Genomic DNA, 57,671 nt, shown 5'->3' with positions numbered 1-57,671 from the left:
GTATTACGCTTGTTATTAATCTTGAAATTTGGGATCAAAAGAAAAATTATGATCGCTTAGGTCTTGATGAAGAGAAGATGAAGATTATTGATACAGAACTTACGAAGATTACACTTCCAGTTCGTCCTGGTCGAAACTTGGCTGTTATTATTGAAGTAGCAGCGATGAACTTCCGTTTAAAACGTATGGGAGTTAATGCAGCACAACAGTTCTCTGAACGATTAATGAGTGCGATTGAGTTGGGGAATCAGGAGTAAACTTTGGAGAGGGAGGTCATACATATGCTGTTAGGTTCTGTACCACAGCTTGACCGCGTAGCGATCCAACTTGGACCGTTTCCTGTTTATTGGTACGGGATTATTATCGGGACAGGTGTGCTATTAGGTCTTTGGCTAGCAACTCGCGAGGGAGAAAGGCTAGGTATTCCAAAAGATACATTTGTTGACCTTGTATTAATTGCAGTACCGATCGCTATTCTATTTGCGAGAATGTACTATGTTATTTTTGAATGGGAATATTACGCGCAAAACCCGAGTCAAATTATTAATATTCGTCAAGGTGGCTTGGCGATTCATGGTGGTTTAATTGGGGCTGTTATTACAGGGATTCTTTTTGCGAAACGCCGCGGGGTTTCATTCTGGAAGTTGGCTGATATTGCTGCGCCAAGTATTTTACTAGGACAAGCAATTGGCCGATGGGGAAACTTTATGAACCAAGAGGCACATGGTGATGAAGTAACGAGACAGTTTTTAGAAGGCCTTCATTTACCGGATTTCATTATTAATCAAATGTATATTGATGGTGTGTACTATCATCCGACGTTTTTATATGAATCATTATGGAATTTTGCAGGTGTCATTTTATTACTTGCATTACGAAAAGTGAACTTGCGACGTGGGGAACTGTTCTTTACATATTTAATTTGGTATTCAGTAGGGCGCTTCTTCGTAGAAGGCTTACGTACAGATAGTTTAATGCTAGGACCACTTCGTATCGCACAAGTAATGTCAATTGGCCTTGTTGTTATTTCTATTATTTTCATTATTGTGAGACGAAAAATGGGGCAAGCTGATAAAAGATATTCGGAAAATTAGAGAAAAGTAGCATCTTATTATGAGATGCTGCTTCTTTCATATTCAGGAAAGAGAAAGGACTAAGGCAATGAGAATAAATACAGTGTTATTTGATTTAGATGGAACGTTAATTAATACAAACGAACTTATTATTTCTTCTTTTTTACATGTGTTACATACATATTATCCAGATCAATATAAACGTGAAGATGTATTACCATTCATCGGCCCGTCTTTACATGACACTTTCAGCAAGATTGATGAGAACAAGGTTGAAGAGATGATTACATGTTATCGTCAATTTAACCATGAGCGTCACGATGAATTAGTGGAAGAATATGAAACTGTATATGAAACAGTTCAAGAGTTGAAGAAGCAAGGCTATAAAGTTGGTATTGTTACAACGAAAGCGAGACAAACCGTTGAAATGGGATTAAAGCTGTCAAAGCTTGATGAATTTTTTGATGTTGTCGTGACAATTGATGATGTAGAGCATGTGAAGCCACATCCAGAGCCACTTCAAAAAGCGCTTGAGTTATTAGATGCGAAACCGGAAGAAGCATTGATGGTTGGGGATAACCATCATGATATTGTTGGTGGGCAAAATGCGGGTACGAAAACAGCTGCTGTCTCATGGACGTTGAAAGGTAGAGCGTATTTAGAGGCTTACAAGCCGGACTTTATGCTAGATAAAATGAGTGATTTGCTACCGATTTTGTCTAATATGAACCGGTCATAAAGGTCCAAGTAAGTTAGTAGAGGAGCGAGCTAAGTGCGACGGACAACGCGCTATCCTGTTTTGGGAGAGAATTCATTATGGAATGTGTATAAAACAGTGTCCTTTTGGAAGGTAATGAAGAACTTTATTATTATCCAAATTGCGCGTTATACGCCATTTTTATCCGTTAAGAATTGGTTGTACCGCACATTCTTACGGATGAAAGTAGGAAAGAAAACATCATTTGCGCTTATGGTAATGCCGGACATTATGTTCCCAGAAAAGATAACTGTGGGAGAGAATTCGATTGTCGGCTATAACACAACGCTTTTAGCACATGAATATTTAATTCGTGAATATCGACTTGGGGAGATCATCATAGGAAATGAAGTGATGATTGGAGCGAATACGACTATATTACCAGGTGTAAAAATTGGGGATGGCGCGATTATTTCAGCTGGCACACTTGTTCATAGAGATGTCCCAAGTGGTGCTTTCGTGGGTGGAAATCCAATGCGTGTTATTTATACGAAAGAAGAAATGGATGCTAGAGAAGGTTGATGCCAAAAATGTAACATTTCTCTTCTTTTTTAATGAATAAAAAGGAAATAATTGAGTATAATATACTGTTTTGTTTTTTACGGAATCGTTTATACTTATAGATAGAAGAATGTGTGAACGAAGAAAACAAAAAACTGGAGGATATATGGGGAAAAATCAAGGAATATATAAGGAGAACGGACAAGTTATCTCTTTTAATCAATTAGCGGACTTCTTTTATAAAAAAGGGATGAGGGCTTACAAAGGGCAAAAATTGCAAGATGCAATTAAATATTTTCGAAGAGCGGCACAAAGTGAGAAGGAGCCGTTTATTTTATGTCAATTAGCAACAGTATTATCTGAGGCTGGTGAATATCAAGAGTCGAATCAAATCTTCTTTAAGCTTGTTAGATCTAATCCAGAACTTGAACAGTGCTATTATTTTATTGCAAATAATTATGCATATATGGGGCTATTTCAGCAGGCGAAAAAGTATGCGGATCGCTATTTAGAAGTTGCAGAAGAGAAGGAATTTGTAGAAGATACATTAGAATTACTTGAAATTATGGAAGAAGAAGCGATGGGTGCGGAAGAGATTGAGGATGAAGATGATCTAATTGTTATGCAGGAAGAAGCGAATCGTTATATTCGTAACGGACAATTGGAAGAAGCAATTGCTACATTAGAAATTGTTACGAAAGATTATCCGGAATTTTGGTCGGGTCATAATAATTTAGCCATTGCACATTTTCAATCTGGTAATGTAGATAAGGCGCTGAAATTAACGGAAATGATTTTAGAGAAAAATCCTGGCAACATACATGCGCTTTGTAATACGCTTATTTTTCTATATTCAATTGGAGAGCATAAACAAGTAGAAGCGTTAGCGGAGCAGTTAGTCTCAGTATATCCAATTTCGTTCGAGCATCGTTTGAAACTTGGAACGACCCTTGCCACAATTGGTCATTTTGAGCCTGCATATAAATGGTTCAAAGTATTAAAGCGTCAAGGGTACGAGGGAGACGTTAGTTTTTATTATTGGTTTGCATATTCTGCTTATATGGTGAAAGATCAGCAAGTAGCTGAAAAAATGTGGCAACATGTTGTAGAATTGCACCCTGATAAAAAGGGGAAAGAGCCGTGGAATGCGCTGAATTTAGCAGATGAAGGACAAAACGTATTATTTGAAGAATTACGAAAATCATTTCAGCAAAGTGGGACGCTAGAGGAACAAATGCTAGCTTTATATTTAATGAATGAATTGTCCACGCCAGAGAAGGTGGGATTCTTCTTTGATGTAACGCAGGCGAAGAACGGTGTTCCAATCGTATCGCAACTTGCAAAGTATTTCTTTTTACTTAATAGCCATAAGAGCATTCCGGCTGATTTACAGCAATTTGAACAGTGTGCGCGAATTGCGGATGCTTTATATAATTATACGAAAAAAGATGATGAATTAATCGAAGAGTGCTTACAATTTTGGTTCTGTACGTTCATACGTTTATATACATCTGGGGCAGTTTTCACAAATGTATACGGCTGGTCAGCTGCGGTTGAATATATCGTACGCAGCGAACAAGGAAATAAGATGACACAGTCGGAGCTCGGAGATGTATATAATGTATCTGTAGCGACTGTTCGAAAGTATGTGCAGGCTGTTAAGCGTACGCACACATAGGGTAAGCAAATCATTGGGAAAAAAATGATGCTAACAGTATAATGAGGGTAACTTAATTGTGTAGGAATGAATAGGAGTGAATAGTGTGTCAGAAGAAAAAATTTATGATGTCATTATTATTGGTGCAGGACCAGCTGGTATGACAGCTGCAGTATATACATCTCGTGCGAATTTAAGCACATTAATGCTTGAGCGTGGTATCCCAGGTGGCCAAATGGCAAACACAGAAGATGTAGAAAACTACCCAGGTTATGAGTCTATTTTAGGACCAGACTTATCGAATAAAATGTTCGAGCATGCGAAGAAATTTGGTGCTGAATATGCATACGGTGATGTGAAAGCAGTCATCGATGGTAAAGAATACAAAACAATTATTGCTGGTAAAAAAGAATATAAAGCACGTGCAATTATCGTTGCAAGCGGTGCAGAGTATAAAAAAATTGGTGTGCCAGGCGAAGCTGAACTTGGCGGACGCGGTGTATCATATTGTGCAGTATGTGATGGGGCTTTCTTTAAAGGAAAAGAACTTGTAGTTATTGGTGGCGGAGATTCTGCTGTTGAAGAGGGTGTGTTCTTAACACGCTTCGCATCGAAGGTAACAATTGTTCACCGTCGTGACACGCTTCGTGCACAGAAAATTTTACAAGATCGTGCTTTCCAAAACGAGAAAGTAGATTTCATTTGGAATCATACTATTAAAGAAATTAACGATGCAAATGGTAAAGTAGGAAGCGTAACACTTGTAGACGTAAACAGTGGAGAAGAGAAAGAAGTCAAAACTGATGGCGTATTCATATACATCGGTATGTTACCATTATCAAAACCATTTGTTGAACTAGGTATTACAAATGAAAATGGTTACCTTGAAACAAACGAGCGTATGGAAACGAAAGTTCCAGGTATTTTCGCAGCTGGTGATGTTCGTGAAAAAATGCTACGTCAAATTGTAACTGCAACTGGTGATGGTAGTATCGCAGCACAAAGTGCACAACATTACGTAGAAGAATTATTAGAAGAACTAAAAACTGTATCAGAAAAGTAAGGGATAACATACCTTTTGAGAAGAAAGCTACCGATAGGAGCTTTCTTCTTTTTTGTGAAAATGTCAAAGTTTTGTCAAAAAATATTAGGATTATAAGCTTTCTTATTGATATACTGGACTTTACGGAAAAATCACTATAAGAAATGAGGAATTTATTCAGTATGGAATGGCGTAATATATATCGTGGATTTTGTATGGGCGTTAGTGATTTAATTCCTGGTGTGAGCGGCGGTACAATCGCTGTTGTGTTAGGAATTTATGAACAATTACTTGCGGCAATTAGTGGATTCTTTAGTCGTGAATGGAAAAAACATTTAGGATTTTTAATTCCCCTTGCAGCTGGTGTGGCAGCAGCGTTTTTAACATTAAGCCACGTTATTAAATATTTACTTGCAAATCATTATGAACCGACTCAATTTTTCTTCCTCGGTTTAATTATTAGTATATTACCGATGTTAATGAGAGAAGCTGATGCAAAGTCTTCGTTTAAAGGTAAGCACATTGTTTTACTAATCGTTGCAGCAATTCTTGTTGCGATTACAGCTTTCTTTAAGCCAGATAAGGCAGCAGATCCAATTACAACGTTAACAATTTTAAATGCAATTGGTTTATTTTTCGCAGGATGGATGGCTAGTATGGCCATGTTGCTTCCTGGAATTAGTGGATCATTTATTTTATTAATTATTGGTGTGTATCCGACGGCAATTAATGCTTTAACTACACTGAACTTACCTTTAATCGTAGTTATCGGTGCTGGTGTTATGGTAGGATTCGTTGTAAGTAGTAAAGGAATTAGTTTCTTGTTAGATCGTTATAAAAGTATGACATTTGCGGCAATTATTGGACTTGTTATCGGCTCAATTGTAATTGTATTCCCTGGTATTCCAACTGGAGGATTTTCAATTATAAGTTCAATTATTACCTTTATTTTAGGATTTGCGATTGTTACTTATTTCGGTAAGAAATAAGGACTTTAATCCCCTTGGCGATAAAAATCGTTAAGGGGATTTTTCATGCTATTCATTGAAAGTCTAGGCATTTACATTGCTTGTTCTAGAAAGCTTTTTTAAAATTGTTGAGTAGCAGTACTTAGCGAAAGGGGACTGGCTCCTTCGTTGTAGCAAACTGTTTTTGATAGTATAATGAAATGAGTATGCAGTGAGAAATTTACTGCAAGTAGCTGAGGTGAAGAAACATGCAAAGAGTGACAAACTGTGTGTTAATTAGAGATAATGAAGTGCTCTTACTCCAAAAACCTCGCCGAAATTGGTGGGTTGCACCAGGCGGGAAAATGGAGCGTGGTGAGACTGTAAGAGATTCCGTTGTTCGCGAGTATCGTGAAGAAACAGGTATTTATTTAAAGAACCCAGCGTTAAAAGGGGTCTTCACCTTTGTCATCCAAGAAGGTGATAAAGTTGTTTCTGAATGGATGATGTTCTCCTTTTTAGCGACAGATTTTGCAGGAGAAAACAAACTAGAGAGCGAAGAAGGCATCATTGGTTGGCATACATTTGACAAAATTGATGATTTAGCAATGGCGCCAGGAGATTATCACATTATTGATTATTTAATTAAAGGAAATGGCATAATCTACGGTACATTTGTATATACCCCAGATTTTGAGTTGCTTTCATATCGATTAGATCCGAGTTAAACCGTCAAGGAGAGGATACGATGACAGAGAATAATGATATAAAAATGGTAATTATTACAGGAATGTCTGGAGCTGGAAAGACAGTAGCTTTACAAAGTTTTGAAGATTTAGGATATTTCTGTGTTGATAATTTACCACCGATGTTATTGCCAAAGTTTATTGAGCTTATGGCGGATTCAAAAGGAAAAATGAATAAAGTAGCACTTGGCGTTGATTTACGTGGCCGAGAGTTTTTCGAACATTTATGGGGAGCGCTTGATGATTTATCAGAACGCACATGGATTATTCCTCATATTTTATTCTTAGATGCGAAAGATGGCACGCTTGTAACGCGTTATAAAGAAACGAGACGTTCGCATCCACTTGCACCAACTGGTTTGCCGTTAAAGGGAATCGAAATGGAGCGCAGCTTATTAACTGATATGAAGGCACGAGCGAATATTGTGCTTGATACATCGGATTTAAAACCGAAAGAATTACGTGAAAAAATTGTTCATCTGTTTTCAACTGAAACTGAGCAAGCATTTCGTGTAAATGTTATGTCATTTGGATTTAAGTACGGTATTCCAATTGATGCAGATTTAGTATTTGATGTTCGTTTTTTACCAAATCCATATTACATTCCACATATGAAGCCATTAACAGGACTAGATGAGGAAGTTTCATCGTATGTGCTGAAATTTAATGAGACACATAAGTTTTTAGAGAAATTGACGGATCTTATTACTTTCATGCTGCCTCATTATAAAAGAGAAGGCAAGAGTCAACTTGTAATCGCAATTGGATGTACAGGTGGACAGCATCGTTCTGTTACGCTTACAGAATACCTTGGGAAACATTTGAAACCAGAGTATAGCGTTCATGTATCTCATCGTGATGTGGAGAAGAGAAAGGGCCATTAAGGGATGAAAAAGGAGAGAAAACCTAAAATTGTTATCATGGGAGGCGGTACTGGACTCTCTGTTTTATTACGAGGATTAAAACAATATCCAGTTGATATTACAGCAGTTGTTACAATCGCGGATGATGGTGGCAGTTCAGGTAGATTACGTGATGAGCTAGAAATTCCACCCCCAGGTGACATTCGTAACGTACTTGTTGCGTTATCAGATGTAGAGCCGCTGGTGGAAGCTTTATTCCAGCATCGTTTCACAACGGGAGACGGTCTGAAAGGTCATGCGTTAGGAAATTTATTATTGGCGGGTATGACCTCGATTACAGGAGACTTTTTCCATGCGATTACGGAAACGAGTAAAGTATTAAACGTCAGAGGACGTGTGTTACCGGCAGCGAATCAAAGTGCGGTACTTCATGCGGAACTAGAAGATGGAGAAATTGTAACAGGTGAATCAAAGATTCCTTATTACGGAAAGAAGATTAACCGCGTCTTTTTAACTCCAGAAGATGTAGAGCCGTTACATGAAACGTTGGCTGAGATTAAACGAGCTGATTTACTTGTTTTTGGTCCAGGAAGTTTGTATACGAGTATATTACCGAATTTAGTTGTTAACAAAATTGGGGACGCTGTTCTTGCTGCAAAAGCGAAGAAGGTATATGTGTGTAATGTTATGACGCAAGCTGGTGAAACGATGGGATATACTGCGTTTGACCATGTGCAGGCGTTACATGATCATTTAGGTAAACCATTTATCGATACTGCAATTGTAAATAACCGTGATATTCCTTGTGAATTACGTCAGTTATATGAGGAAGAAATGTCGGCACCAGTTGTAGTAGATGAAGAACGTTTTGCAGAGAGTAATATTGATGTCATTCAAGATCAATTAGCGAAGTATGATGATCGTGTTGTCAGGCACGATACATTAAAACTAGCTTCTATTTTATATTCACTGTTGTAGATGTGCGTTGCCTCGTTTGAGGTAACGCTCATCCTTTCATATAGGACAAGATTTTTGTTCCAAAGTAATCGTATAAGGAGGTGTTGACTGTGTCATTTGCATCAGAAACAAAGAAAGAGTTGACGAATCTTGAGATGAAGGAATGCTGTGAGAAAGCAGAATTATCAGCGTTACTTCGAATGAACGGATCGCTTTCTTTTTCAAATCGTCGTCTATCTATCGATATTCAAACGGAGAATGCGGCAATTGCAAGAAGGATTTATACGCTTTTGAAAAAAGGATATGACGTGACGGTAGAATTACTTGTTCGTAAAAAAATGCGATTGAAGAAAAATAATGTATATATTGTGCGGCTTGTTGAGAAGTCTCGTGAAATATTAGCTGATCTTCATATTGTTCGAGACGACTTTTCATTTATCCGAAATATATCACAAGAATTGATTGAGAAGAAATGTTGTAAACGATCGTATTTACGCGGTGCATTTTTAGCAGGTGGTTCAGTAAATAACCCAGAAACATCATCTTATCATTTAGAGGTCTTTTCGTTATATAAGGAACATAATGATGCTATATGTGAACTGATGAACGGATTTGATTTAAATAGTAAGACGTTGGAAAGAAGAAAAGGGTACATTACGTATTTGAAAGAAGCAGAAAAGATTACGGAGTTTTTAAATATTATAGGTGCTCATAATGCACTTTTAAGATTTGAAGACATTCGAATCGTTCGCGATATGCGTAATTCAGTAAATCGTTTAGTGAACTGTGAAACAGCCAATTTAAATAAAACAATTGGTGCAGCGCTAAGGCAGATTGAAAATATCCGTTATATTGATGAGACAGTTGGTCTTGATATATTGCCAGATAAACTGCGAGAAATTGCACAATTACGAAGAGATTATCAAGATGTAACATTGAAAGAGTTAGGCGAGATGGTATCCGGGGGGAAAATTAGTAAATCGGGTATTAATCATCGTTTGCGTAAAATCGATGAGATTGCAGAGAAATTACGCGCGGGGGAAACGGTAGCAAAAAAATAAGAGGTTAAAGGGGAAATGGAGCTGTGGTTCAAAAAAGAGTTAAGGTTTCATTAAAAAACGGTTTACAAGCACGTCCGGCTGCGTTGTTTGTACAAGAGGCCAATCGCTTTCATGCGGATATCTTTATCGAGAAAGATGGAAAGACAGTGAATGCAAAGAGCATAATGGGGATTATGAGCTTAGCAATTGGAACTGGTAGCATGATAACAATTACAACAGAAGGTTCAGATGCAGAAGAAGCTTTAGAAGCATTAGCTGCATATATACAATAAAAAGTTATCGCGCATGTGCGATAGCTTTTTTGTTTGGTTGTTTGTTATTGGGAGGCTGGGGTATGCGAGTGCGGAGGCCATACTATAAAAAAAGCGCCCTGTTATAGGGCGCTTCCGCTTTAATTCTATCCAGCTCCAGCGGCTAGAATCTCCGGTTGTTTCGCTTTTACCTTCGAGGCAAAAAGAGCGCCTCAGATGTAAAAGCTCCAACACCCTGCGATTCTAAACGAGCCGCTTCCGCTTTAAATTCTATCCAGCTCCAGCGGCTAGAACAGTCGGTCGTTTCACCCCTTCATTCGAGGCAAAAAAGCGCCTCGGAATCAGGGGTTCCAACTTCCTCCTGTTCTAAACGAGCCGCTTCCGCTTTAAATCTATTAACGATTTGTAAAGATCTTATCGATTAAACCGTATTCTAAAGCTTTTTCTGCTGTCATGAAGTTGTCGCGGTCTGTGTCGCGTTGTAGTACTTCAAGTGGTTGACCCGTGCGGTCAGCAAGAATTTGGTTTAGTTTTTCACGTAAGAATAGGATGCGTTTTGCAGCGATTTCGATTTCAGTCGCTTGACCTTGTGCTCCGCCAAGTGGTTGGTGAATCATTACTTCACTGTTTGGAAGTGCATAACGTTTTCCTTTTTCACCTGCTGCAAGTAAGAATGCACCCATAGATGCAGCCATACCGATACAGATTGTTGATACTTGTGGTTTAATAAACTGCATTGTATCGTAAATTGCCATACCTGCTGTGATAGAACCACCAGGGCTGTTGATGTAGATGTGAATATCTTTTTCTGGATCTTGAGATTCCAAGAATAAAAGCTGGGAAACGATTGAGTTAGCTACGTTGTCATCAATTGCACTACCAAGCATAATGATGCGGTCTTTTAATAGTCGAGAGTAAATATCGTAAGCGCGTTCTCCACGATTTGTTTGTTCAATTACTGTAGGAATTAAATTCATCTGTTATTTCCTCCTTCTAAAGCTTTCTTAGTCTTATAATACAATTATGGTCAATAAAGGTCAAACGAAACCACTTTAAATCAAAAAAATATGTAGTTGTACCATGAAATATTCGCTATGTTTTTGAAATTCCCTGCTTATGTATCTTCAACATCATAACCGAATTACATAAATTTAAACGTTATAAAAACTGTAGAAAAAAAGAAAAGAACGCCTTTTTACTACAGCGTTCTTTCGATATTTATTCTTTTAAAAGATAGGTTACTTTATTTAAAATCTTTTCGATGTTTTTCGCGTTTTTACTATACATTTCGCTTGCTGATTTCGACTTTGTTTCTAGGGAAAATAGTTCAAGATCAGCATGACATTTTTTTAAAGATGCTAATAATAAAGGCTTGTTTTGAGGAGAAGGCATTTGTAGTTTGTCATTATAAATGTCAATAGTAAGTTGCCCATATGAATCCACTTGACCGAGAAAGACATTTTCAATAACAACACCGAGCTTTTCTAGTTCAGAATGTAACCAAGCACGGTTATGTCCGCTTGAGGATAAAGGTTCATCTAAGACATTTCCATCCATAATAACAGTTTGTGGTTCTTTTTCATTTGGTACTTTTAAGCCGATGTCTTTTGCTGTAAGTGGCTGAGAATCTTTCTTTAATAGTACATTTAATTCTCCGCTCGGTTCTAAGACAGCAAATTCGACTTCAGCTACGCTGAAAGCATTTTTTCCACGAAGAAGTTCCAGTAATTCGTCACTTGTATATTTTTCTTTCTTTAAGTTGTCTTCAAGTATCTTTCCATCTTTTATTAGTACGGTAGATTTTCCTTCAAAAAAATCTCGAGCTGTTTTGTTCTTTAAAGAGAGGATTCCTGTTAAAAAAGGTACCACAGCGAAAATGAGTATCGCAAAGACGCCGTGGAAAAATTTTGAATCGAGCCCTGTAGATACTTGGGCAGCAATGTCACCGATTGTCATTCCGGCTATGTATTCAAAAAAGGAGAGCTGAGAGATTTGTCTTTTCCCTAACCATTTTGTAATAGCGAATAAAATAATTAATATGAATACAGAGCGAAGAATGACAAGTGTCCATTCCGGCAGGTGAGACATAGTCATTTCCTCCAGTCTACTTAAAACCCTTTATATTGAGGTTCTTCACGTTCTAATACTGAAACTCTATTCTGTAAATCAGTGATGATGTTGTCCATTTCTAACATGCATTCATGAAATACACGTTTTGATTCCGCGTCTTGTGAATTTAGTGAAAGAGAGCTTAAACTTGCTTGAGCACCTCTTACACTAGCGAGGCAGGTTTTAACGCTAGCGATAACTGTCATAAGAACACCTTATCCTTTCGGTTTGAATAGCAATGCACCAATGAAGCCGAAAATAATAGCTGCTGATACACCGGCGCTCGTTACTTTAAACATACCGGTGATGACGCCGACGATGCCATGTTTTGCAGCTTCTTCCATTGCGCCGTGAACGAGGGCATTACCGAAACTTGTAATAGGTACAGTTGCCCCGGCTCCAGCAAAATCAATTAATGGTTCATACAGGTTGAATCCGTCCAGTATAGCGCCGACAACAACAAGTGTTGCCATTGTATGAGCGGGTGTTAATTTGCCGACATCAAACATAAGTTGTCCGATTACACATATGAGTCCACCAATGACGAAAGCCCAGAAAAAAATCATTGCGTTGCACCTCCAAATTCAATCGAAACGGCATGAGCGATACACGGAATCGTTTCTTCTTGTTGGAATGTAAGTGGAGATAGTAAAGCGCCTGTCGCAACGACAAGTATTTTTTTGAACTCTCCTCTTTTCATTCGGTTTAATAAATGACCGTACACGACTGTTGCGGAACATCCTGGTCCACTTGCCCCAGCTATGACTGGTTGTCCGTCTCTGTAAATAATGATTCCGCAATCTTGGAATTGTTCGCTCGTTACTTTTGTTCCGTGTTTATGTAGTAGGTCGTAGGCAATTTCGCGACCGACATGTCCAAGGTCACCTGTTACGATTAAGTCGTAATAAGAGGCGTCAATTTGTCGTTCGCGTAAATGAGCTTCAATCGTATCGACAGCCGCTGGGGCCATCGCACCACCCATATTAAAAGGATCTGTTAATCCCATATCAATCACTCGTCCGATTGTTGCAGATGTTACTCTAGGACCATGTCCAGTGTCGCTTAAAATAGCTGCGCCAGCTCCGGTTACTGTCCATTGTGCGGTAGGAGGTTTTTGGCCGCCATATTCAGTTGGATACCGGAATTGTTTTTCTACAGCGGCATTATGGCTGGATGCCCCGGTTAATAAATATTTTGCGCCTTTTGCATTTACAATGCTTGCCCCGAGTGCTAAGCCTTCCATTGAAGTAGAACATGCTCCGAATAATCCGAGGTATGGTGTTCCGAGTGTACGGCAGGCAAAGCTTGTTGGAGTGATTTGATTAATTAAATCTCCTGCAAGTACAAATTGAATATCGTCTTTACGAAGCTTGGCTTTTTCAGTAGCACGGCTACAAGCTTCTTCGAATAAAATTTTATGGGCTTTTTCATAGGAATCCTGTCCGAGCCATAAATCTTCATGAAGGATATCGAAGTCTTCTGGAATGTTCCCTTTTGCTTCAAACGGTCCACCAACGACTCCTGTTGAAATAATAACGGGCTTATTTTCAAATACCCACGTTCGGTGTCCTTGTAACATTTATAGCCCTCCCCATTGAACGAGAATCGTTTTAATAAGTGCGATGACGAAAGCTGAAAATACACCAAATAAAATAACAGAACCGGCTAATTTAAACATATTTCCTCCAACGCCGAGTACGAACCCTTCAGTTCGGTGTTCGATACATGCGGCAATAACAGAGTTACCGAATCCAGTAACGGGTACAGCTGTGCCTGCTCCAGCAAACTGCCCAAAGCGGTCATATATACCGAATCCAGTTAGCAACATGGAGATGAAAATAAGAGTTGCGACTGTTGGATTTCCTGCGGAACGCTCAGTGAAATCAAAATATGTGATATAAAACGTAGAAATGAGTTGTCCGATGAAGCAAATAAAACCACCGACGAAAAAGGCTTTTATACAATTTTTCAAGACAGGGCGCTTCGGTTCTCGTTCTTGCTCGGATTTTTTATACTCCTGTTGTACAGGGGTTAAGTTCTTATCTTTACTAGACATTGCGATCCTTCCTTTTCTTTTAAAAAGCGTTAAGTGTTAGACTCCATTTTTTTTCCGATGAGTTTTAATTGCTTATTAATCTCATCTTTAGATACTTTTTTTTCCTTAATCTTTCTTTCAAGCTTTTCGAGTAACATAAAGATTTTTTTATCTGTACTTACACGAACATCGAAAGTAGGATGTTCATCACTTAGCTGCTTTTGAAGCTTCTTACGTAAAGGTTTTAATCCAAACCTTTCGTGGTGCTCCGGTGTAACTGCTATGTAGAGATCTAAATTTGAATTCACTGCTGTGCTTTTTATAATTTCATCCATAGCGAGAGCCCTTTTCTTGGCTCCTTGTGATATAGATTGATTAAAGGATTCCGTACTCGTCTTTGTTAATTTGGGACCTTTCTCTTTCTCCGTTCGTTTTGCTTCTTCTTTCACTTTTTTATCTAAGGGACTATTATCACATCCGGTAAAAGAGCTACATAGAAGGGCAAATAACGCGGTTATGAGGCCGAGTTTTCGCATGATTATCATTCCATTTCTATTGCAATATGTAATGTGATAGAAAAAGGATGACTGCATATCATCCTTTTTCTATTTCACAGCATGACGAATACGTTATTGCTGTGAGTATTGTGGTTCTTCTTGTTGGACTTCTTCAACGCGTGGATTTAAAGAATCGATAATCGTTTGCGTTTGCTCTGCAGCTGTTTGGAAAAGTTGCTTTGCTTGTTGGTTATCCGTATCAAGAGCGAATCCCTCTAAGCTCGCTTGTGCACTTTTTAATCCAGAAACAGTTTGCTTTAGTTTTGTAATTACAGTCATTGAATGAAGCCCCCTTTGGAATATCAATTCAAAGGTTATAATTTGTGAGTTGGGGTGAATTTATGATTGGAAAATTTAGGAGAGAGTGCTTAGTTAATATACTACTAACTAAGGTGCATAAAGGATTACGGGGATATTTTTATTGATTTAGATGGATTTTATTGCTATTATTATGGAAAGAAAATGAAGTGTTTTCTATAATCATGCGCCCATAGCTCAGTCGGATAGAGCGGTGGTTTCCGGTACCACGTCTGCCGGGGGTTCGAATCCCTCTGGGCGCGTCAAAAAGTCCTAACTTACGTATTGTAGGTTAGGACTTTTTTATTTCCCTCTTGTTATATCTAGTAATAAGATTTACTATTAGTACTTGATAATAAATTTTTTGGTTTATTATTTTCTTTCAATATTATTCAAATTTCAGTTGTAAGTTGTAAATCTCATTAATACATATAAATTAATAATATTTTGGAATGGGTGTCTGTCATAGGATTCTCCTTTTACCAAACTTATTGTACAATAGAAACAAGGGGGAGATTAGTTTGAAGGCAAGTCTTTTACAAGAACAAAGCTTACGTTTGGCAATGACACAAGAGTTAAGGCAAGCGATTACAATGCTCCAGTATAATGTACAAGAATTATCGGAGTTTTTGTATGAGCAATCGTTAGAGAATCCCCTTATTGAGTTAGGTGGTTTTGAGAGGGAGAAGAAAAAGAGCTCTAACAACAGTAAAAGTACCAGCAAACAAATCGAGAATCAGATGGAAATCTACAGTGTGGATTCTACAACGATTCAGCAACATTTATTAAATCAAATACAGTATTATAAAATAGATGAAGAAGAGCGAAAGGTAGCTTCTTTCATTATTATGAACATGGATGGAAATGGATATTTACAAGAAACGAACGAAGAGTTAGCAGATCTCCTTTCCGCACCGCTTCATGTAGTCGACCGCTCTGTAGAGCTTGTCCAATCACTCGAGCCAGCAGGGGTAGGGGCGCGTAATATTCAGGAATGTCTAACCTTACAATTGAAGCGCTTACAAAGACGGAATGGATTAGCGGAAGAGGTTATAGAGGATCACTTCGCTTATTTCGTGAAGAAAGATTGGCGAAAGCTCGTTCAAGTGTTGAAGTGTAGTAATGAGGAATTGCAATCGGCGGTGAACTGTATTACGTCATTACAGCCGAAACCAGGTCTTGCGTTTTCTTCTGATAAACCACTTTATATCGTGCCTGATATGGCGGTGAAAAAAGATGGTGATCGTCTCGTTTTACAAATGAACGAGAGAAATATGCCGAGAATTGAAATTCATTCTGAGTATAGTGCGCTTCTGAATAATAGTGAAAGTGAAGTAGCATCTTACGTATCAGAAAAGTATCAGCATGTGCAGTGGATTATGCGCAGCTTAAAACAGAGAAAACAAACGCTTCTGCAAGTGATGACCATTATTATGGAAAAACAACATGATTTCTTCTGGGAAGGTCCAGAACATTTAAAGCCACTTGCTTTAAAAGAGGTAGCGGAAGAGTTAAGTGTGCATGAATCTACAATTAGTCGTGCAACGCGAAATAAATATGTGCAAACACCACACGGTTTATTTGAGATGAAATCGTTCTTTAGTAATGCTGTTTCGACTACTGAAGATGAAGCAGTTTCTACAAAGCGTGTGAAACGATTTATCCAAACGCTTGTTGAGGCAGAGAATAAGAAAAAGCCACTTTCAGATCAAAAGATTTCAAAATTATTAGAAGAAGAGCATGAAATCGTTATTTCTCGAAGAACAGTGGCAAAGTATAGAGAACAAATGCACATTCCAGCGTCGTCATTGCGAAAAACGATCGGATAGGTGAAGAAAATGAAAGTTGTACTGTATACAAAAAAAGATTGTGGTCTTTGCGTGCAGGCGAAACAAGTTTTACAGGAAGTTCAATGTGAATATTCTTTTCATATTGAGGAAATAGATATATATGAAGATAATGACCTTTTAGAAAAGTATCACCTAATGATTCCGGTTGTAGAAATAGGCGGAAAACAGGTGGAATATGGTAACATTCACAAAGGTGTCATAATAAACTATATAAAGAATGCAGTTAAGAGTTGAATAAGTTTCTATCTCCTGTTACAATAATACACGTAGCAGGGATTATTTTTTTAACCTATGTGGGACGCAAAATGTCACTACGGGACGAAAAGTGACCACAAGGAAAAATGAACCAATGTAGTGAGGAGAAAAGATATGCGCTCATGGATTCAGAACACAAAAAAATTATTACCTGATCTGCTACCTGTTATGCAAACGAGAATGCAAATTCTTCAATACATTAGGCTCATGCAGCCGATTGGAAGAAGAAATTTGTCAGCAAGTCTCGGTATGACAGAACGAGTATTGCGAAGTGAAGTTCAAGTTTTGAAAGAACAAAACTTAGTTCACGTCGCTTCTTCTGGAATGACTTTGACAGAAGAAGGAACAGCTTTAGTTCTTGCTTTGGAAGACTTTATGAAAGAAATTTCCGGGTTAAAGGTTTTAGAAAAGCAACTTAAGGAAACATTAGACTTGGATGAAGTTTTCGTTGTCCCTGGTGATAGTGATGAATCACCTTGGGTCAAACTGGAGATGGGCCGTGCTTGTGTGACTTGTATAAAAGACCGTCTGACAGCGAATAATATCGTTGCTGTGGCTGGAGGAACTACGCTAGCTGCTGCTGCGGACATGATGCAGCTTGATTGCAAAGATTTACATATGCTATTTGTCCCAGCACGTGGTGGAATTGGAGAGGGCGTCGAATTAGAAGCCAATACCATTTGTGCCAAGATGGCGCAAAATACGATGAGTAATTATCGCTTATTGTATGTTCCAGACCATGTTAGTAGCGAAGCATATGCGTCTATTGTGACAGAGCCTTCCGTGAAAGAAGTTCTTGAGTTGATTCGATCTTCCAATATCGTCATTCATGGAATAGGTGATGCGTTAACAATGGCACGTCGCAGAAATACTTCAGAAGCAGACTGGTTAAAGATTCAAGCAAGCGAAGCAGTTGGCGAAGCTTTCGGTTACTACTTTAATGAACAAGGAAATGTTGTTCATAAAGTAAGAACAGTTGGTATGCAACTTGAGGATTTACAACATGTATCTCACGTTGTTGCAGTCGCTGGAGGTTCTTCAAAGGCAAAGGCAATACAGGCTGTAATTAAACAAGGGCACACTTCAATTCTAATTACAGATGAAGGTGCAGCAAAACAGTTAACAAAGGGTATTACCCTTTAATATAATCCCCCAAGGAGGAAATTCAAATGACTAAAATTGGTATTAATGGATTTGGACGTATCGGACGTAACGTATTCCGCGCAGCTCTTAACAACTCTGAGGTAGAAGTAGTAGCAATCAACGACTTAACAGATGCTAAAACATTAGCTCACCTTTTAAAATATGACACAGTTCACGGAACTTTAAATGCAGAAGTATCTGCTAACGAAAACAGCATCGTTGTTAACGGTAAAGAAATTAAAGTTATCGCTGAGCGTGACCCAGCTCAATTACCATGGAGCGACTACGGAGTAGAAGTAGTAGTAGAATCTACTGGCCGTTTCACTAAAAAATCAGACGCTGAAAAACACTTAGGTGGATCAGTTAAGAAAGTTATCATCTCAGCTCCAGCTTCTGACGAAGATATCACTGTAGTTATGGGTGTTAACCACGAACAATACGATGCAGCTAACCACAACGTAGTATCTAACGCTTCTTGTACTACAAACTGTCTAGCTCCATTCGCTAAAGTATTAAACGAAAAATTCGGCGTAAAACGCGGAATGATGACAACAATTCACTCTTACACTAACGACCAACAAATCTTAGACTTACCACACAAAGATTTACGTCGTGCTCGTGCAGCAGCTGAAAACATGATTCCAACATCTACTGGTGCAGCTAAAGCTGTAGCATTAGTATTACCAGAACTTAAAGGTAAATTAAACGGTGGCGCTGTACGTGTTCCAACTGCTAACGTTTCTCTTGTTGACTTAGTTGTTGAACTTGACAAAGAAGTAACAGTTGAAGATGTAAACGCAGCATTCAAAGCAGCAGCTGAAGGCGAATTAAAAGGTATCCTTGGATACAGCGAAGAGCCATTAGTATCTATCGACTATAACGGATGTACTGCTTCTTCTACAATCGATGCATTATCTACAATGGTAATGGAAGGTAACATGGTTAAAGTACTTTCTTGGTACGATAACGAAACTGGTTACTCTAACCGCGTAGTAGACCTAGCTGCATACATGACTTCTAAAGGTCTTTAATTCTTAATTATATAAGTAATCAATGACAAAACGAGGGAGAGGGTTTGTTCCCTCTCTCTCTTCTTTCGTTTTAAAAGCAAATGTGTTAAGCTTTTGAGTGGGTTTTGTCAATCCTAACTAGTAGTCGGAGGGAAATCCAATGAACAAAAAATCAATTCGTGACGTAGATTTAAAAGGTAAGCGTGTATTTTGCCGCGTTGATTTCAACGTACCTATGAAAGAAGGCAAAATTACAGATGAAACTCGTATCCGTGCAGCTCTTCCTACAATTCAATATTTAGTAGAGCAAGGTGCGAAAGTTATTTTAGCAAGTCATTTAGGCCGTCCAAAAGGTCAAGCAGTAGAAGAATTACGTCTTACTCCAGTAGCAGCACGTTTAGGCGAGCTTCTTGGTAAAGATGTTAAAAAAGCAGACGAAGCATTCGGACCAGTTGCACAAGAAATGGTTGCAGCAATGAACGAAGGCGACGTATTAGTTCTTGAAAACGTACGTTTCTATGCGGGCGAAGAAAAGAACGATGCAGAACTTGCGAAAGAATTTGCAGCTCTTGCTGACATCTTCGTAAACGATGCATTCGGTGCAGCTCACCGTGCTCACGCTTCTACAGCAGGAATCGCAGACTACCTACCAGCAGTATCTGGTCTATTAATGGAAAAAGAGTTAGATGTATTAGGTAAAGCACTTTCTAACCCAGAACGTCCATTCACAGCTATCATCGGTGGTGCGAAAGTAAAAGATAAAATCGGTGTAATTCGTCATCTATTAGACAAAGTAGATAACTTAATCATCGGTGGCGGACTTGCTTACACATTCGTTAAAGCTTTAGGTCATGAAATTGGTCTATCTCTATGTGAAGACGACAAGATCGAACTAGCTAAAGAATTTATGCAACTTGCAAAAGAAAAAGGCGTAAACTTCTACATGCCAGTTGATGTTGTAATCACAGAGGAATTCTCTGAAACTGCAACAACTCAAATCGTAGGTATCGACTCTATCCCTTCTAACTGGGAAGGCGTGGACATCGGTCCTAAAACACGTGAAATTTATGCAGATGTAATTAAAAATTCTAAGCTTGTTGTATGGAATGGACCAATGGGTGTATTCGAAATGACTCCATTCGCAGAAGGTACAAAAGCAGTAGGACAAGCATTAGCAGATGCAGAAGATACATACTCTGTTATCGGCGGTGGTGACTCTGCAGCAGCTGTTGAAAAATTCGGTATGGCTGATAAAATGAGCCACATTTCTACTGGCGGCGGTGCGTCATTAGAATTCATGGAAGGTAAAGAGCTTCCAGGTGTAGTTTGTCTTAACGACAAATAAGTAGCAGCCAAAGAAAAAGGACGGTGCAAAGCATGCGTAAACCAATTATCGCAGGTAACTGGAAAATGAATAAAACTCTATCTGAAGCAGTTAGCTTCGTAGAGGAAGTTAAAGGTCAAATCCCAGCAGCTACAGCTGTTGATGCAGTAGTTTGCTCTCCAGCTCTATTCTTAGAGCGTTTAGTAGCAGCGACTGAAGGAACTGATTTACAAGTAGGTGCACAAAACATGCACTTCGAAAAAAATGGTGCATTCACTGGCGAAATTAGCCCAGTAGCACTTAGCGACTTAAAAGTAGGCTACGTAGTACTTGGCCACTCTGAGCGTCGTGAAATGTTTGCTGAAACAGACGAGTCAGTAAACAAAAAGACTCTTGCTGCATTTGAACATGGTTTAACACCAATCGTATGTTGTGGTGAGACTTTAGAAGAGCGCGAAAGCGGAAAAACATTTGATCTAGTAGCAGGTCAAGTGACAAAAGCACTTGCAGGTTTAACAGAAGAGCAAGTTAAAGCAACTGTTATCGCTTATGAGCCAATCTGGGCTATCGGTACAGGTAAATCTTCTTCTTCTGCAGATGCAAACGAAGTATGTGCGCACATCCGTAAAGTTGTTGCAGAAGCTGTTTCTCCAGAAGCTGCAGAAGCTGTTCGTATTCAATACGGCGGTAGCGTAAAACCAGAAAACATTAAAGAGTATATGGCACAATCTGACATCGACGGCGCTTTAGTTGGCGGTGCTAGCTTAGAGCCTGCTTCGTTCTTAGGTCTTCTGGGGGCGGTAAAATGAGAAAGCCAACAGCTTTAATCATTCTTGATGGTTTCGGACTACGTGAAGAAACTCATGGGAATGCTGTAGCACAAGCTAAGAAACCTAATTTTGATGGTTACTGGAACAAATTCCCTCACACAACGCTTACAGCTTGTGGTGAGGAAGTGGGTCTTCCAGAAGGTCAAATGGGTAACTCTGAGGTTGGTCACTTAAATATCGGTGCTGGCCGCATTGTATATCAAAGCTTAACACGCGTAAACGTTGCAATTCGTGAAGGTGAGTTCGATCAGAACGAAACGTTCCAAAATGCAATTAAAAGCGTAAAAGAAAAAGGTACTGCTCTTCATTTATTCGGTTTACTTTCTGACGGTGGTGTGCACAGCCACATGAACCATATGTTTGCTCTTCTTCGCTTAGCAGCAAAAGAAGGCGTGGAGAAAGTTTATATCCATGCATTCTTAGATGGCCGCGATGTTGGACCACAAACAGCAAAAGGTTATATCGATGCAACAAATGAAGTGATTAAAGAAACAGGAGTAGGACAATTCGCGACTATCTCTGGTCGTTATTACTCTATGGACCGTGACAAGCGTTGGGATCGCGTAGAAAAATGTTACAGTGCTATGGTGAATGGTGAAGGCCCTACTTATAAATCAGCAGAAGAGTGTGTAGAAGACTCTTATGCAAATGGTATCTACGATGAATTCGTATTGCCGTCTGTAATTGTTAACGAAGATAACACGCCAGTTGCAACAATCAATGATGATGATGCAGTTATCTTCTATAACTTCCGTCCAGACCGTGCAATTCAAATTGCTCGTGTATTTACAAACGAAGACTTCCGTGAGTTCGATCGTGGTGAAAAAGTACCTCACATTCCTGAATTCGTTTGTATGACACATTTCAGTGAAACTGTAGATGGTTACGTGGCATTCAAGCCAATGAATCTTGATAACACATTAGGTGAAGTTGTTGCGCAAGCGGGATTAAAGCAACTTCGCATCGCGGAAACTGAAAAGTATCCGCACGTTACATTCTTCTTTAGCGGTGGTCGTGAGGCTGAATTCCCAGGAGAAGAGCGTATCTTAATTAACTCACCGAAGGTTGCAACGTATGACTTGAAACCTGAAATGAGCATTTACGAAGTAACGGACGCTTTAGTAAATGAAATCGAAAATGATAAACATGATGTTATCATTCTTAACTTTGCGAACTGTGATATGGTTGGCCATTCTGGGATGATGGAACCAACAATTAAAGCAGTAGAAGCAACTGACGAATGTTTAGGAAAAGTTGTAGAAGCGATTCTTGCAAAAGATGGTGTAGCACTTATTACTGCTGACCATGGTAATGCTGATCAGGAGTTAACTGCTGATGGTGAACCAATGACAGCTCATACAACTAACCCGGTTCCTTTCATCGTTACAAAAAATGACGTAGAGCTTCGTGAAGGTGGTATTTTAGGAGATATCGCCCCAACAATGCTTACACTTTTAAATGTGGAACAACCGAAAGAAATGACAGGTAAAACAATTATTAAATAATTTGCTTATATAAAAAGGAGAGAATTTATTATGTCAACAATTATTGATGTTTATGCTCGCGAAGTCCTTGACTCTCGTGGTAACCCAACTGTAGAAGTAGAAGTTTACACAGAAAGCGGCGCTTTCGGACGCGCTATCGTACCAAGTGGTGCATCTACTGGTGAGCACGAAGCAGTAGAATTACGTGACGGTGACAAATCTCGTTACCTTGGTAAAGGTGTTCTAAATGCAGTAAACAACGTTAACGAAGCAATCGCTCCAGAAATCGTTGGTTTCGACGTAACTGATCAAGCTGGTATCGACCGTGCTATGATCGAATTAGATGGCACTCCAAACAAAGGTAAACTAGGCGCTAACGCTATCCTTGGTGTATCTATGGCAGTAGCTCACGCAGCAGCTGACTTCGTAGGTCTTCCATTATACCGTTACCTTGGTGGATTCAATGCAAAACAATTACCAACTCCAATGATGAACATCATCAACGGTGGTTCTCACGCTGATAACAACGTAGACTTCCAAGAGTTCATGATCTTACCAGTTGGTGCTCCAACATTCAAAGAATCAATCCGTATGGGTGCTGAAGTATTCCATGCACTTAAAGCTGTATTACATGACAAAGGTCTTAATACTGCAGTAGGTGACGAAGGTGGATTCGCTCCAAACCTTGGTTCTAACCGTGAAGCATTAGAAGTAATCATCGAAGCTATCGAAAAAGCTGGTTACAAAGCTGGCGAGAACGTATTCTTAGGAATGGACGTTGCTTCTTCTGAGTTCTACAACAAAGAAACTGGTAAATATGACCTTGCAGGCGAAGGCCGTACTGGCTTAACTTCTGCAGAAATGGTTGATTTCTACGAAGAGCTTTGCAAAGACTTCCCAATCATCTCTATTGAAGATGGTTTAGACGAAAACGACTGGGATGGTCACAAATTATTAACTGAGCGTATCGGTGATAAAGTACAATTAGTTGGTGACGATTTATTCGTAACTAACACGCAAAAACTTGCTGAAGGTATTGAAAAAGGTATCTCTAACTCAATCTTAATTAAAGTTAACCAAATCGGTACTTTAACTGAGACTTTCGAAGCTATCGAAATGGCTAAACGTGCTGGTTACACAGCAGTTGTATCTCACCGTTCTGGTGAAACTGAAGATGCTACAATCGCTGACATCGCAGTTGCAACTAACGCTGGCCAAATCAAAACTGGTTCTATGAGCCGTACTGACCGTATTGCTAAGTACAACCAATTATTACGCATCGAAGACGAACTAGGCGAAATCGCTGTTTACGATGGTATCAAATCTTTCTACAACATCAAACGATAATTGTAGAAAATAACGACAGACCGTGAGAAATCACGGTCTGTTTTTTTATGTTAAAATTGCTCACCCGTCATAAGTGACATGAAATGTTTAAAGAAACGGTTATAATAAAAATCAATTGCGATTTGATGACTCGGCCAATTAGTAAATGGTTTAGATTCTCCTAAAGAGCGAAATTCTCCAATGCTTGCTCCTTGTGCATAGGATTCCGTCATGACAGCGATAGGTGATTTATGATACGTAAACATAGAGTTATCAAGTAAAGCGAGTATTGGTATTGTGTCATGAAAGGGGCTTCCTTTTAAATCTGGTAGGGCATTTTTATAATATCCATAGTAATAATGATTGAATAACGGTTTGACAAGTGGGGCTTTTCCTTTTGCTTCAATGTATTCAGCCATTTCTGGTGTAATGACAGAATATTGAGTGACGTTTAACGGGTATATATACATGTTAGCTGTGGATTGAAGGACTATATTAGCAGCAGTAGGATCGCCATAAAAGTTTGCTTCGGAAATAGGTGTAACATTACCAGGGTGTAAAAAGGCACTGCCCATTACATAGTAAGATTTAATTTGCTTCATTAGCTGTTTACATAGGATGAATAAAATTGCGAGGGAGGTAAGTCTTCCTAAACTTACAATGATTAATTCATCTTTATATTGCTCAATAAGAGGGATAACTTCAAAAAAATTCTCCATTTCTCCGTTAGTGACATTCTCCTTTGGAATAATTGGCCCGAGCCCTTGTTTCCCGTGTACATTCGTAAAGAAAGCAAGAGGGCACCAGTAAGCGGTTGTTCTGAACCACCAAATACTTTAATATTTCTATTTTTTGTTTCGTGCTTAAGAAAATGAGCATTTTGTACGGCCATTTCTTTTGGAACATTGCCGTAATCAGCAACAATGCCGATGATTTCTATTTCATTGATAAAGAATGCTAAGAGGAGGGCCATCGCATCATCAATCCCAGGATCACAAAAAATAAGAACTTTTTTGGGCATATATTCACCACCTATCTTATTTATCCCACTTTAATGGGCAGTAAGATTCCCACCTCAAAATTCAGCGAAAGCAAAGATTTGGTGAGGGCTGATAAGAAGAACCCCCACTGATTAAAGTTTCACTTTATATATATGTAAGCTTAAGGATAAAAAGATTATTTTATTGAAATAACAACCATATAAATTCAGAAAATAAAAACTTTTTATATTAGGTCAAGGTTTTTGACTTAATTTTCACGCGCAAATCCAGTCATATCAAGGTTGTAAGCGTCTAACATAGGGTATTTTTTCTGTCAAGTTGATAAATTGCAGCTTTTTACAATTTATACTATGATAAAGATATTAACAGAAGATCGTATAAACATGAGGGATGATGAACATGAAATTTACAAAGATTCTTGTCCAAATTGCTGCTCTTTACGTTTTTTATATGGTTGGAACTTGGGCACAAGAAATGTTAAATATTCCGATTCCAGGAAGTTTAATTGGAATGTTCCTCTTACTTGTTTTACTTAGTCTAAAAGTCCTTCCAGTGAAATGGTTCGATTTAGGAGCAGAAACACTCGTTGCGATTATGCCGTTTTTATTAATTCCGCCAACGCTTGGCCTAATGAATTACGGTGCTTTTTTTATGAGTAAAGGAATTTCTCTTTTCATTACAATTGTAGCGAGTACATTTTTAATTATTATTGTCGCAGGACATACAGGACAATATCTTGCGAATAGAAAGGAAAGAGAGTCGCGATGAGCCAAATATTAATCGGAATTGGTTGGGTTCTTTTTACGGTGCTATTATACCAATTATCTAAAAAAATCTATAAATTATTTCCAACACCATTCACCATTCCAATGCTTGTAGCAACAGGATTAATGGCTTTCTTATTTATTATGCTTGATATACCATATCAACATTATATGGAAAGTGGTGGCGGCTGGATTGCAAAACTGCTCGGACCCGGTGTTGTAGCATTTGCAGTTCCTCTTTATAAACAACGTCACGTTCTTCAAAAGTATGTTGTACCGATTGCTGGTGGCGTATTAGTAGGCACAACAGTTGCCATTGCGAGTGATTTTGCCATTGCATCACTTATGGGAACAGATAAAAGCTTAATTTTATCTTCTCTACCAAAATCAGTGACAATGCCAGTTGCAATGAGTGTTTCAGAGCAAGTTGGTGGTGTACCGTCATTAACAGCAGCTTTCGTTGTTATCGCCGGGATTACTGGAACGATTACCGGCCCGCTTTTATTAAAATGGAGCCGTGTTACAAACTCAGTTGGTAAAGGTATCGGATTTGGATGTGCTTCTCATATTATGGGTGTAATGAGAGCGATGAAAAATAATGAACATGAAGGTGTTATTGGATCGGTAACAATGACATTAACAGCAATTTTGACATGTTTGCTCGGGCCGTTATTTGCAATGATGTTTATGTAATAGAAGAAAAGCGAGAGCGACTCTATAGCTCTCGCTTTTCTATAGAATTTATGCTACAGTTAAAATAACTGAATCTTTGTAGGAGGTACGCCAAGTGCATACGTTATTATCCGTTTTACTTATTATTGTATCGATTTTAATGATTGTTATGGTACTTATGCAGTCTAGTAATAGCTCAGGCCTTTCAGGTGCAATTTCAGGCGGTGCAGAGCAATTATTTGGTAAGCAAAAAGCACGTGGAATTGAAGCAGTATTAAACCGTATTACAATTGTTTTAGCTGTTCTATTCTTCGTATTAACAATTGCTGTTACGTACTTAAATTTATAGAATTGAAAGAAGAAGCGTTAGTAAGTTGTACTAATGGTTCTTCTTTTTTGTTTTGCTAGTTGAAAGATGTTTCTAATTAGATTATAGAAATATAAATATGGTACACTAAGATATAGAAAGAATACGACTAGATTACAGAAGAGAAAGAGGAGAAATACATGATGAAATTAGCATCTCCGAAACCATTTACATTTGAGGGTGGAGACCGCGCTGTTTTATTACTACATGGTTTCACAGGAAACTCAGCTGATGTACGTATGTTAGGGCGTTTCTTAGAGAAGAAAGGCTACACTTGTCATGCGCCAATTTATAAAGGGCACGGTGTACCACCAGAAGAGCTTGTTCATACAGGTCCTGAAGACTGGTGGCAAGATGTAACAGAGGCATATCAGCTTTTAAAAGATAAAGGCTTTGAAAAAATTGCTGTTGTTGGATTATCACTTGGCGGCGTATTTTCTTTGAAATTAGGTTATACAGTACCGGTTTTAGGTGTAGTACCAATGTGTGCACCAATGTATATTAAGAGTGAAGAAACGATGTACCAAGGTATATTAGCATACGCCCGCGAATATAAAAAGCGTGAGCAAAAATCACCAGAGCAAATCGAACAAGAAATGTTGGAATTCCAACAGACACCGATGAATACATTAAAAGCATTACAACAATTAATTGCTGACGTACGTAACAATGTGGATATGATTTATGCACCAACATTTGTTGTACAAGCACGTCATGATGAAATGATTAATACAGATAGTGCTAACATTATTTATAACGGTGTAGAATCTACGTTAAAAGATATTAAATGGTATGAAGACTCTACGCATGTCATTACACTGGATAAGCAACGTGACGAGCTACATGAGGATGTATATAACTTCTTGGAGCAACTAGATTGGTAAGATCTAGTTGCCTCTTTTTTTCATAAGGAATTTTTTGTGAAAACTGTAAAAATCATTAGGGGAGTATTAAAGTTTCGCTTTATACATCCCCGGTCTTTCGGATACACTAAATAATATAAGGGTTTAAAGGAGGTATTTCTGCTTGGAAGAAATCATACAAGAAAATATTGATAAGTTGTTATTATTTATGAGAGAAGAAGCGTATAAACCGTTAACAATACAAGAGTTAGAAGAGGCATTTGGAATTGAGGGGTCTGAGGGCTTTAAAGATTTTGTAAAGGCACTTGTAATGATGGAAGAGAAGGGACTTGTTATTCGCACACGTAGTAACCGTTACGGTCTTCCTGAAAAGATGAATTTAGTACGCGGTAAATTAATTGGACATGCACGTGGCTTTGCATTCGTTGTACCAGAAGAGAAGAAAACCGGAGACGATGATCTTTTCATCCCGCCTACAGAGTTAAACGGTGCACTTCATGGCGATACAGTATTAGCGCGTGTTAGCGCACAATCAAGTGGATCACGCCAAGAAGGTTCAATTGTACGTATTTTAGAGCGCGGTACGAAAGAACTAGTTGGTACATATACAGAATCGAAAAACTTTGGATTTGTTGTACCTGACAATAAGCGCTGGACGAGTGATATCTTTATCTTGAAAAGTGCATCAATGGGTGCTGTAGAAGGCCATAAAGTAGTTGTGAAAATTACGAGCTATCCAGAGAATCGTTTAAGTGCAGAAGGTGAAGTTATTCAAATTCTAGGTCATAAAAATGATCCAGGAGTAGATATTTTATCAGTTATTCATAAACATCATCTGCCTTTAGCATTCCCTGAAGAAGTGATGGAGCATGCAAACAGTGTACCAGAAACGATTTCAGAAGAAGATTTAAAAGATCGTCGTGACCTGCGTGACCAAATGATCGTAACAATTGACGGTGCAGACGCGAAAGATTTAGATGACGCTGTTACAGTAACGAAGCTCGAGAACGGTAACTATAAACTTGGCGTTCATATTGCGGATGTAAGTCATTACGTTCAAGAAGGTTCTCCAATTGATGTAGAAGCAGCGGAGAGAGCGACGAGTGTCTATCTTGTTGACCGTGTAATTCCGATGATTCCACATCGTCTATCTAACGGTATTTGTTCGTTAAACCCGAAAGTAGACCGTCTGACGTTATCTTGTGAAATGGAAATTAACAACTTAGGTGATGTTGTAAAGCATGAGATTTTCCAAAGTGTGATTAAAACGACAGAGCGTATGACGTATGCTGACGTAAGAAGCATTTTAGAAGATGAGGACGAAGAGTTAATCAAACGCTATGAGCCGCTCGTACCGATGTTTAAAGAGATGGGTCAATTGGCACAGATTTTACGTGAAAAACGTATGCGCCGCGGTGCAATCGACTTTGACTTTAAAGAAGCGAAAGTATTAGTAGATGAAGAAGGTAAACCGACAGATGTTGTCATGCGTGATCGTTCTGTATCAGAGAAGTTAATTGAAGAATTTATGCTTGTTGCGAACGAAACAGTAGCAGAGCATTTCCACTGGATGAACGTACCATTCATGTACCGTGTCCATGAAGATCCGAAAGAAGATAAGCTGGAACGTTTCTTCGAGTTTGTAACAAACTTCGGATATGCAGTAAAAGGACGTGCGAATGAAATACATCCTCGTGCGCTGCAACAAATTCTTGAAATGGTTCAAGGACAGCCGGAAGAAGTAGTTATTTCAACAGTAATGCTTCGTTCAATGAAGCAAGCGCGTTACGATGCGGATAGCTTAGGACATTTCGGTTTATCAACTGAGTTCTACACACATTTCACATCACCAATTCGTCGTTACCCAGATACAATCGTTCATAGATTAATTCGTGAATACATCATTAACGGTAAAGTCGACAACGAAACACAAGCAAAATGGCGTGAAAACTTACCTGAAATTGCAGAGCATTCTTCTAATATGGAACGCCGTGCTGTTGAAGCAGAACGTGAAACAGATGAAATGAAAAAAGCAGAGTATATGGTTGATAAGATCGGCGAAGAGTATGACGGTATGATTAGCTCTGTAACAAACTTCGGTTTATTCGTAGAGCTTCCAAATACAATTGAAGGTCTTGTACATGTTAGCTACTTAACGGATGATTACTACCGTTATGACGAGAAACATTTCGCAATGATCGGAGAACGTACAGGTAACGTATTCCGCATCGGAGACGAAATTACAATTCGTGTTATTAACGTAAACAAAGACGAGCGTGCAATCGACTTTGAAATCGTTGGCATGAAAGGTACGCCTCGTCGTAAGTTCAAAGATCGCCCAGTCGTTATCGAACAGCCAAGAACAGGAAGAAAGAAACGCGGTGGACGTAGCGAGCGCAGTAATGAGCGCGGCGGAGAACGTGGTACAGGTAGAAAATTCGACCGTGGTGGCAAAGGAAAAGGAAGAGGATCAGCTTCAGCTTCTGCTTCCACTTCCACGTCCGCTAGTCAGCCAGGGAAAAAAGATGGTAACGGTAAGAAGAAAAAAGCATTCTTCGAAAATGTACCAGGATTCAAGAAGAAAAAGAAAAAGCGTAAGTAAGAAAAGGAGGGCTTCGCTTTGATAAAAAGCGGGGCCGTTTTCTTTTTTCTTCGTGGCTTGAGAGCGAGCCACTTTCGCTTTTTATTAACATTTGTTACAATAGTAAAAATAGAGGAGGGACGTTATATGCCAAAGGGTTCAGGTAAGGTTATTGCACAAAATAAAAAAGCATTTCATGATTATTTCATCGAAGAAACATACGAGGCAGGGCTTGTCCTTCAAGGAACTGAAATTAAGTCGATTCGCGCTGGACGCGTGAACTTGAAAGATGCGTTTGCACGTGTACATAATGGTGAAGTATGGGTACATAATATGCATATTAGTACATATGAGCAAGGGAATCGTTTCAACCATGATCCGCTTCGCACGAGAAAGTTACTTCTTCATAAAAAAGAAATTGAGAAGTTAACGGGTGCTTCAAAAGAAACAGGCTATGCATTAGTTCCAGTTAGAATTTATTTGAAAAATGGATTCGCGAAAATGGCACTTGGTTTAGCAAAAGGTAAAAAGCAATATGATAAGCGTAACGATTTAAAAGAGAAAGAAGCAAAACGTGAAATTGCACGCGCGTTCCGTGATCGTCAAAAGATGTAATACAGATATTTACATTTGTAAAACGACGCGCGTATGTTATAATAACTTATGTAAGATTGTTGCACATTGAAAAACAGCTCTTAGTAGCTATCACGATATTTCTTCGTATGCTCCATTTTTATCATGGGGACGTTACGGATTCGACAGGGATAGTTCGAGCTTAGGTTGCGAGTCGAGGGGATCGGCCTCGTTAAAACGTCAAAGCCTATAATTGGCAAACAAAACAATCTTTCTTTAGCTGCTTAATTGCACTAAAGGTTCCTCCCTCCATCGTCCATGTGGTAGGGTAAGGGACTCAAACTAAGTGGACTACGCCGGAGTTCGCCGTCTGAGGGCGAAGGAAGAGAACAATCAGACTAGCAACTTGGAAGCCTGTCGATAGGCCGAAGAGTTCGCGAAATGCTAATATATCGACTACACTCGTAGAAGCTTAAGTGCCGATATTTTTGGACGTGGGTTCGACTCCCACCGTCTCCACCAATACATATTTGGTGGTTTTTTTATTTTGTATATAACAAGAAGCATAAGATGGCCGTTTTGGCCAACTTATGCTTCTTTTAGTTTATGGCTAACTTATGCTGCCGATATAAAAGATGGGTCAATAAGCCATCTCTTTAGTTCATATAATGACAGCTATCCGTATGTATTGTACCTTAAACATATAATGTAGAGTGCTTTTTTATTTGGGTCGTTTATTTCTCTTAAGTTGATAGGCATTTGGTGATATCTCAAAAACACGTTTTATGTGTGTCGAAAAATTAAATACCCTTTCACCATTACATTTAATCAAGCTACCAATTGGGTTTATGCATATTTCCTTCGGATTTTGCCAACCACCAATAACAGTAAAGGGATCCCTAGCTCATAGACGGGGAATGCAATTGGAATTACGAAAAATATGTAGTAATAATGGGTAAATGTCTGGATATTTTTAACTGACACAGCTACGATAAACGAAATAGGAGCAAGAATCAAAGCTACTTTTCGCCAATCCTTCAAATGAAACATTTGTGCTGTTCCATAACAAGCGAGAAACATGTATAACGCCAGTTTAACAAAAATACTAAAAAACCAAATAATAACAATCAAAATATCCACATTTTGAATGAACTCCATGACGGATATGTACCGGCTTAAATCGTAAACTGGATACAAAAAACTTGAAGGTAAATTCGGACCGAATGTTAAAATGACCGCTAATGTTCCGATCGTTACCATGAAAACGGCCAGTCCTACTCCCCACATCGCTCGCGATGATGCTTGTTCTGGTTTGTCCATAAAGAAAATGAACATTGTCATCATGACAGCCTCTCCAAAAAATGCAGCCACAGGGGTATAGGAACCTTTAAGGATGGGAAGCCATCCAGAATCGTGATAAATAGGGCGCATATAATCCCAATTCATATTGCCAACATTTAAAAGGATTACAAACGTTATCATTAAAAGTACCATTGGCCCTATGATTTCACTTAAGCGTCCGATACCTTCCACTCCACCTTGGTAAATGATAAAAATGAGCAATAACATAGCGGTAAAGACAATAACCCACAAAGGTGTATTATGAAACAAAGCGATAATAATGAACTCACCAAATTCACGGACGGTTATCCAAATTATCATATACCATGCAAAGAAGTAGGGAATCATCAGTAGCTTTCCTAGCCATTTACCAAGAATGGTTTGACTAAATTCAATCAAAGTTTGCTTCGGATAAAGCGAACCAAGTGTGGTTGCCAAGAAAGTAAGAGCAATCCCCACACACCCTGCAATCAAGAGCGAGATCCATGCATCTTGTTTGGCAGTGCGAATCGTCGCTGGAATAACTAGAAGGAGTGATTGTCCCACTTCAAATGTGAACATCATCCAAAAGATTTGTCTGCCAGAGATTTTCATTGAATTTCTCACACTCAATATTCCTCCTTATTTTTTTATTTCATTTTTCTTTAACTGCAACGATGGTCCAGTCAATCCTACTCGCCGAATAGTAAGCTTTGTATAAACAGAAACCTGCACTTTTCGAAACTGTTTACTCCAATTCTTTTTTAGCCCTTTCCATTCGGATGGATATTTTTGATGAATGGCTTCTCCAAATCCAAAGATATCGGTTCCGTATTGTTTTTGAACCTTTTTAATAGTTTGGAGAGCTTGTTTTTCAACTTGTTTTTCCAATACATGTTCTAAAAGAGTAAGATTTTTTGGTTGCGAAAGATCTAAATTCGTATTATTCTCCTGAATCGTTCCTTCACCAGAAAAAACAACGTCACACTTAATTGTGTCCCCTTGTATAGTAGGTATGATTTTTCTATTGATCTTTGTCATATATAAACTTGCACTACCATTTCCTTTAGAGGCCGTTGCTGTAACCGTCTGTTTACTTAAACGATTCACTATCCAAAGAGTAGTTAACCATTCCTGCATGTTTAAGTATCCTACCAATTTGAAATCGTTGTTAAATATAGCACCGCCTACAATTTGAAACCCTTTGATCTCGGCTTTACCTTTTTTATTAGACGTATTTAGCTTAATAGCAGGCAAAATTGGGGTGATTCCATCACTCGTACCAGCAATAAGAAAATTTAATAAAGACATATCTCCCAATGCCTCTATGTGCATATGCTCTTTAAGTGCCCCAAGTGCTGGGATAGACTCTAAAGGGATGGATGCTTTCAGAAATTCTTTTGCAGTATTCCCCTTTATTACAAACGCATCTGCTCGTAATCGAATATCAGGATCGCGGCTATATGCATCTAAAACTGGAGTGAGACCATTTTTAGCCATCTTTTCTCCAATCAATATTACACGCTGGTGCCCTCGAAAGATTTCTCTCGACATTTTTGTTTGCATCATTTGTACAGCTTCATGTGTATCCCTTCCAGTTCCGGATTCTATAAAAACTGCTTTTCCTGCATTACTTCTTCCGCTCTGTCCCATTCCCATTTTTGATGGGATGATAAACTGAGCGCTAATTTCAACCTTGTTATTCTTTGCTTGATCAAGTCCCCATCCTAATTCTATTGCTAGATCATTTAATTCTGTACGATCCCAGCAGCCCGTCAAGAAAAATAAAAAAACGACCAGTATCATACAAAGTGCCTTGTGCAGGCTCATTCTGTATCCACTCCCCGTTTCGCACCTGGCTGTTGTCCATCTGGAAAACGTATTTTATCTTCGCCGGATACCATTATAGGGCGGTGTGTCATGTTCCAACGAGGTGTTCGGAGTAAAACATCCTTTAAATCACTCGGAGTCTGAGGCGCAACCGGACTTAAATACGGAATACCAAAAGAACGAATGTTAGTTACATGAATCAAAATTGCAAGGGTGCTTATTGCAATACCGTATAGTCCAAGCATCCCCGCCAATAACAGCATCGGAAAGCGTAGCATCCGGTAAGCTGTTCCCAAGTTATAGCGCGGGAACGCAAACGACGCAATACCGGTTGTCGCGACAACAATAACCAATGGTGCCGAAATAATACCTGCTTGCACAGCAGCTTGTCCGATGACAAGTGCTCCCACAATGCTAACTGCTGATCCAACGGGTTTGGGCAGCCGAACGCCAGCTTCCCTCAAACCTTCAAATAAAAATTCCATCATTAGCGCTTCTATGACAGCAGGGAAAGGAATGCCTTCTCGAGCAGCTGCAATACTAATAAGCAAATTTGTCGGGATTAATTTCGGATGAAAGGTTGTAATAGCAACATAGAGAGAAGGAAGAAATAATGAAATGTTGATTAATACTAAACGTATCCATCGAATAAAGGTTGTGTAGATGGAGCGTTCATAATAATCCTCCGCTGCTTGCAGACCTGTCCAAAATGTCATAGGAACGATCAAAACGAAAGGTGTGTTATCCACTAAAATGGCTACTTTCCCTTCTAAAAGACTTGCACACACCGCATCCGGCCGCTCGGTGTTCTGAATTTGCGGAAAGGGAGAAAAAGGTTGATCCTCGATAAATTCTTCAATGAAAGCTGACTCCAACACCCCATCAATTTGAATTCGCTGTATCCTTTGTCGCACTTCGTCCAAAACGGAATCGGGAGCAATGCCCTCAATGTAGGCAATCACCACATCTGTCTGTGATAATTCCCCGATCGAATAGGGTTCCATTTTTAGTTTTTGGCTCCGAATTCTTCGGCGAATAAGGCTTGTGTTGACTCTTAACGTTTCCGTAAAACCATCCCGAGGACCACGAACAGAGATCTCAGCAGCAGGCTCTTCAATACTCCGTTTTTCAAACCCTTTTAAATCCGCAATCAGGGCTTGACTCTCTCCATCTGTTAAAATGACGATATTAGCTTTCAATACTCCCTCTATAACCTCACGAAGTTTAGAAACTGTCTTTACTTGAGAAACAGCAATGAGCTGATTTTGGATGATTTTTCTTGCTGAATCCACACTCTTTAATCCACCAGGCATACCTTCGAACATCATCGGTTTCAAAACAACTTGTTCTAAAATCTTGGTGTCAGTTAATCCATCTATATAAATAAAAAGAATTTTAGTTTGACTATTTATTAGAATTGGACGAAAAACAATATCAGAACAATTTTCAAAAACTCGTTTCAAAGCTTCTTCATTCGCAAATACACTCTGATCAAGATCACGATCTTGATCATTTTGAAGCAGCATACTTGCATTCTCAAGTTCCTGAATATCTTTTTTCAAACGCTTTATCTTACGAAGTTTCTTCATCATACTACCCCATTTATCGAATGGTTTATGTTTTGTACAAAAAGTAGATTTTTTATATTTGGACCTTAAAGTTAATGGTTCCTTGATAGCAAATTTTTATATACCTTCCCACCTAATAGTTTTGAATAAATAATGACTTTCGGCAGGTAAAATCATTTGTTTGCAAAATGCCAAGAAGAAAATACACCCTCGATATCTTTCTTAAAATTTCCATACACAGGAGAATTATTCAATTATTTATTTAAGTTAGTTAATCTATAAATGGGGAGGCGCATTTACATTTAGAGAGAAAAAATACCGTTTTTTGTTTTGTAGTTTTATAAAATGCTTAAGTTGATGGGGGGAGGGGGTACCTCTGAAACAGAAGATGAAGAGACAGTTATTGATGATAAGCAGGTAGATACTATAGATGCCCTTAATGATTAAACAATATGTATTTAAATCTTCATATCCTTTGTGTTTCTATTCATATCTATTGTAAGATTATATAGAGTTCTCCTAATAAACTGTTATAATGGCCTTTTTTAGGGGGGCATATTTATAAATTTTAAAATGTTTCTTGAGATAATTTTTTATCTAACTAAGTTATATTGAAGTAGAGGTGAACCATCGGTGAAGCAGGTGTTAGTAATTAAGAATGAACGGTCTTTTGCGAAGAAAATCGTAAGCGGTCTAACGCAAGAGGGCTATTTCATTTTAAAACTTCACAATGAAAACCAAGGTTTAAATATAGTATATGAACAAGATTGGGATATTATCATATTGGATTGGGATTCATTAAGTATATCGGGGCCAGAAATTTGTAGACAAATACGACTTGTTAAAACGACACCGATCATTATTGTGACCGACAATATTTCTAGTAAGGATTGTATAGCAGGGCTACAAGCAGGAGCAGATGATTATATTAGAAAACCATTTGTGAAAGAAGAATTAGTAGTAAGGGTTCAAGCTATTTTAAGGAGAACTAACTATATCCAGCAAAATGAGACAAACTTTTTTCAGTTTAAAGATCTCTTTGTTGATACATCTAGCAATATTGTGAAAAAAGGTAGCGAAAATCTCTCGCTTACGAAGCGCGAGTACGATTTACTTGTATTTTTAATCAAGAATAAAAATACAATATTGAGCCGTGAAATGCTTTTGAATCAAGTTTGGGGATATAACGTAGTAGTGAATCCAAATGTAGTAGACTTATATATTGGTTATGTAAGAAAAAAGTTAAAGTGTGAGAAGAAAGACAGATATATTCAAACGATACATGGCAGAGGCTATTCAATGGTTGAATGATAAAAATAAGATAATAAAATAGTTTCTGTGAAATATGAAAAGAAGGAAACTATAAAAAGAAGATTGCTATCAGGAAATGGGCATTTTTTCATATTAGAAATCATGGTTTATAAGGTGCTCAATCTATTGATTAGCACGTGTGTGGGCTGAATCTGGTGAATTTATGTTTAATTTGATTAACTCACACCATTCACAAGATTTTCACAGAATTAATGACTATACTAATTAACAGGATGTTCAAATGAAAATGATTATCAATATTGATTTAGATGAATAGCAGTTATTATCTAATTCAATCTATGGACGTTATCATTTTCGAACTAAATTACATAATAAGGAGTATACGTATGAAAAAAACTATGCTTTTAAAATTAGTAAGTATTCTAGCAATTTTCACTTTAATGTTAGTAGCTTGCTCAGATTCAAGTAAGGAAACTTCGAAGGCTACTAAAGGTAATAGTAGTGATAAACCAAAAACGGTTGAAATCACTGATGCTCATGGAACTGTTAAAGTCCCTGTAAATCCAAAGAATGTAGTTGCTTTAGATAATAGAACTTTTGAAACTTTAGCTGATTGGGGAATTAAATTAGCGGCTGCTCCACAGGATATTATGCCTGCAGATTCAGCATATAAAAATGATAAAACAGTTAAAAATATTGGGAATCACCGCGAACCAAATCTTGAAATTATAGCAGCGGCAAACCCTGAACTTGTAATCGTTGGTCAAAGATTTGCTGGCCATTACGAAGAAATCAAAAAATTAGTACCAAATGCAGCTGTTATTGATCTTAATGTTGATGTTTCTGAGAAAGCTACTAAGCCTGGCGAAAACTTAGTAAAAGGACTTAAAGATTCTACAATGACTTTAGGGAAAATCTTTGATAAAGATAAAGAAGCTAAACAATTAGTAGCTGATTTCGATAAATCTATTGAAAAAGCAAAATCTGCTTATAACGGAAAAGATAAAGTTATGAGTGTTATCGTTACTGGTGGAAATATTGGTTTTGCTGCGCCGCACTCTGGTCGCGTTTGGGGACCGATGTATGAAATTTTCGGTTGGACTCCAGCATTAGAAGTTAATAATTCTACTGCAGGTCATAAAGGTGATGACGTTTCTGTTGAAGCTATCGCACAAACAAATCCTGATTGGCTGTTCGTATTAGACCGTGATGCTGCAACATCGGATGCTGCTAAGTCAGCTCCTGCTCAAGATGTTATTTCTAAATCACCAGCTCTTCAAAACACAACTGCTGTTTCTAAAAAACAAGTTATTTATGCACCAGCAGATACTTACACAAATGAATCAATTCAGACTTATATAGAGTTATTTGGAAATATCGCAAAAACTTTAGCTAAGTAGTGTAAAGGAGTACGAAGCAGTGTCAAAAAATATGATTTCTAGGGTTGAGAATATTTCTCAACCCCAGTTTTATAATCACAATAAAATATGGACAAAACCTTTTATAATAGCGGTTATAGTTGTTATAATTTTAGGGATTATATCACTGTTTACTGGAGTTTATGATATACGTGGACAAGAGGACGGAATGGAGATGTTTTTCATCACTCGTGTTCCGAGAACTGTTGCATTAATGCTTACTGGAGCTGCAATGGCGATGGCAGGGCTCGTCATGCAATTAATTACCCAGAATCGTTTTGTTGAACCTACTACAACGGGGACTATTGAATGGTCAGGCTTAGGCCTGCTTTTTGTGTATTTACTATTTCCTGCCCCGACTTTAGTTCAAAGAATGACTGGTGCAATCATTTTTTCTTTTATAGGAACTATGATTTTCTTTCTATTTTTAAGAAGAGTTAAGCTTCGCTCATCTTTAATTGTTCCGATTATTGGATTGATGCTTGGAGCAGTTATTTCTGCAGTGTCTACTTTTTTGGGACTCCTTTTTCAAATGACGCAAAGTATTGAAACTTGGTTTGTAGGTTCATTTGCTAACATTCAGGTGGGAAGATACGAATATTTATGGCTGATTGTTATCGTTACTTTGCTTATTTTTATGTATGCGAATAGATTGACTCTAGCTGGACTAGGAGAAGATGTCGCAACAAGCCTTGGAGTTAATTATAATAGAATTGTTCTTTTTGGGACTGGTCTTATCTCTGTTGCAGTTGGAATTGTTGCAGCTGTTATCGGAAACTTACCTTTCTTAGGTTTAATTGTTCCAAACATTGTTTCCATGTTTAGAGGAGATGATCTTAGGAGTAATTTACCTTGGGTATGTGTGATCGGAATGGGGGCAATAACTACCTGTGACATCATTTCTCGAACAATTATAAAGCCGTTTGAACTACCTGTTTCTCTAATACTTGCATCAGTGGGAGCGGTTGTGTTTATCACTATTTTATTGAGAAAAAGAAAACCAAGGAGGCTGCGATGATCACATTAGACTATAAAAATAAAGAAAATGTCGAAGTCGATTCTAGCCTTCATAATAAAAGTAGATCAGCTAGTGCTTTTCGTTCTAAGAAGGAAGCAAAACGTTATTGGATTGTACTGATAACATTGATTGCTTTAGGTCTCCTTTCTTCATATGGACTTTTAGTTTATAACAATCCAGTTCCGATAGATTCACCTTCTTTTATCCCAGTTGTTAAGAGAAGGATAATAGCTATTGTTGCGATGATTATTGCTGCAGTTTGCCATAGCTTGTCGACAGTTGCTTTCCAATCTATTACGAACAATAAGATTATTACTCCTTCGCTTTTAGGTTTCGAATCACTTTATTCAGCAATTCATACGAGTACAATATTCTTCTTTGGTGCTAGTGCGTTAATAAACTTTAATGGAATTGGGTCATTTTTATTCCAAGTTGTTGCTATGGTCTTGATGAGTTTGATACTTTATGGATGGTTACTTTCTGGTAAATACGGGAATTTACAACTTATGCTTTTAGTTGGAATTATTATTGGTACTGGACTGAATTCCGTATCAACTTTTATGAGAAAGCTACTTGCGCCTTCAGAGTTTGATATTTTACAAGCGAAATTATTTGGTTCTGTTAATCATGCAGATCCTGCATATTTTCCTGTTGTAATTCCTATGATTATAATTGTAGCGGTATTAATTTTTGCTCATTCTAAGAATTTGAATGTTTTGTCACTAGGAAAGGATGTTGCTACTTCTTTTGGGGTTAAATATCAACCTAGTGTAATTTATACGCTTGTATTAGTTGCTATTTTGATGTCCATCTCAACTGCTCTAATTGGACCACTTACGTTCTACGGCTTTTTAGTGGCAACTTTGAGTTATCAGGCGGCAGCAACTTATGATCATAGATATATTTTTCCAATGGCTTTTGCTATAGGGTTTTTGATTATGACGAGTGCATATTTCTTAATGTATCATGTATTCAATGCTCAAGGTGTAGTTTCAGTTATTATTGAATTATTTGGTGGAATCATATTCTTAACTATTGTTTTAAGGAAGAGGGCTTTATGATAAAAATTGATAATGTTAAAAAGTTCTATACTGATAAGGTAAAAATAGGACCTTTGGATATTGAAATACCAAAAGCGGGCTTTACTTCTTTAATTGGACCAAATGGCGCTGGAAAGTCTACGACACTTTTGATGATTGGAAGACTCTTAGATATGGATGAAGGTCAAATTCAAGTAGCGAATATGGATGTTTCTGAATCCAAATCAAAAGACTTAGCAAAAATTTTGACCATATTGCGACAAGAAAATCATTTTGTAACGAGGCTTACTGTTAGACAATTAGTTGGATTTGGGCGCTTTCCGTATTCAAAAGGAAGATTAACTAAAGAAGATGAGGTTATCATTTCTAAATATATCGATTTCTTAGATTTAACTAGTTTAGAGAATAGATATTTAGATGAGCTTTCTGGTGGTCAAAGACAAAGGGCATATGTAGCGATGGTATTGTGCCAAGAGACTGAATATGTGCTATTGGACGAGCCTCTGAACAATCTTGATGTTGCTCGTTCTGTTCAAATGATGGAGCATTTAAGACGTGCGGCTAATGAGTTTGGAAGAACAATTTTGACTGTTATGCATGACATAAATTTTGCAGCTAAATACTCTGATAAAATTTGTGCTATGAAAGATGGACAAATTGCTGCTTTTGGAACAGTAGAAGAGGTTATGGACCCAATACTTTTGACAGATATTTTTGAAACGAAAATTGAAATTATCCAAGGTCCTTATGGGCCGATTGCTGTTTATTAATTACAAAATGAGTATGAAAAAAGCTGCTGCCTATATTTTATAGGCAGCAGCTTTTTTATGCGATTGCCGATGATAGCTCTGTCCTACAGGTATTTCATTATTTCCGTTCCTGCGACGCTTCCAACAATAAACTTGTAAATTACTCATAAAATGCAAAGGAATGCTTCGATTTTTTTCAAGTATCTACCAAACGGGAAATTTATCCCGCTTTAATGGGCAACTAATAATCAGTGGGGGGATGAAGAAAATCCCCACTGATTAAAGTTTCACTTTATCTCTGTATAACTTTTTATGAGGATTCAGCTTGGTTCTTAGTATGTAATATTGCATATAAGAGTGTATTGATAAAAGTGTAAGGGGTCACTATAATGAGGGCATAAAGATAGATCACATTTTCGTAGCAATAAAAAAGGAGGAAATAATATGGAAATCGCAATGGCTGTTTTGAAATTTGTAGGTGGCGTAATCCCGTTAATTCAAGAACTTTTAAAAGCATTTATGTAGGTTTATTAGTTAGCAATCATTTATCAATCATTATCATATCTTACTAAAAAAAAGAACGGGGTGATTTTTCTGAATATTAAGAAAAACACTAAAAGAAGAAAGTTCCTTGCATGTTTATTAGTTAGTCTATGCACTATTAATTATTCATCTATTTCCTTCGCAGAAACACAAGTAGGTAATGCAACTGATGTAATCAAAAATGCTAGTGGCATTGATACTGGTATAGCAAATCTTAAATATAATAATCAAGAGGTTTTAGCTGTAAATGGTGATAAGGTAGAGAGTTTTGTTCCGAAAGAAAGTATCAATTCAAATGGTAAATTTGTAGTAGTGGAACGCGAGAAAAAATCACTTACAACTTCACCAGTCGATATTTCGATTATTGATTCTGTGGTGAATCGTACGTATCCAGGAGCGGTACAACTTGCAAATAAAGCTTTTGCAGACAATCAACCGAGTTTATTAGTGGCTAAGAGAAAGCCTTTGAATATTAGTATAGACTTACCTGGCATGAGAAAAGAAAATACAATTACTGTCCAAAATCCGACATATGGTAATGTGGCTGGAGCAGTAGATGATTTAGTATCTACTTGGAATGAAAAGTACTCTAAAACACATACGTTACCTGCAAGAATGCAGTATACAGAATCTATGGTTTATAGTAAATCACAAATCGCAAGTGCCCTTAACGTTAACGCTAAATATCTCGATAACAGTCTAAACATCGATTTTAATGCGGTTGCAAATGGAGAGAAGAAAGTGATGGTAGCGGCATATAAGCAAATATTTTATACCGTAAGTGCTGAACTACCTAACAATCCATCCGATCTTTTTGATAATAGTGTTACTTTTGGTGAGTTAACTCGTAAAGGTGTAAGTAATTCGGCTCCACCTGTTATGGTTTCAAATGTAGCTTATGGTAGAACTGTTTATGTAAAATTAGAAACAACATCTAAGAGTAAAGATGTACAAGCTGCTTTTAAAGCTTTACTTAAGAATAACAGCGTCGAAACGAGTGGACAGTATAAAGATATTTTTGAAGAAAGTACCTTTACTGCTGTAGTATTAGGCGGAGATGCGAAAGAGCATAACAAGGTTGTTACTAAAGATTTCAATGAAATCCGAAATATCATTAAAGATAATGCTGAATTAAGTCTTAAAAATCCAGCATATCCAATTTCATATACAAGTACTTTCTTAAAAGATAATGCAACTGCTGCTGTTCATAACAATACAGATTATATTGAGACGACAACTACAGAATATTCAAGTGCTAAAATGAAACTTGATCATTACGGTGCTTACGTTGCTCAATTTGATGTATCTTGGGATGAATTCACATTTGATCAAAATGGAAAAGAGGTACTAACACATAAAATATGGGATGGTAGCGGCAGGGATAAAACGGCTCATTACTCTACAGTCATTCCTCTTCCACCAAATTCCAAAAATATAAAAATTGTAGCTAGAGAATGTACTGGTCTTGCATGGGAATGGTGGAGAACAATTATTAATGAACAAAATGTTCCATTAACAAATGAAATAAAGGTTTCAATTGGAGGAACAACATTATATCCAACTGCTAGTATTAGTCATTAGGTATAAAAAAGCGCCCTGTAAGCAGGGCGCTTTTTTACTTAGTTATAAATTTTACTCTTTCCAAAACTGTTCTAGCAAAATAACGATCATAGTACCTACGAGTAATCCGTTACTTAAAACATATTGTAAGGAAGAAGGAACGCCGCTAAATACAGCTTCTGGAAGAAACATTATACCCAAACTGATTAATAATGAAATTCCTAATATAGTTAATCGGTGTTGATTTAATTCTTCACGTAAAATGGATTGAAATGAAATGCCTATTACTTGGACAAATGTTGCTAAAAGTGCAGCATTAGCAATAGGTCCTGGTAGCAAGGATATAAAGCTTACAATTGAGGGGATAAAAGAAATACCTGCTAATATAAGACTTGCTATAAGGAACGACTTCACTTTTCTTTGTCCTGTTAGTTGGATAAATCCTGCCGATGCAGGTAATGGTACAATTCCAATTGTAGAGAACAACGACGAGATAATATGTGATATACCTCCGACCCATACACCACGGTTCAGTGTTTGCTTTTCATTTTCTTTAGATAACGGAGCCGCTTGTTTTACAGCCGAAATAGCAGCGATTGTATTTGCAACTAAAAGAAATGTAAATAAAGCTGCTGTTAGAGTCATTCCAATATCGAATCTAGGTGTGCCCCAAGCAAATATCTCTGGTAATTTAACAAGCGTTGTGTGCGAAGGTATATGAGATGATTTTCCTAATACTGCATACAAAAGCCAACCGCATGAAATTCCAAGTAATACAGCGTAACTTTTCATCCATCCTTTCCCTTTAATTGATAAGAAAGTAATAAGGGCAAAAACAAAGAGCGCAATAGTAGCTGTTGTATAGTCAGGATGAGTTGCAGATCCTTGTAATCCCATCATGCCTTTTAGTAACACGCCACTAAGCTGAAGTGCTAAGATTAAAAGAAAAGTTCCTGTAACTAAAGGGGTAAATAAACGTAAGATTCGATGAACAAGCCCTGTTATACCAAGAACGAAGAGTAATATACCTGCAATAATTAAACCACCTTCTAAAAGTTGTAATACATCTTTTGCACTCTGTCCTTGATGCATAGCGACTTGTCCCAATATGACAAATATACTTACCCATGAACCGGCTGGTCCATCCGCAATAGGATAGCGATGCCCAAACCATGCTTGTATAAATGAACTTACTCCTACTACTAAAAAAGTTCGCTGCATTAATGTTGAGATATCTTCTATTGGTAAATGGAATATGCCACCAATAATGATAGGTAATGCAATTGCATTTGCTAATAAAAACACAAACCATTGTAGAATACTAAAACTCATATCAAAGTGTTTTTTATTCATATTATTCTCCTTTGCCGAAAAAGAATTTCATAGTAAAAATCCATCCTTTCTACACAGTTAGATTAAAAAGGATGGATTTTGTAAATCTATAAAATTATTTTAATTATATATATGGATTTTTAATAAATTACCATGTACGGAATGGTAAGAATTTCCCGTTAAGTGTAATCACGATACGAGGGTCGCCACCTTTTGGATCTTCTTGTGTGTCCACACCTAGATTGAAGTTAATTGCACTCATTACACCTTCGCCGGCTTTTTCTAAGATTAATTCTCTAATAGTTGGTGCATATTGTAACATCATTTCATATAAACGATATGCAATCGGGTCAGTAGGGGGCATTTCCATTACTTGGCCACGAAGTGGAACTACTGTTAATGCTTGAACTACTTCTTCATCTAATTCTAATAGTTTACCGATTTTTTCTGCTTCTGGACGTGTCATTGTAGCTTGTCCTAATAACGCTGTTACAACCCAAGTCTCAGAGTTTTCACTTACTTTTGCAATCTCTTCCCAAGTTAACCCTTTTTTAATTTTTGCCGCTAGAATTTTTTGCGTAGCTTCTTGTCTATTCATATCTAATACTTGTTTTTTCATATTTAATAACTTCCCTTCATGTACGTAATAATTATTATTTTGTTTCACTATTTAATGCTTTATATCCATCAACCACTACATCTAATTTACCTGTGTGAGGGTCAATAACTAAACCATGTACAGGAACATCTTTTGGGATAAGTGGATGGTTTCTTACTAAATCAACATTAGCTTGCGTTGAGTCGCAAACATCATCGAATCCGAATAACCATTTTTCAAGGTTAATACCAGCATATTCAATTGCTGATAAAATTTCTGGTGAAGCTACTCCGCGATCTAATATTTTTTGAAGTGTTCCTTTTGGATTCGTTTGGCTCGCACCACATCTATGGTGTCCAATAAGGAAGATTTCATCTGCATTTAAATCGTATACTGACGCTACAACACTTTGCATAACACTATCGAAAGCAGAAGCAATTTTACCGCCTGCATTTCTGATAACTTTTGCATCACCATCATGTATATCTAAAGCTTTTGGAAGTAGCTCAATTAAACGAGCATCCATGCAAGAAACAACAACCATACGTTTTTTAGGCATTTTTGTCGCTTCACGAGGAGCGTATTCCTTATTTTCTACAAATTGTTCATTGAACGATAGAATTTCTTGTAATAACATATTTGTAACCTCCTTTAAATCTAGATGTATTTTTTTGTTGCGTCCTCTGTGTTATAAGTAAATATAACTGATAAATAATGTGATGTAAGAGGATAAACTAAGTATAGTGAATTGTATCGATAAGCAGAATAAGTTGGCGAAACACTTTCGGGCTTTCTACTTTCACGGTGAAAGGATTGGTTTATATCATTGATCAAACAGATTTTGAGATACTGAAATTATTAGGAGAAAACTCGAGAATACAATGGAAAGAACTTGGTCAGAAAATACATATGACAGGGCAGGCTGTAGGAAATCGAATTCGGAGATTAGAGGATCTAGGAATTATTGAACAATATACAATTGCAATAAACCGAATCAAGTTAGGACAAGTAGTGACTGCATTTGTTACTTTGTTCGTAACAACAGCTAATCACCAAGAGTTTATGAATTTCTTTCAAGGAGAAGAAGGGATTTCTGAAGTGCATCGTATAAGTGGTGAGGGGTGTTATTTATTAAAAACACATTTTGCGTCCAATGAAGACTTAGATAACTTTCTAGGACGACTATTAAAATACGGGAATTATCGTGTTAACTTATCAATAGGAAAGTTGAAATAAGGTTTCTTTTCCTTGGAGGGGATGGTAACATTATTTGCTAAACTTTATTTGTATAGGGATAATGAATTCGTTTAATGTTTATCTTAAATAGTCAGAGCCTTACTACAATTTATGTGTAGTAAGGCTTTTTTAAGGGAGTCATAAATAATTTTTCCTTAAAAAAATCCTGTAGCTCAGTACAGGATTTATAATGAAATGTTTTTAAAAGCTAAATTGTGGTTTCATATTACCTTTATAAGGCTCATGTTCAACGAATATAGTTATGTCCTTACCAGCTTGCTGTATGCCTCTTTCGAACACGTACCAATTTTTTCGATGCCTACGAGTAATTCAAAAATACATAGTAAGGAAGAAGGAAAGCCGTTAATAGTAATGTAATTCTTAATAGAGTTAATCGATTGTATTGTAAAATTTTTTAAGATGAATTGTAGGGGAGATGAAGATCTTATAGAAGGTGATTCCTATAGGAAGGGGACGGCTATGTTTGATTCAACAGATTTTAAAATTATACAGTTACTACAAGAAAACGCTAGGATGAATTGGAAGGAAATCGGAGAGATAGTACATTTGACTGGCCAGGCTGTTGGGAAACGAATTAATAAATTAGAAGAGGCAGGTGTCATTCAAAAATATACGATAGATATCGACAGGGCTAAGTTAGAAGGGTCTATTATGACGTTTGTTACACTATTTCTGCATGCACCACATTATCATAATCAAATGCAAACCTTTTTTGAAAAAACGGACGTAATTGCTGAAATGTATCGTATAAGTGGCGATGGGTGTTATATCATGGTTCTTCATACATCTTCGCACCAGCAATTAGAAGAGACTCTTGCAGATGTTTTACATTATGGTGATTATCGTATAAATACTGTCATTAAGACAATTGAAAAAAAGAAAGAATAAGATATTTATTCTTTCTTTTTTTCGTATGGAACTGTAATTCTTTATTTGCTTTTGTTTATAAAACTGCTCGCTGATATGACTTTTGCGTAAATATCACCAAACTCCAATGCACTCATGAACGATTGATGAGCGTGTACTGCTGGGATTAGATTTCCTTGGAATTCTAAATCTTTTGTTGTACAAGTATCTTCAATTACAATACATTGAAATCCTAAATCACTGGCAGCACGTACGGTTGCATCAATACATACGTGAGTCATCATACCGCAAATGACTAGTTGATCTATTTTTTCTGCCTTTAATGTTTCTAATAAATTTGTTCTTAAAAAACTGTTAGGGTGATGTTTTTGTATGACTTTTTCGTTAGCAATCGGTTGTACATCGTCATGAATTTGAACACCTACTGTATCGGGTAAGAAGAAAGTAGCTCCTTCATTGTTCGCAATATGTTGTACGTGAATAACTGTTTTATGCTTTTCGCGAAATAGTTTCAAGACTTCTTTCGCTTTTTTTACGGCTTTTTCAGGTTGATGTAATGCCATATTGCCGCCTTCAAAGTAATCATTTTGTATGTCGACTAATAGTAAAGCTTCGTTCATCATTAATCCCCCCACAATTAGTTATACAGCACGTTATTTGTACTGTACTGTTATTATATAAATTACAAGTGTGTGGAAGTAATAACGTCATGAAACGATTTTGACGTATATAGTTTCATTGTGAAAAAGCTAAAAGATAAAAAATGAAGCTTGGGGAAGTGACTATATTAAGCGTAAATATCAGAATGGTGAAGTGATAGTGAAAGAGGACGATCATATTGGATTTAACACTTTTGTAAGTATAATTTTGCTATAATAAATAAGTATTTACGTGAAGGAGAGTGTGAAATGAAGTTTAATATCGATCATTATATAGCTAGCGTTTTACAGTGGATATTAAATATAGCGTTAATTATATTGTCCATTGTTTTATCGATCTTTTTAATTAACGAGACCATCACATTTATTCAATACATATTTTCAACAAAGGAATATACATCGTATAAATTGGTTGAGAGTATCATCGTTTATTTCTTATACTTCGAGTTCATCGCATTGATTATTAAGTATTTTAAGTCGAATTATCATTTCCCGTTACGTTATTTTATTTATATCGGAATTACGGCGTTAATTCGTTTAATTATTGTATCTCATGAGGAACCGATGGAGACGTTGTTATATGCAGGATCCATTCTTGTTTTAGTCGTTGCTTTATACATATCAAATATGAGAGATTTGAGAAAAGAGTAGTGCAGGCATAAGTTTGCACTACTTTTTTATGTCTTGACCTTCAAGTTGCTTGAAAGTTTACAATGTAAATAGGGCGTTTGAAATTGAAAAATATTGAGAAATTAAGTGAAGAGGTTTCTTTTACTTGGAGGTTATAATAATGAGTCAGGAATTGAAGTTACGTCCTTTAGAACGGGAAGATTTAAAGTTTGTACACGAACTTAATAATAATGCACATATTATGTCGTATTGGTTTGAAGAGCCATATGAGGCATTTGTAGAGCTGCAGGATTTATACGATAAACATATACATGATCAAAGTGAACGCCGATTTATCGTTGAGAAAGATAATGAGATGGTTGGATTGGTCGAGTTAGTGGAAATCGATTATATTCATCGTAGAACAGAATTCCAAATCATTATTGATCCAAATTATCAAGGACATGGCTACGCAGCAGAAGCGACGCGTTTAGCGATGGATTACGCTTTTTCTGTATTAAATATGCATAAGATTTATTTAGTTGTGGATAAAGAAAATGAGAAAGCAGTCCATGTGTATAAAAAGGTTGGATTTATAGTGGAAGGCGAGCTTTTAGACGAGTTTTTCGTTGATGGTAACTATCATAATGCGATAAGAATGTGTATGTTCCAGAAGGAATATTTTAAAAATAAGTAGTTGAATGATTTGGAAGTAATGTTGACGCTTCATAAAACCGTGTGCTAAAATCCCTTTTAAGTATTAAGGAAGGTGCAGAACATGCTTTATATAAAATTTGTAAAACTCATTAGAAAACTTTGCTCCGCACAAATGTATACGGTGAAGCGTTGTACGGAGCTTAATCAAGGGGTATAAATCCCCTATATTCATCGGCTGAATAACTTTTCGAAAAAAGTATAGTTTACCTATGCTTATTTGGTTATGGTTTTTCAGCTGATGTATAAAATAGATTAAGGGGCCATAGACAATGCTTTGTCTATGGCCCTTTGTGTATATTATTCCCATGAGTTTTTACTGTAAATTGGAGTAGTATGGGAAAAATCACGAAGCAGAGGGCTAGTGTCGAATGACGCTATCTCTCTGCTTTTTTTAATTTCAGGAAAAGAGGATTAAAAATGAGTTTACTTAAAGTTGAAAGTTTATCACATAGTTTTATAGACAAAGTATTATACGAAAATGCTTCTTTTGATTTGCATAAAGGAGAACATATGGGGATTGTTGGACAGAATGGTGCAGGAAAAAGTACGTTAATGAAAATATTGGTGGGGGAAATTATTGCTGATAAGGGGAGCATTAAGTGGCAACCAAATATTCAAATTGGACATCTTGATCAATATGCAGAAATTGATGGGAGCTATACCATTTCACAATATGTAAAGCGGGCCTTTTATGATTTGTTTGAAATGGAAAAGAGAATGAATAAGTTATATGAAGAAAGTGTGATGACTGGAGATGAGAAACAACTATTGAAAGCAGCTGAAATACAAGAGCAGCTTGAGGCTCGTGATTTTTATTCAGTAGACAGCGTAATAAATAAGGTGGCAGCAGGTTTAGGTATTGATGCTATTGGGATGGATCGTGTTATTGGGGAATTAAGCGGAGGGCAACGGACAAAGGTAATTTTAGCAAAGCTTTTACTAGAAGAGCCTAATATTTTATTACTAGATGAACCTACGAATTTTCTTGATAAAGAGCATGTTGAATGGCTTGCTAATTATTTAATGAATTTTGAAGGAGCGTTTATTGTCGTATCACATGATTTTGATTTTCTAGAAAAAGTGACTTCTTGCATATGTGATGTAGAGTTTGGAACGGTGAAGAAGTATTACGGAAAATACTCAGATTTTGTAAGACAAAAGGAGCATTTGCGAAAAGATTATATGCGCCAATATTATGCACAGCAAAAGAAAATTGAAAAAACGGAAGAGTATATTCGTAGAAATATTGCTGGAGTAAATTCTAAAATAGCACAAGGACGTAGAAAGCAGTTGCAACGTATGGAAAGAATTGCACCGCCAAGTTTTACTCATAAACCGTTTATTCATTTTCAGGAACTTCCCATTTCAGTTCAGACGGTTCTGGAAGTAAATAACCTTGAAGTTGGTTACGATTTTGCTCTCTTACCAAAATTGAATTTTTCAGTAATGGGTGGGGAAAAACTTGTTATTACAGGGTTCAATGGGGTAGGGAAATCTACTTTATTAAAAACAATCGTTGGAAGTATTGCTAGCATTTCTGGAGAATTTCACTTCTCAGAGCAAATAAAGATTGGATATTATGAGCAAGATTTAAATTGGAATAATGATTCTTTAACGCCGCTTCACATTATTTCGGAACAGTTTCCTAAACTAAGCGTGAAGGAAATACGTCATCATTTAGCTGCGTGTGGTGTGAAGGATACTCATGTTTCCCAAGAAATACGTACGTTGAGTGGTGGTGAACAATCAAAGGTTAAATTATGCGGGTTGTTATTATCACCTTGTAATTTCTTAATCTTAGATGAACCGACAAATCATTTAGATGCAGAAGCAAAGGAAGCTTTGCAAAAGGCGTTAATACAGTTTAAGGGGAGCGTTATACTTGTATCTCACGAAGCGAGTTTTTATCTTGATTGGGCAGATAGTATTTTTAATATAGAGACAGGATTAGTTAAGGGGGTGTGAAACATATGAGTGAAAATAATTGGAAAACGAAAATTATATTATTTTTGACCGCTCAAACGATTTCGTTGTTCGGTTCATCTCTCGTACAGTACGCGATTATATGGTATATCACCCTTACAACATCATCGGGGATGATGTTGACCATTTCAACTGTTTGCGGTTTCCTACCACAAATCGCGATTTCTTTATTTGCAGGTGTGTGGATTGATCGTTACGACCGTAAAAAAATGATTATGTTATCGGACGGGGTTATAGCAATTGCTACGTTAGTTTTAGCAGTTCTATTTGTAACAGGATATAAAAGTATTTGGTTACTTTTTATAGTACTACTCATTCGTTCAGCTGGGACAGGGGTACAAACGCCAGCTGTGAATGCATTAATCCCACAAATCGTTCCGAAAGATCATCTTATGAAAGTGAATGGGATAAATAGCAGTATTACATCTTTAATTATGTTTCTTTCTCCAGCAGCAAGTGCTGCAATTCTTTCTATTGCTAGCATTGAAACGACATTTTTTATTGATGTTATTACGGCTATGATTGGAATTAGTATTATGTTTATCATTCAAGTGGAGAGACATGTGAATACAGAGAGTAAGCAAAAATCTAATCTACAAGGTATAAAAGAAGGCTTTGCTTACTTAAAAGAAAATGTATTTATTAAAAGGCTACTCTTTTTATTAATCATTGTCATGATTTTAATAAGTCCAGCCGCCTTTTTAACACCTTTAATGGTAACTCGTTCTTTCGGTGCAGAAATGTGGAGACTTACTGCTAGTGAAATGACTTTTAGTGCGGGGGCGGCAGCTGGTGGCGTATTGATTGCGGCATGGGGTGGTTTCCGTAATCGTATGCATACAACGGCGCTAGCTTGTGCGTTGTATGGACTGCTTATGATTGGACTAGGGATTGCTCCGGTATTTATTGTGTATTTAGTATTTAACTTTTTAATTGGTATAACAATGCCGTGCTTCAATACACCGGTTACCGTGTTATTGCAGGAAAAAGTAGAGCCTTCTATGCATGGGCGGATGTTTAGTCTTGTACAAATTGCTAATTCATGCGCGCTTCCTTTAGGAATGATAATATTTGGCCCATTGGCTGATATGTTTAGTGTAGAAATTTTGTTAATTTATGCTGGGATGTTCGTGCTATTGTGTGCGATTTATGTTGTAGTAAGCAAGAGGTTTGAAGTGTAAATATTTATGTTTGAAAAGGTTTGTGAGGCAATTTAAGGTGCTTCATAAACCTTTTTCGATTTATACTAATCAATAATTATTTATTGTAAAACAATAAATAATTATTGACGATTGATTTTGTTTTAGGTAATATGATGTTAACAATCTAAGGGGAATTATATGAATAGAGGAGAATGTGAAATGATAAATAAATACGTAGTAGCTATTTCTTTTGTGATTTTAGCGATCATTTCTTTAGCTATACATGCTTCAAACAGTAAAGTGGGAGCGAATGGATTCCTTGAAGAACCTTTCTTTTTCCTAGTACCAATAAGTTATGTATTGTTCTTGAGTGGTATTGGTGTATTACTATTTGGATTTGTTACTTCAAAGCTGAAAAAAAGTAATAGATAAAATGAAGTTTAAGTAGTGAGGGATCCATTAATCAGGACAAAATACTCACTATAAAATAGGAACATACTATATGGAAGAAAAATAATAAGTGAGCTGAATCATGATGAATCATTATTTTTATAGTGGTAGACAAGTGGGAGCAGCTATTACACTGGCAGGAGCACAGGAGACAATTCATGCTGTGAATCAGGCGATTCAAATGCAGCAACAAGCATATTTTGCACAAATGATGCAAGGGCAGTATATGCCTTACTCACAGCCTCCAATGCAAATTGTACATTACGATGTGCATCCAGCGGGTTTATTTTCCATTCCGTATGGCGGGACATACTTCTTATGAAAGAAAGCGACTGATTAGAGTCGCTTTCTTTTTTTATATTCCGCCTAGTTTCATGCCAAGGAATGCAAAAAGGATACCAATCATATAAGTGGCACTTAAATATAGAAATAGTATGCCAAAGTTTTTGCGGTTGAAAAGCTGAATAGATTCTAATTTAAACGTCGAAAATGTCGTGAAGGCACCCATAAATCCAGTCCCTAATAATAATTGCCAACTTGTAGTGACGCCGTTGCCAATTATATATCCAAGTAAAAACGCTCCTGTTATATTGATGAGAAATGTAGCAATTGGAAAGGAAGTTTTATTTCTTTTTTTAAACCAATTGCTAATTGCAAATCGTGTAATAGCACCGAAGAAACCTCCAGTTGCCACTAATAAAGCTTCCATCATAAGTGATCACCTTCCGTAAGTTGTTTCTTAAGTAAGAAATCACCTAATGTATAGCCAATACCAGACATAATGAGCCCACCAAGTATACTGCATGATACATATAAGAAAGCTATACTCCATTCAGAATGATTGATTAATTGCACAGTTTCTACACTGAATGTCGAAAACGTCGTAAAGGAACCGATGAATCCAGTTCCAATGCCTGTAATAATTTCTGAAGGCAAGATATTTCTCCGAGCGATATACGTAGTTAGCCACGCTAATAAGAAGCAGCCGGCTAAGTTAATAAGTAATGTAGCTAATGGAAATGAATGATGCCATGAAGTATGAATAATAAGACCTAAATAATAGCGAGAGAGGGCTCCTAATATACCGGCTATGCCAACGATAATATAAATCAATTTCTTCACCTCTTTAAAATAGCTTGCTCAAAAAAATAGACTCCTACCAGTAGTTATACTGGTAGGAGTCATTAGCTAAGCAGCAGTTATGGCGAACTCCATCGCCTATGATTATTACATATAGTGTACTAAACATTTTGTTGGATTTCCAGTGAAGGAGTCGGGGCATTTTGTATTTTTGCTAATTTAAGAGCGAGAATAATTACTTATAAACTAAATATAGTGATATAGGGTTTTCGATGTGATAAAATATTTCTTATGTCTGTCATTCAGTTTTAGTTAACTGAAAATAAAGAAAATTAAGCTATGTGTTTTAGAAAAGGGGCGTTTATTTGAAAAAATTATTAAAAATAGTACTTATATGTATTTTAGTAGGGGTGGGAGTTGTAGGTGGTTTTTTAGCGTATATGACACTTACAAAAGAACAGCCAGCTGATGTTATAAGCTTGAAGGTGGAAAATAATAAGGAGCGTGTATTAGCGCCTGACAATGAGTTTAAAGTTACAACGTTTAATATTGGATATGCTGGATTAGATAAGGATCAAGATTTCTTTATGGATGGTGGAAAGGGATCTGGTTCAAGTAGTAAAGAGCAAACGGAAACGAATTTAAAGAATATGCTTTCGTTTTTACAAAATGAGAATAGTGATTTTGCGTTATTACAAGAAGTTGATATAAAGTCACTGCGATCTTTTGATGTAAATGGGCATGAATTTTTGAAGAAGGGATTACCTGATTATGCTTCGTCGTTCGGAAAGAACTATGATACAAAATGGGTTCCCGTCCCAATTACAAGTCCAATGGGATATGCGGAGGCCGGACTAAGTACGTTTTCTAAATATAAGGTTCAAACAGCGGAGAGGTTCCAGCTTCCTGGAATGGAGCCTTGGCCAAAGCGTTTGTTTGATTTAGATCGAGCGATTGTTGAGCACAAAATCCCTGTTAATAATGGGAAGTTTGTTAGACTCGTAAATTTACATTTGTCTGCGTATGATGAAGGCGGGAAAATTAGAAAACAGCAAGTAGAGTTTTTAAAAGAATATATGAACAAGCATTATGAAAATGGTGATTACGTAATAATGGGCGGAGATTGGAATCAATTACTTTCTGATGTTCAGTTAAGTGATCCGAAGTTTGTGAAAGAGCGTCCTGAATGGTTAGTAGAGTTGCCGAAGAACTTTACTAATGGTGGCTTTAAGTGGGCTGTAGATCCGTCTGTTATGACGGTGAGAGATGATGTGAAGAAGTATGTGGAAGGTGAAAATTTTGTCACGATTATTGATGGCTTTATCGTTTCACCGAATGTTGAGATTGTAAATGTACAAGGGAAAGATTTAAAGTTTGAAAATAGTGATCATAACCCAGTGAGTGCGGTCTTTAAGTTGAAGTAATTAAGTGTAGAAAGTGGGACTTTATATATGGAGTGGTTAAAGAAAACTTGTTTTTCTAGCCTGGAGAAAGAATCACAGAAAAATCATTTATTGCTGTTTATCACGATTTGTAGTTTCTTCCTCGGAATAATCGCGATTGGGTATTACGGATATATTTTTACAGAGAGAGCAATAGCGTTTTGGGTTTGCGGTATTTCAGTTGTCGTATTTGGAACGCTCCTTACTTTTATAGAAAGCATGGAAGCAATGTATAAATATATCATGACATTTATGCTGCTTATTATGTCTTTCATTATGGTACAAGCTTTTAATGAAAGTCCGGCTGTATTCCAAATGGTCTATTTTACATTAGCAGTTTCACTTATTTATTTAAGTGAACGTCTCGTTATCATTCTCGGCGGAGTGGCGGTTGTTATTACATTTATTCTTTGTAGTTATTGGCCGGAGCAATTTTTTGCTTATACAGCGGCATCTGAAGCTGCAAACTTCGCAAGCTTGTTAGCAATCGTAACGATTGCTATGTGGGGCGTAACGAAGATTGGCTCTAATCTGCTAGCTCGTTTAAGTGATGAGAAGCAAGAGGTAATGAGGAAAGCTCAGGAGCTAGAAGAGACTCAAAGACTTATTGAGGAAACTGTTATGAAACTAGATAGTAATTTCAATCATTTAAGACAAAATATGAATATATCGATGGAGTCGATGAGTGAAATTAATTTCGCTTTTGAAGAAGTGGCAGTTGGTACCCAATCACAATCAGAGATGATGTATCGTTCGGTGGAAGTATTGAATGATATGGAGGGGAATATTGAACAAATTATTTCTCAAGTAAGAAATGCATCGATTCGTGTTGATGAAAGTTTAGAAATTTCAAAGGGTAGTGTACATACTTTACGAAATTTTGAAGCGAATATGAGAAGTTTAAATGATGTTGTTTCACAATCAGGAATTATATTTAGAGATTTAATGATGCAGTCGAAGCAAATTAATGAAATTGTAGATGTAATAACGAATATTTCAAGTCAGACGAGTTTGCTAGCTTTAAATGCAAATATTGAAGCGGCAAGAGCAGGAGAGCATGGAAAAGGATTTGCTATTGTAGCGAATGAAGTATTAAAGCTTGCTGAAGAATCGAATCGTTCTGCGGGGAGAATTCAAGGTATTTTGAAGGAGTTTAGTAATCAAGCGAGTAAAGTGGAAGTACAGGTAGAGAAATCAGAAAGAGTACAAGAAGAATGTAACGAAATGTTAGCAAGTGTTTTAACAAATGTAACGGATTTAGGGAAGTTTATTGATGTAATTAATGATGTAATGAGAGAGATTGTTGATCATCAAGAAAGTTTCCAAGTTAAAACGACGAATATCGTAAAGGATGTTACGCATGCTTCTAATGTAATTCAGCAAACTTCTGCTGCTACGGAAGAAGTATTGGCAAGTGTGGAAGAAGAAAAGCATCGAAATGATACATCGGTGAAGACGTTACATACTGTTAACGAGCAAGTGAAGTTGCTAGAAGATATTCTAGAAAAGTAATATTTCTTGAAAAGGGCACACTATGTGTGCCTTTTTTTATTTAAATGAATACTTGATAGTAATTTAATTGCTTTTCTGCGCGTTTTCTGCCAAGCTTAAGGAGATAAAGTGAGACTAATACCTACTGATTATTAGTTGAACCCCTGCAAATAGCGGGATAAAATACTTCAAAGAAAGAATTATATAGGTGACGCATATGATTGAAGTTAAGACTTCTGAACTTAGTGATGGAGAATTTAATAGAGGTGTATTTGCAACTCGTGATATTAAAAAGGGTGAGTTGATTCACTCAGCGCCAGTTATCTCTTATCCGAATGAACAGCATGAACACATTGAGAAAACGTTACTTGCTGACTACGCATTTGAGTATGGGGTAAATCATACGGCATTCCTTTTAGGATACGGCATGTTATTTAATCATGCATATAATCCGAATGCAACGTATGAAATTGTCTTCGAGAATCATACGTTTAACTTCTTCGCTTATAAGGATATAAAAGCGGGAGAAGAGATTCTAATCAATTATAATGGTGAAGTTGATGATGAAGAACTATTATGGTTTGATAAGGAAAAAGAAGAGAACGAAAAGTAAATTATAATAAGTAAGAAAAAAGATGCTTTTACATAGGTAAAAGCATCTTTTTTATTGATGAAAATAAAGTAAAGATTACAAAAAAATACCACTTTATTTTCGTGTGATATAGTAAGATACTGAAGGATAGTGTTTTGAAAAAGTAATATATTTTACAAATTGTTGTCTTTCTGATGACATGTCAAGTTTAGTAGCTCATTTGGGTTGCTTTATTATG

60 protein-coding genes, 1 tRNA gene, 1 other RNA gene, 2 pseudogenes and 1 riboswitch (1 of these 65 only partly in view) are annotated in these 57,671 nt (G+C 37.1%); of the genes and pseudogenes, 45 read left to right on the top strand and 19 right to left on the bottom strand.

All coding sequences use genetic code 11. The features are described 5' to 3' along the window. From hprK to K5S59_RS08550, 12 genes are all read left to right on the top strand, one after another. Positions 1-257 carry the final stretch of an HPr(Ser) kinase/phosphatase gene (gene hprK, locus K5S59_RS08605; RefSeq protein WP_001127250.1) on the top strand. 673 nt of this gene lie to the left of the window's left edge, so 257 of the gene's 930 nt are visible here — the last part of the coding sequence; the start codon falls outside the window, past its left edge; its stop codon occupies positions 255-257. Positions 258-281: 24 nt separating this feature from the next. Next, entirely contained in the window at positions 282-1,094 is an 813-nt protein-coding gene (gene lgt / locus K5S59_RS08600; protein ID WP_000924233.1) for a prolipoprotein diacylglyceryl transferase, read from the top strand. Between the two features lie 67 nt (positions 1,095-1,161). Further along, entirely contained in the window at positions 1,162-1,812 is a 651-nt protein-coding gene (gene ppaX / locus K5S59_RS08595) for a pyrophosphatase PpaX (protein ID WP_001222404.1), read from the top strand. A gap of 33 nt (positions 1,813-1,845) precedes the next feature. After that, complete coding sequence (locus K5S59_RS08590) at positions 1,846-2,352, top strand: acyltransferase (protein ID WP_001255053.1); 507 nt, start codon at positions 1,846-1,848, stop codon at positions 2,350-2,352. Positions 2,353-2,497: 145 nt separating this feature from the next. Further along, on the top strand, positions 2,498-4,009 hold the full coding sequence (locus tag K5S59_RS08585; protein ID WP_000517699.1) for a tetratricopeptide repeat protein: 1,512 nt from the start codon (positions 2,498-2,500) through the stop codon (positions 4,007-4,009). 85 nt (positions 4,010-4,094) lie between these two features. Further along, positions 4,095-5,051 (top strand): thioredoxin-disulfide reductase, encoded by a 957-nt coding sequence (trxB, locus tag K5S59_RS08580; protein ID WP_001288064.1) that lies wholly within the window; start codon positions 4,095-4,097, stop codon positions 5,049-5,051. 161 nt (positions 5,052-5,212) lie between these two features. Continuing rightward, positions 5,213-6,019, top strand: coding sequence for a DUF368 domain-containing protein (locus tag K5S59_RS08575; protein WP_000455196.1), 807 nt, complete (start codon positions 5,213-5,215; stop codon positions 6,017-6,019). Between the two features lie 227 nt (positions 6,020-6,246). Then, positions 6,247-6,705, top strand: coding sequence for an NUDIX hydrolase (locus K5S59_RS08570; RefSeq protein ID WP_001190080.1), 459 nt, complete (start codon positions 6,247-6,249; stop codon positions 6,703-6,705). Positions 6,706-6,725: 20 nt separating this feature from the next. Next, entirely contained in the window at positions 6,726-7,607 is an 882-nt protein-coding gene (gene rapZ, locus K5S59_RS08565; protein WP_000138462.1) for an RNase adapter RapZ, read from the top strand. A gap of 3 nt (positions 7,608-7,610) precedes the next feature. After that, entirely contained in the window at positions 7,611-8,564 is a 954-nt protein-coding gene (locus tag K5S59_RS08560; protein ID WP_000712183.1) for a gluconeogenesis factor YvcK family protein, read from the top strand. An 89-nt stretch (positions 8,565-8,653) separates the two neighbouring features. Continuing rightward, positions 8,654-9,604, top strand: coding sequence for a DNA-binding protein WhiA (gene whiA, locus K5S59_RS08555; protein ID WP_000006564.1), 951 nt, complete (start codon positions 8,654-8,656; stop codon positions 9,602-9,604). Positions 9,605-9,627: 23 nt separating this feature from the next. Beyond that, positions 9,628-9,876 (top strand): HPr family phosphocarrier protein, encoded by a 249-nt coding sequence (locus tag K5S59_RS08550; RefSeq protein WP_000250305.1) that lies wholly within the window; start codon positions 9,628-9,630, stop codon positions 9,874-9,876. Positions 9,877-10,250: 374 nt separating this feature from the next. On the opposite strand, the gene clpP is transcribed toward K5S59_RS08550, so the two are convergent. The 8 genes from clpP to K5S59_RS08510 all read right to left on the bottom strand — a co-directional run bounded on the left by clpP (position 10,251) and on the right by K5S59_RS08510 (position 14,835). Further along, the gene (gene clpP / locus K5S59_RS08545) at positions 10,251-10,832 is read right to left on the bottom strand and encodes an ATP-dependent Clp endopeptidase proteolytic subunit ClpP (RefSeq protein ID WP_001049162.1); all 582 of its coding nucleotides are present in this window, start codon (positions 10,830-10,832) and stop codon (positions 10,251-10,253) included. 241 nt (positions 10,833-11,073) lie between these two features. Next, positions 11,074-11,943, bottom strand: a complete 870-nt coding sequence (locus K5S59_RS08540) for a DUF421 domain-containing protein (protein ID WP_097845439.1) — start codon at positions 11,941-11,943, stop codon at positions 11,074-11,076. A 20-nt stretch (positions 11,944-11,963) separates the two neighbouring features. Next, the gene (locus K5S59_RS08535) at positions 11,964-12,170 is read right to left on the bottom strand and encodes a DUF1657 domain-containing protein (protein WP_000215904.1); all 207 of its coding nucleotides are present in this window, start codon (positions 12,168-12,170) and stop codon (positions 11,964-11,966) included. A 9-nt stretch (positions 12,171-12,179) separates the two neighbouring features. Further along, entirely contained in the window at positions 12,180-12,530 is a 351-nt protein-coding gene (gene spoVAE, locus K5S59_RS08530) for a stage V sporulation protein AE (protein WP_000575922.1), read from the bottom strand. Then, positions 12,527-13,543: a stage V sporulation protein AD gene (gene spoVAD, locus K5S59_RS08525; protein ID WP_000938978.1), complete on the bottom strand. Its 1,017-nt coding sequence runs from the start codon at positions 13,541-13,543 to the stop codon at positions 12,527-12,529. Before spoVAD ends, spoVAE begins: the two co-directional genes overlap by 4 nt. Then, on the bottom strand, positions 13,544-14,020 hold the full coding sequence (spoVAC, locus tag K5S59_RS08520; RefSeq protein ID WP_212981884.1) for a stage V sporulation protein AC: 477 nt from the start codon (positions 14,018-14,020) through the stop codon (positions 13,544-13,546). Between the two features lie 29 nt (positions 14,021-14,049). Beyond that, positions 14,050-14,535 carry a YhcN/YlaJ family sporulation lipoprotein gene (locus K5S59_RS08515; protein ID WP_001228535.1) on the bottom strand — a complete coding sequence of 162 codons (486 nt, stop codon included), beginning with the start codon at positions 14,533-14,535 and terminating at the stop codon, positions 14,050-14,052. 93 nt (positions 14,536-14,628) lie between these two features. Then, the gene (locus tag K5S59_RS08510; RefSeq protein ID WP_000216160.1) at positions 14,629-14,835 is read right to left on the bottom strand and encodes a DUF1657 domain-containing protein; all 207 of its coding nucleotides are present in this window, start codon (positions 14,833-14,835) and stop codon (positions 14,629-14,631) included. A gap of 205 nt (positions 14,836-15,040) precedes the next feature. Between K5S59_RS08510 and K5S59_RS08505 the strand changes: the two genes are divergently transcribed. From K5S59_RS08505 to eno, 9 genes are all read left to right on the top strand, one after another. Further along, positions 15,041-15,116: transfer RNA gene (locus K5S59_RS08505), tRNA-Arg, on the top strand. Between the two features lie 258 nt (positions 15,117-15,374). Beyond that, positions 15,375-16,682, top strand: a complete 1,308-nt coding sequence (gene rpoN / locus K5S59_RS08500) for an RNA polymerase factor sigma-54 (RefSeq protein WP_000647948.1) — start codon at positions 15,375-15,377, stop codon at positions 16,680-16,682. A 9-nt stretch (positions 16,683-16,691) separates the two neighbouring features. Next, on the top strand, positions 16,692-16,937 hold the full coding sequence (locus K5S59_RS08495; protein WP_000869732.1) for a glutaredoxin family protein: 246 nt from the start codon (positions 16,692-16,694) through the stop codon (positions 16,935-16,937). 135 nt (positions 16,938-17,072) lie between these two features. Further along, positions 17,073-18,101: a gapA transcriptional regulator CggR gene (gene cggR, locus K5S59_RS08490; protein WP_001258183.1), complete on the top strand. Its 1,029-nt coding sequence runs from the start codon at positions 17,073-17,075 to the stop codon at positions 18,099-18,101. A 26-nt stretch (positions 18,102-18,127) separates the two neighbouring features. Then, positions 18,128-19,132 carry a type I glyceraldehyde-3-phosphate dehydrogenase gene (gene gap, locus K5S59_RS08485; RefSeq protein ID WP_000161234.1) on the top strand — a complete coding sequence of 335 codons (1,005 nt, stop codon included), beginning with the start codon at positions 18,128-18,130 and terminating at the stop codon, positions 19,130-19,132. A gap of 139 nt (positions 19,133-19,271) precedes the next feature. Continuing rightward, entirely contained in the window at positions 19,272-20,456 is a 1,185-nt protein-coding gene (locus tag K5S59_RS08480) for a phosphoglycerate kinase (RefSeq protein ID WP_001036332.1), read from the top strand. 32 nt (positions 20,457-20,488) lie between these two features. Then, complete coding sequence (tpiA, locus tag K5S59_RS08475; protein ID WP_001231046.1) at positions 20,489-21,244, top strand: triose-phosphate isomerase; 756 nt, start codon at positions 20,489-20,491, stop codon at positions 21,242-21,244. Beyond that, entirely contained in the window at positions 21,241-22,770 is a 1,530-nt protein-coding gene (gene gpmI, locus K5S59_RS08470; RefSeq protein ID WP_001231144.1) for a 2,3-bisphosphoglycerate-independent phosphoglycerate mutase, read from the top strand. The genes tpiA and gpmI overlap by 4 nt, the downstream gene beginning before the upstream one ends. A gap of 30 nt (positions 22,771-22,800) precedes the next feature. Next, entirely contained in the window at positions 22,801-24,096 is a 1,296-nt protein-coding gene (eno, locus tag K5S59_RS08465) for a phosphopyruvate hydratase (RefSeq protein WP_000103948.1), read from the top strand. Between the two features lie 50 nt (positions 24,097-24,146). Here eno and K5S59_RS08460 read toward each other — a convergent pair. Continuing rightward, positions 24,147-25,048: pseudogene (locus K5S59_RS08460) on the bottom strand (nucleoside hydrolase). Positions 25,049-25,475: 427 nt separating this feature from the next. On the opposite strand from K5S59_RS08460, the gene K5S59_RS08455 reads away from it, so the two are divergent. The 7 genes from K5S59_RS08455 to ssrA all read left to right on the top strand — a co-directional run bounded on the left by K5S59_RS08455 (position 25,476) and on the right by ssrA (position 31,418). Beyond that, positions 25,476-25,844, top strand: coding sequence for a CidA/LrgA family holin-like protein (locus tag K5S59_RS08455; protein ID WP_000673213.1), 369 nt, complete (start codon positions 25,476-25,478; stop codon positions 25,842-25,844). Beyond that, positions 25,841-26,533, top strand: a complete 693-nt coding sequence (locus K5S59_RS08450) for an LrgB family protein (RefSeq protein ID WP_000078300.1) — start codon at positions 25,841-25,843, stop codon at positions 26,531-26,533. Before K5S59_RS08455 ends, K5S59_RS08450 begins: the two co-directional genes overlap by 4 nt. A 94-nt stretch (positions 26,534-26,627) precedes the next feature. Then, a complete protein-coding gene (secG, locus tag K5S59_RS08445) occupies positions 26,628-26,861 on the top strand; it encodes a preprotein translocase subunit SecG (RefSeq protein WP_000557263.1) in 234 nt (77 codons plus the stop codon). A gap of 161 nt (positions 26,862-27,022) precedes the next feature. Then, complete coding sequence (estA, locus tag K5S59_RS08440; protein ID WP_162937161.1) at positions 27,023-27,763, top strand: carboxylesterase; 741 nt, start codon at positions 27,023-27,025, stop codon at positions 27,761-27,763. Positions 27,764-27,905: 142 nt separating this feature from the next. Next, positions 27,906-30,344, top strand: coding sequence for a ribonuclease R (gene rnr, locus K5S59_RS08435; protein WP_000391119.1), 2,439 nt, complete (start codon positions 27,906-27,908; stop codon positions 30,342-30,344). 126 nt (positions 30,345-30,470) lie between these two features. Continuing rightward, positions 30,471-30,938 (top strand): SsrA-binding protein, encoded by a 468-nt coding sequence (gene smpB, locus K5S59_RS08430; protein ID WP_001123908.1) that lies wholly within the window; start codon positions 30,471-30,473, stop codon positions 30,936-30,938. A 125-nt stretch (positions 30,939-31,063) separates the two neighbouring features. Further along, positions 31,064-31,418, top strand: a transfer-messenger RNA (tmRNA) gene (gene ssrA / locus K5S59_RS08425). Positions 31,419-31,742: 324 nt separating this feature from the next. On the opposite strand, the gene K5S59_RS08420 is transcribed toward ssrA, so the two are convergent. From K5S59_RS08420 to K5S59_RS08410, 3 genes are read right to left on the bottom strand one after another with little or no spacing between them, the layout of a single operon-like run. Further along, positions 31,743-32,831 carry a GerAB/ArcD/ProY family transporter gene (locus K5S59_RS08420; RefSeq protein WP_120451114.1) on the bottom strand — a complete coding sequence of 363 codons (1,089 nt, stop codon included), beginning with the start codon at positions 32,829-32,831 and terminating at the stop codon, positions 31,743-31,745. Between the two features lie 27 nt (positions 32,832-32,858). Then, complete coding sequence (locus tag K5S59_RS08415; protein WP_000052117.1) at positions 32,859-34,046, bottom strand: Ger(x)C family spore germination protein; 1,188 nt, start codon at positions 34,044-34,046, stop codon at positions 32,859-32,861. After that, complete coding sequence (locus K5S59_RS08410) at positions 34,043-35,638, bottom strand: spore germination protein (RefSeq protein WP_098872508.1); 1,596 nt, start codon at positions 35,636-35,638, stop codon at positions 34,043-34,045. Before K5S59_RS08410 ends, K5S59_RS08415 begins: the two co-directional genes overlap by 4 nt. Before the next feature lie 609 nt (positions 35,639-36,247). Here K5S59_RS08410 and K5S59_RS08405 point away from each other — a divergent pair. The 6 genes from K5S59_RS08405 (at position 36,248) to alo (ending at position 43,235) form a co-directional block, all read left to right on the top strand. After that, on the top strand, positions 36,248-36,925 hold the full coding sequence (locus K5S59_RS08405; RefSeq protein WP_120450987.1) for a response regulator transcription factor: 678 nt from the start codon (positions 36,248-36,250) through the stop codon (positions 36,923-36,925). 347 nt (positions 36,926-37,272) lie between these two features. After that, positions 37,273-38,286 (top strand): siderophore ABC transporter substrate-binding protein, encoded by a 1,014-nt coding sequence (locus K5S59_RS08400; protein WP_000753459.1) that lies wholly within the window; start codon positions 37,273-37,275, stop codon positions 38,284-38,286. Between the two features lie 19 nt (positions 38,287-38,305). Next, the gene (locus tag K5S59_RS08395) at positions 38,306-39,322 is read left to right on the top strand and encodes an ABC transporter permease (protein WP_098872507.1); all 1,017 of its coding nucleotides are present in this window, start codon (positions 38,306-38,308) and stop codon (positions 39,320-39,322) included. Beyond that, complete coding sequence (locus K5S59_RS08390; RefSeq protein ID WP_000631121.1) at positions 39,319-40,383, top strand: iron chelate uptake ABC transporter family permease subunit; 1,065 nt, start codon at positions 39,319-39,321, stop codon at positions 40,381-40,383. The genes K5S59_RS08395 and K5S59_RS08390 overlap by 4 nt, the downstream gene beginning before the upstream one ends. Then, the gene (locus K5S59_RS08385) at positions 40,380-41,132 is read left to right on the top strand and encodes an iron ABC transporter ATP-binding protein (protein ID WP_064449606.1); all 753 of its coding nucleotides are present in this window, start codon (positions 40,380-40,382) and stop codon (positions 41,130-41,132) included. The genes K5S59_RS08390 and K5S59_RS08385 overlap by 4 nt, the downstream gene beginning before the upstream one ends. A gap of 564 nt (positions 41,133-41,696) precedes the next feature. Beyond that, on the top strand, positions 41,697-43,235 hold the full coding sequence (alo, locus tag K5S59_RS08380) for an anthrolysin O/cereolysin O family cholesterol-dependent cytolysin Alo (protein ID WP_120450986.1): 1,539 nt from the start codon (positions 41,697-41,699) through the stop codon (positions 43,233-43,235). 51 nt (positions 43,236-43,286) lie between these two features. Here the strand turns inward: alo and K5S59_RS08375 are convergent, their stop codons facing one another. The 3 genes from K5S59_RS08375 to K5S59_RS08365 all read right to left on the bottom strand — a co-directional run bounded on the left by K5S59_RS08375 (position 43,287) and on the right by K5S59_RS08365 (position 45,781). Then, on the bottom strand, positions 43,287-44,567 hold the full coding sequence (locus K5S59_RS08375) for a purine/pyrimidine permease (protein ID WP_120450985.1): 1,281 nt from the start codon (positions 44,565-44,567) through the stop codon (positions 43,287-43,289). A 127-nt stretch (positions 44,568-44,694) separates the two neighbouring features. Further along, positions 44,695-45,144, bottom strand: a complete 450-nt coding sequence (cynS, locus tag K5S59_RS08370) for a cyanase (RefSeq protein WP_029443571.1) — start codon at positions 45,142-45,144, stop codon at positions 44,695-44,697. Between the two features lie 55 nt (positions 45,145-45,199). Then, positions 45,200-45,781, bottom strand: coding sequence for a beta-class carbonic anhydrase (locus K5S59_RS08365; RefSeq protein WP_000926487.1), 582 nt, complete (start codon positions 45,779-45,781; stop codon positions 45,200-45,202). Between the two features lie 167 nt (positions 45,782-45,948). Between K5S59_RS08365 and K5S59_RS08360 the strand changes: the two genes are divergently transcribed. Beyond that, entirely contained in the window at positions 45,949-46,380 is a 432-nt protein-coding gene (locus K5S59_RS08360) for an Lrp/AsnC family transcriptional regulator (protein WP_002008929.1), read from the top strand. A gap of 201 nt (positions 46,381-46,581) precedes the next feature. On the opposite strand, the pseudogene K5S59_RS30665 reads toward K5S59_RS08360, so the two are convergent. Further along, a pseudogene (locus tag K5S59_RS30665) lies at positions 46,582-46,668 on the bottom strand (DUF4822 domain-containing protein); the annotation flags it as partial. A 192-nt stretch (positions 46,669-46,860) separates the two neighbouring features. On the opposite strand from K5S59_RS30665, the gene K5S59_RS08350 reads away from it, so the two are divergent. After that, on the top strand, positions 46,861-47,289 hold the full coding sequence (locus K5S59_RS08350) for an Lrp/AsnC family transcriptional regulator (RefSeq protein WP_000460477.1): 429 nt from the start codon (positions 46,861-46,863) through the stop codon (positions 47,287-47,289). Positions 47,290-47,330: 41 nt separating this feature from the next. Here K5S59_RS08350 and K5S59_RS08345 read toward each other — a convergent pair whose 3' ends face one another. Next, positions 47,331-47,888, bottom strand: coding sequence for a cysteine hydrolase family protein (locus K5S59_RS08345; RefSeq protein ID WP_001001085.1), 558 nt, complete (start codon positions 47,886-47,888; stop codon positions 47,331-47,333). Positions 47,889-48,176: 288 nt separating this feature from the next. On the opposite strand from K5S59_RS08345, the gene psiE reads away from it, so the two are divergent. From psiE to K5S59_RS08315, 6 genes are all read left to right on the top strand, one after another. Then, positions 48,177-48,578 carry a phosphate-starvation-inducible protein PsiE gene (gene psiE, locus K5S59_RS08340; protein WP_000671179.1) on the top strand — a complete coding sequence of 134 codons (402 nt, stop codon included), beginning with the start codon at positions 48,177-48,179 and terminating at the stop codon, positions 48,576-48,578. 139 nt (positions 48,579-48,717) lie between these two features. Next, a complete protein-coding gene (gene speG / locus K5S59_RS08335) occupies positions 48,718-49,233 on the top strand; it encodes a spermidine N1-acetyltransferase (protein WP_000076820.1) in 516 nt (171 codons plus the stop codon). 437 nt (positions 49,234-49,670) lie between these two features. Then, positions 49,671-51,218 carry an ABC-F family ATP-binding cassette domain-containing protein gene (locus K5S59_RS08330; protein WP_000054853.1) on the top strand — a complete coding sequence of 516 codons (1,548 nt, stop codon included), beginning with the start codon at positions 49,671-49,673 and terminating at the stop codon, positions 51,216-51,218. Positions 51,219-51,223: 5 nt separating this feature from the next. Beyond that, on the top strand, positions 51,224-52,417 hold the full coding sequence (locus K5S59_RS08325; protein WP_001293745.1) for an MFS transporter: 1,194 nt from the start codon (positions 51,224-51,226) through the stop codon (positions 52,415-52,417). 159 nt (positions 52,418-52,576) lie between these two features. Then, entirely contained in the window at positions 52,577-52,810 is a 234-nt protein-coding gene (locus tag K5S59_RS08320) for a DUF3955 domain-containing protein (protein WP_001079271.1), read from the top strand. A 100-nt stretch (positions 52,811-52,910) separates the two neighbouring features. After that, on the top strand, positions 52,911-53,150 hold the full coding sequence (locus tag K5S59_RS08315) for a DUF3947 family protein (protein WP_098872259.1): 240 nt from the start codon (positions 52,911-52,913) through the stop codon (positions 53,148-53,150). Between the two features lie 33 nt (positions 53,151-53,183). Here the strand turns inward: K5S59_RS08315 and crcB (K5S59_RS08310) are convergent, their stop codons facing one another. Both crcB (K5S59_RS08310) and crcB (K5S59_RS08305) read right to left on the bottom strand, forming a co-directional pair. Further along, positions 53,184-53,540, bottom strand: coding sequence for a fluoride efflux transporter CrcB (crcB, locus tag K5S59_RS08310; protein WP_000969611.1), 357 nt, complete (start codon positions 53,538-53,540; stop codon positions 53,184-53,186). After that, positions 53,537-53,941: a fluoride efflux transporter CrcB gene (crcB, locus tag K5S59_RS08305; RefSeq protein ID WP_212981771.1), complete on the bottom strand. Its 405-nt coding sequence runs from the start codon at positions 53,939-53,941 to the stop codon at positions 53,537-53,539. The genes crcB (K5S59_RS08310) and crcB (K5S59_RS08305) overlap by 4 nt, the downstream gene beginning before the upstream one ends. 55 nt (positions 53,942-53,996) lie before the next feature. Beyond that, a riboswitch (Fluoride riboswitch) is annotated at positions 53,997-54,056 on the bottom strand. A 217-nt stretch (positions 54,057-54,273) separates the two neighbouring features. Here crcB (K5S59_RS08305) and K5S59_RS08300 point away from each other — a divergent pair. The 3 genes from K5S59_RS08300 to K5S59_RS08290 all read left to right on the top strand — a co-directional run bounded on the left by K5S59_RS08300 (position 54,274) and on the right by K5S59_RS08290 (position 57,454). Further along, positions 54,274-55,332 carry an endonuclease/exonuclease/phosphatase family protein gene (locus K5S59_RS08300; RefSeq protein ID WP_000734849.1) on the top strand — a complete coding sequence of 353 codons (1,059 nt, stop codon included), beginning with the start codon at positions 54,274-54,276 and terminating at the stop codon, positions 55,330-55,332. 27 nt (positions 55,333-55,359) lie between these two features. Beyond that, positions 55,360-56,862: a DUF4077 domain-containing protein gene (locus K5S59_RS08295; protein WP_098872260.1), complete on the top strand. Its 1,503-nt coding sequence runs from the start codon at positions 55,360-55,362 to the stop codon at positions 56,860-56,862. Positions 56,863-57,058: 196 nt separating this feature from the next. Continuing rightward, positions 57,059-57,454, top strand: coding sequence for an SET domain-containing protein (locus K5S59_RS08290; RefSeq protein ID WP_000573653.1), 396 nt, complete (start codon positions 57,059-57,061; stop codon positions 57,452-57,454). Positions 57,455-57,671 lie beyond the last annotated feature (217 nt).

Origin of the sequence: Bacillus sp. BML-BC051, from assembly GCF_019656175.1 — a bacterium.
Lineage (GTDB): Bacteria > Bacillota > Bacilli > Bacillales > Bacillaceae_G > Bacillus_A > Bacillus_A mobilis.
Note: the sequence above shows the minus strand (reverse complement) of the source record. Positions and strands in the feature narration are given on the sequence as shown.

Excerpts from the sequence above, each read along its gene's own strand:
- rapZ (WP_000138462.1), top strand. The coding sequence starts at position 6,726 with ATGACAGAGAATAATGATATAAAAATGGTAATTATTACAGGAATGTCT.
- smpB (WP_001123908.1), top strand. The coding sequence starts at position 30,471 with ATGCCAAAGGGTTCAGGTAAGGTTATTGCACAAAATAAAAAAGCATTT.
- K5S59_RS08410 (WP_098872508.1), bottom strand. The coding sequence starts at position 35,638 with ATGATGAAGAAACTTCGTAAGATAAAGCGTTTGAAAAAAGATATTCAG.
- K5S59_RS08350 (WP_000460477.1), top strand. The coding sequence starts at position 46,861 with ATGTTTGATTCAACAGATTTTAAAATTATACAGTTACTACAAGAAAAC.
- K5S59_RS08455 (WP_000673213.1), top strand. The coding sequence starts at position 25,476 with ATGAAATTTACAAAGATTCTTGTCCAAATTGCTGCTCTTTACGTTTTT.
- K5S59_RS08480 (WP_001036332.1), top strand. The coding sequence starts at position 19,272 with ATGAACAAAAAATCAATTCGTGACGTAGATTTAAAAGGTAAGCGTGTA.
- K5S59_RS08515 (WP_001228535.1), bottom strand. The coding sequence starts at position 14,535 with ATGCGAAAACTCGGCCTCATAACCGCGTTATTTGCCCTTCTATGTAGC.
- crcB (WP_000969611.1), bottom strand. The coding sequence starts at position 53,540 with ATGATGGAAGCTTTATTAGTGGCAACTGGAGGTTTCTTCGGTGCTATT.
- speG (WP_000076820.1), top strand. The coding sequence starts at position 48,718 with ATGAGTCAGGAATTGAAGTTACGTCCTTTAGAACGGGAAGATTTAAAG.
- K5S59_RS08575 (WP_000455196.1), top strand. The coding sequence starts at position 5,213 with ATGGAATGGCGTAATATATATCGTGGATTTTGTATGGGCGTTAGTGAT.
- K5S59_RS08570 (WP_001190080.1), top strand. The coding sequence starts at position 6,247 with ATGCAAAGAGTGACAAACTGTGTGTTAATTAGAGATAATGAAGTGCTC.
- gap (WP_000161234.1), top strand. The coding sequence starts at position 18,128 with ATGACTAAAATTGGTATTAATGGATTTGGACGTATCGGACGTAACGTA.
- lgt (WP_000924233.1), top strand. The coding sequence starts at position 282 with ATGCTGTTAGGTTCTGTACCACAGCTTGACCGCGTAGCGATCCAACTT.
- gpmI (WP_001231144.1), top strand. The coding sequence starts at position 21,241 with ATGAGAAAGCCAACAGCTTTAATCATTCTTGATGGTTTCGGACTACGT.
- K5S59_RS08420 (WP_120451114.1), bottom strand. The coding sequence starts at position 32,831 with ATGAAAATCTCTGGCAGACAAATCTTTTGGATGATGTTCACATTTGAA.
- K5S59_RS08560 (WP_000712183.1), top strand. The coding sequence starts at position 7,611 with ATGAAAAAGGAGAGAAAACCTAAAATTGTTATCATGGGAGGCGGTACT.
- K5S59_RS08295 (WP_098872260.1), top strand. The coding sequence starts at position 55,360 with ATGGAGTGGTTAAAGAAAACTTGTTTTTCTAGCCTGGAGAAAGAATCA.
- spoVAD (WP_000938978.1), bottom strand. The coding sequence starts at position 13,543 with ATGTTACAAGGACACCGAACGTGGGTATTTGAAAATAAGCCCGTTATT.
- K5S59_RS08540 (WP_097845439.1), bottom strand. The coding sequence starts at position 11,943 with ATGTCTCACCTGCCGGAATGGACACTTGTCATTCTTCGCTCTGTATTC.
- K5S59_RS08510 (WP_000216160.1), bottom strand. The coding sequence starts at position 14,835 with ATGACTGTAATTACAAAACTAAAGCAAACTGTTTCTGGATTAAAAAGT.
- K5S59_RS08535 (WP_000215904.1), bottom strand. The coding sequence starts at position 12,170 with ATGACAGTTATCGCTAGCGTTAAAACCTGCCTCGCTAGTGTAAGAGGT.
- K5S59_RS08325 (WP_001293745.1), top strand. The coding sequence starts at position 51,224 with ATGAGTGAAAATAATTGGAAAACGAAAATTATATTATTTTTGACCGCT.
- K5S59_RS08375 (WP_120450985.1), bottom strand. The coding sequence starts at position 44,567 with ATGAATAAAAAACACTTTGATATGAGTTTTAGTATTCTACAATGGTTT.
- K5S59_RS08365 (WP_000926487.1), bottom strand. The coding sequence starts at position 45,781 with ATGTTATTACAAGAAATTCTATCGTTCAATGAACAATTTGTAGAAAAT.
- K5S59_RS08450 (WP_000078300.1), top strand. The coding sequence starts at position 25,841 with ATGAGCCAAATATTAATCGGAATTGGTTGGGTTCTTTTTACGGTGCTA.
- cggR (WP_001258183.1), top strand. The coding sequence starts at position 17,073 with ATGCGCTCATGGATTCAGAACACAAAAAAATTATTACCTGATCTGCTA.
- K5S59_RS08320 (WP_001079271.1), top strand. The coding sequence starts at position 52,577 with ATGAATAGAGGAGAATGTGAAATGATAAATAAATACGTAGTAGCTATT.
- K5S59_RS08290 (WP_000573653.1), top strand. The coding sequence starts at position 57,059 with ATGATTGAAGTTAAGACTTCTGAACTTAGTGATGGAGAATTTAATAGA.
- K5S59_RS08330 (WP_000054853.1), top strand. The coding sequence starts at position 49,671 with ATGAGTTTACTTAAAGTTGAAAGTTTATCACATAGTTTTATAGACAAA.
- spoVAE (WP_000575922.1), bottom strand. The coding sequence starts at position 12,530 with ATGATTTTTTTCTGGGCTTTCGTCATTGGTGGACTCATATGTGTAATC.
- K5S59_RS08415 (WP_000052117.1), bottom strand. The coding sequence starts at position 34,046 with ATGAGCCTGCACAAGGCACTTTGTATGATACTGGTCGTTTTTTTATTT.
- K5S59_RS08385 (WP_064449606.1), top strand. The coding sequence starts at position 40,380 with ATGATAAAAATTGATAATGTTAAAAAGTTCTATACTGATAAGGTAAAA.
- spoVAC (WP_212981884.1), bottom strand. The coding sequence starts at position 14,020 with ATGTCTAGTAAAGATAAGAACTTAACCCCTGTACAACAGGAGTATAAA.
- psiE (WP_000671179.1), top strand. The coding sequence starts at position 48,177 with ATGAAGTTTAATATCGATCATTATATAGCTAGCGTTTTACAGTGGATA.
- estA (WP_162937161.1), top strand. The coding sequence starts at position 27,023 with ATGAAATTAGCATCTCCGAAACCATTTACATTTGAGGGTGGAGACCGC.
- K5S59_RS08345 (WP_001001085.1), bottom strand. The coding sequence starts at position 47,888 with ATGAACGAAGCTTTACTATTAGTCGACATACAAAATGATTACTTTGAA.
- eno (WP_000103948.1), top strand. The coding sequence starts at position 22,801 with ATGTCAACAATTATTGATGTTTATGCTCGCGAAGTCCTTGACTCTCGT.
- cynS (WP_029443571.1), bottom strand. The coding sequence starts at position 45,144 with ATGAATAGACAAGAAGCTACGCAAAAAATTCTAGCGGCAAAAATTAAA.
- ppaX (WP_001222404.1), top strand. The coding sequence starts at position 1,162 with ATGAGAATAAATACAGTGTTATTTGATTTAGATGGAACGTTAATTAAT.
- clpP (WP_001049162.1), bottom strand. The coding sequence starts at position 10,832 with ATGAATTTAATTCCTACAGTAATTGAACAAACAAATCGTGGAGAACGC.
- K5S59_RS08585 (WP_000517699.1), top strand. The coding sequence starts at position 2,498 with ATGGGGAAAAATCAAGGAATATATAAGGAGAACGGACAAGTTATCTCT.
- K5S59_RS08315 (WP_098872259.1), top strand. The coding sequence starts at position 52,911 with ATGATGAATCATTATTTTTATAGTGGTAGACAAGTGGGAGCAGCTATT.
- K5S59_RS08495 (WP_000869732.1), top strand. The coding sequence starts at position 16,692 with ATGAAAGTTGTACTGTATACAAAAAAAGATTGTGGTCTTTGCGTGCAG.
- K5S59_RS08390 (WP_000631121.1), top strand. The coding sequence starts at position 39,319 with ATGATCACATTAGACTATAAAAATAAAGAAAATGTCGAAGTCGATTCT.
- K5S59_RS08400 (WP_000753459.1), top strand. The coding sequence starts at position 37,273 with ATGAAAAAAACTATGCTTTTAAAATTAGTAAGTATTCTAGCAATTTTC.
- tpiA (WP_001231046.1), top strand. The coding sequence starts at position 20,489 with ATGCGTAAACCAATTATCGCAGGTAACTGGAAAATGAATAAAACTCTA.